This is a genomic window from uncultured Tenacibaculum sp., from assembly GCF_947494125.1.
Classification (GTDB): domain Bacteria; phylum Bacteroidota; class Bacteroidia; order Flavobacteriales; family Flavobacteriaceae; genus Polaribacter.
Window position 1 is genome coordinate 57,672 of record NZ_CANLTU010000005.1, and the last position, 57,671, is coordinate 115,342.

The 57,671-nt window shown below is 29.7% G+C and carries 59 protein-coding genes and 2 tRNA genes (1 of these 61 only partly in view); 26 read left to right on the forward strand and 35 right to left on the reverse strand.

The window, feature by feature from the left end:
- The 10 genes from Q0881_RS10010 to Q0881_RS10055 all read left to right on the forward strand — a co-directional run.
- Positions 1–807, forward strand: partial view of a DNA repair ATPase gene (locus Q0881_RS10010; RefSeq protein ID WP_299159650.1) — the end only. Its footprint begins 4,056 nt before the window's first position; only the last 807 of its 4,863 coding nucleotides appear in the window; the start codon falls outside the window, past its left edge; the stop codon is at positions 805–807.
- The gene (locus Q0881_RS10015; RefSeq protein ID WP_299159653.1) at positions 808–1,080 is read left to right on the forward strand and encodes a hypothetical protein; all 273 of its coding nucleotides are present in this window, start codon (positions 808–810) and stop codon (positions 1,078–1,080) included.
- 12 nt (positions 1,081–1,092) lie between these two features.
- Positions 1,093–1,647: a DUF4178 domain-containing protein gene (locus Q0881_RS10020; protein WP_299159656.1), complete on the forward strand. Its 555-nt coding sequence runs from the start codon at positions 1,093–1,095 to the stop codon at positions 1,645–1,647.
- Positions 1,648–1,803: 156 nt separating this feature from the next.
- Positions 1,804–2,475 carry a hypothetical protein gene (locus tag Q0881_RS10025; protein WP_366139563.1) on the forward strand — a complete coding sequence of 224 codons (672 nt, stop codon included), beginning with the start codon at positions 1,804–1,806 and terminating at the stop codon, positions 2,473–2,475.
- Positions 2,476–2,503: 28 nt separating this feature from the next.
- A complete protein-coding gene (locus tag Q0881_RS10030) occupies positions 2,504–3,382 on the forward strand; it encodes a DUF350 domain-containing protein (protein ID WP_299159662.1) in 879 nt (292 codons plus the stop codon).
- The gene (locus tag Q0881_RS10035; RefSeq protein WP_299159664.1) at positions 3,370–4,932 is read left to right on the forward strand and encodes a polyamine aminopropyltransferase; all 1,563 of its coding nucleotides are present in this window, start codon (positions 3,370–3,372) and stop codon (positions 4,930–4,932) included. The genes Q0881_RS10030 and Q0881_RS10035 overlap by 13 nt, the downstream gene beginning before the upstream one ends.
- Before the next feature lie 6 nt (positions 4,933–4,938).
- Complete coding sequence (locus Q0881_RS10040; RefSeq protein WP_299159667.1) at positions 4,939–5,235, forward strand: S-adenosylmethionine decarboxylase; 297 nt, start codon at positions 4,939–4,941, stop codon at positions 5,233–5,235.
- Complete coding sequence (locus Q0881_RS10045) at positions 5,232–6,239, forward strand: ion channel (protein WP_299159670.1); 1,008 nt, start codon at positions 5,232–5,234, stop codon at positions 6,237–6,239. Before Q0881_RS10040 ends, Q0881_RS10045 begins: the two co-directional genes overlap by 4 nt.
- Before the next feature lie 3 nt (positions 6,240–6,242).
- The gene (locus tag Q0881_RS10050) at positions 6,243–6,644 is read left to right on the forward strand and encodes a hypothetical protein (RefSeq protein ID WP_299159673.1); all 402 of its coding nucleotides are present in this window, start codon (positions 6,243–6,245) and stop codon (positions 6,642–6,644) included.
- A gap of 13 nt (positions 6,645–6,657) precedes the next feature.
- A complete protein-coding gene (locus tag Q0881_RS10055; RefSeq protein ID WP_299159675.1) occupies positions 6,658–7,731 on the forward strand; it encodes a hypothetical protein in 1,074 nt (357 codons plus the stop codon).
- Between the two features lie 63 nt (positions 7,732–7,794).
- On the opposite strand, the gene Q0881_RS10060 is transcribed toward Q0881_RS10055, so the two are convergent.
- The 8 genes from Q0881_RS10060 to Q0881_RS10095 form a co-directional block, all read right to left on the reverse strand.
- On the reverse strand, positions 7,795–8,220 hold the full coding sequence (locus tag Q0881_RS10060) for a secondary thiamine-phosphate synthase enzyme YjbQ (protein ID WP_299159678.1): 426 nt from the start codon (positions 8,218–8,220) through the stop codon (positions 7,795–7,797).
- 152 nt (positions 8,221–8,372) lie between these two features.
- Entirely contained in the window at positions 8,373–9,590 is a 1,218-nt protein-coding gene (locus Q0881_RS10065; RefSeq protein WP_299159681.1) for a hypothetical protein, read from the reverse strand.
- A 22-nt stretch (positions 9,591–9,612) separates the two neighbouring features.
- Positions 9,613–10,965, reverse strand: coding sequence for a hypothetical protein (locus Q0881_RS10070; RefSeq protein WP_299159685.1), 1,353 nt, complete (start codon positions 10,963–10,965; stop codon positions 9,613–9,615).
- A 283-nt stretch (positions 10,966–11,248) separates the two neighbouring features.
- Positions 11,249–11,992 carry a LytTR family DNA-binding domain-containing protein gene (locus Q0881_RS10075; RefSeq protein WP_299159687.1) on the reverse strand — a complete coding sequence of 248 codons (744 nt, stop codon included), beginning with the start codon at positions 11,990–11,992 and terminating at the stop codon, positions 11,249–11,251.
- A gap of 1 nt (position 11,993) precedes the next feature.
- A complete protein-coding gene (locus Q0881_RS10080; RefSeq protein WP_299159690.1) occupies positions 11,994–13,229 on the reverse strand; it encodes a histidine kinase in 1,236 nt (411 codons plus the stop codon).
- A gap of 106 nt (positions 13,230–13,335) precedes the next feature.
- Positions 13,336–16,239: a histidine kinase gene (locus tag Q0881_RS10085; RefSeq protein WP_299159693.1), complete on the reverse strand. Its 2,904-nt coding sequence runs from the start codon at positions 16,237–16,239 to the stop codon at positions 13,336–13,338.
- Positions 16,240–16,500: 261 nt separating this feature from the next.
- Positions 16,501–18,402 carry a molecular chaperone DnaK gene (gene dnaK, locus Q0881_RS10090; protein ID WP_299159696.1) on the reverse strand — a complete coding sequence of 634 codons (1,902 nt, stop codon included), beginning with the start codon at positions 18,400–18,402 and terminating at the stop codon, positions 16,501–16,503.
- Positions 18,403–18,536: 134 nt separating this feature from the next.
- Positions 18,537–19,142: an NUDIX domain-containing protein gene (locus Q0881_RS10095; RefSeq protein WP_299159698.1), complete on the reverse strand. Its 606-nt coding sequence runs from the start codon at positions 19,140–19,142 to the stop codon at positions 18,537–18,539.
- Positions 19,143–19,149: 7 nt separating this feature from the next.
- Here Q0881_RS10095 and pyrE point away from each other — a divergent pair, with 7 nt between their 5' ends.
- Positions 19,150–19,794, forward strand: coding sequence for an orotate phosphoribosyltransferase (pyrE, locus tag Q0881_RS10100; RefSeq protein ID WP_299159701.1), 645 nt, complete (start codon positions 19,150–19,152; stop codon positions 19,792–19,794).
- A 14-nt stretch (positions 19,795–19,808) separates the two neighbouring features.
- The gene (locus Q0881_RS10105; protein WP_299159704.1) at positions 19,809–20,198 is read left to right on the forward strand and encodes an SRPBCC family protein; all 390 of its coding nucleotides are present in this window, start codon (positions 19,809–19,811) and stop codon (positions 20,196–20,198) included.
- Between the two features lies 1 nt (position 20,199).
- On the opposite strand, the gene Q0881_RS10110 is transcribed toward Q0881_RS10105, so the two are convergent.
- Positions 20,200–20,931 (reverse strand): biotin--[acetyl-CoA-carboxylase] ligase, encoded by a 732-nt coding sequence (locus Q0881_RS10110; protein WP_299159706.1) that lies wholly within the window; start codon positions 20,929–20,931, stop codon positions 20,200–20,202.
- An 86-nt stretch (positions 20,932–21,017) separates the two neighbouring features.
- Between Q0881_RS10110 and rsfS the strand changes: the two genes are divergently transcribed.
- The 6 genes from rsfS to Q0881_RS10140 are packed head-to-tail and all read left to right on the forward strand — an operon-like array spanning position 21,018 to position 25,673.
- Entirely contained in the window at positions 21,018–21,386 is a 369-nt protein-coding gene (rsfS, locus tag Q0881_RS10115) for a ribosome silencing factor (RefSeq protein WP_299159709.1), read from the forward strand.
- 28 nt (positions 21,387–21,414) lie between these two features.
- Entirely contained in the window at positions 21,415–23,349 is a 1,935-nt protein-coding gene (gene ftsH, locus Q0881_RS10120) for an ATP-dependent zinc metalloprotease FtsH (RefSeq protein WP_299159711.1), read from the forward strand.
- Positions 23,350–23,360: 11 nt separating this feature from the next.
- Positions 23,361–23,951 (forward strand): LUD domain-containing protein, encoded by a 591-nt coding sequence (locus Q0881_RS10125; protein WP_299159713.1) that lies wholly within the window; start codon positions 23,361–23,363, stop codon positions 23,949–23,951.
- 9 nt (positions 23,952–23,960) lie between these two features.
- Positions 23,961–24,755 carry a phosphatidate cytidylyltransferase gene (locus tag Q0881_RS10130; protein ID WP_299159715.1) on the forward strand — a complete coding sequence of 265 codons (795 nt, stop codon included), beginning with the start codon at positions 23,961–23,963 and terminating at the stop codon, positions 24,753–24,755.
- A gap of 21 nt (positions 24,756–24,776) precedes the next feature.
- The gene (locus Q0881_RS10135; RefSeq protein WP_299159717.1) at positions 24,777–25,034 is read left to right on the forward strand and encodes an acyl-CoA-binding protein; all 258 of its coding nucleotides are present in this window, start codon (positions 24,777–24,779) and stop codon (positions 25,032–25,034) included.
- Positions 25,035–25,043: 9 nt separating this feature from the next.
- The gene (locus Q0881_RS10140; protein ID WP_299159719.1) at positions 25,044–25,673 is read left to right on the forward strand and encodes a YceI family protein; all 630 of its coding nucleotides are present in this window, start codon (positions 25,044–25,046) and stop codon (positions 25,671–25,673) included.
- 71 nt (positions 25,674–25,744) lie between these two features.
- Here the strand turns inward: Q0881_RS10140 and Q0881_RS10145 are convergent, their stop codons facing one another.
- The 15 genes from Q0881_RS10145 to kynU form a co-directional block, all read right to left on the reverse strand.
- Positions 25,745–27,292, reverse strand: coding sequence for a peptide MFS transporter (locus tag Q0881_RS10145; protein WP_299159721.1), 1,548 nt, complete (start codon positions 27,290–27,292; stop codon positions 25,745–25,747).
- Positions 27,293–27,400: 108 nt separating this feature from the next.
- Complete coding sequence (locus tag Q0881_RS10150; protein WP_299159723.1) at positions 27,401–28,510, reverse strand: hypothetical protein; 1,110 nt, start codon at positions 28,508–28,510, stop codon at positions 27,401–27,403.
- The gene (locus tag Q0881_RS10155; protein ID WP_299159725.1) at positions 28,511–29,596 is read right to left on the reverse strand and encodes an amidohydrolase family protein; all 1,086 of its coding nucleotides are present in this window, start codon (positions 29,594–29,596) and stop codon (positions 28,511–28,513) included.
- A 7-nt stretch (positions 29,597–29,603) separates the two neighbouring features.
- Complete coding sequence (locus Q0881_RS10160) at positions 29,604–29,972, reverse strand: PaaI family thioesterase (protein WP_299159728.1); 369 nt, start codon at positions 29,970–29,972, stop codon at positions 29,604–29,606.
- A gap of 41 nt (positions 29,973–30,013) precedes the next feature.
- Positions 30,014–30,544: a 3-hydroxyanthranilate 3,4-dioxygenase gene (locus Q0881_RS10165; RefSeq protein WP_299159730.1), complete on the reverse strand. Its 531-nt coding sequence runs from the start codon at positions 30,542–30,544 to the stop codon at positions 30,014–30,016.
- A 27-nt stretch (positions 30,545–30,571) separates the two neighbouring features.
- A complete protein-coding gene (locus Q0881_RS10170; RefSeq protein WP_299159732.1) occupies positions 30,572–31,348 on the reverse strand; it encodes an SDR family oxidoreductase in 777 nt (258 codons plus the stop codon).
- Positions 31,349–31,350: 2 nt separating this feature from the next.
- Positions 31,351–31,569, reverse strand: a complete 219-nt coding sequence (locus tag Q0881_RS10175; protein ID WP_299159735.1) for a DUF6500 family protein — start codon at positions 31,567–31,569, stop codon at positions 31,351–31,353.
- Positions 31,562–33,007, reverse strand: coding sequence for an aldehyde dehydrogenase (locus tag Q0881_RS10180; RefSeq protein WP_299159737.1), 1,446 nt, complete (start codon positions 33,005–33,007; stop codon positions 31,562–31,564). Before Q0881_RS10180 ends, Q0881_RS10175 begins: the two co-directional genes overlap by 8 nt.
- Position 33,008: 1 nt before the next feature.
- Positions 33,009–33,704 (reverse strand): phytanoyl-CoA dioxygenase family protein, encoded by a 696-nt coding sequence (locus Q0881_RS10185; protein WP_299159739.1) that lies wholly within the window; start codon positions 33,702–33,704, stop codon positions 33,009–33,011.
- Between the two features lie 5 nt (positions 33,705–33,709).
- The gene (locus Q0881_RS10190) at positions 33,710–34,120 is read right to left on the reverse strand and encodes a RidA family protein (protein ID WP_299159742.1); all 411 of its coding nucleotides are present in this window, start codon (positions 34,118–34,120) and stop codon (positions 33,710–33,712) included.
- 5 nt (positions 34,121–34,125) lie between these two features.
- Positions 34,126–34,650: a DUF1697 domain-containing protein gene (locus Q0881_RS10195; protein ID WP_299159745.1), complete on the reverse strand. Its 525-nt coding sequence runs from the start codon at positions 34,648–34,650 to the stop codon at positions 34,126–34,128.
- The gene (locus Q0881_RS10200) at positions 34,650–34,892 is read right to left on the reverse strand and encodes a hypothetical protein (RefSeq protein WP_299159747.1); all 243 of its coding nucleotides are present in this window, start codon (positions 34,890–34,892) and stop codon (positions 34,650–34,652) included. Before Q0881_RS10200 ends, Q0881_RS10195 begins: the two co-directional genes overlap by 1 nt.
- 6 nt (positions 34,893–34,898) lie before the next feature.
- A complete protein-coding gene (locus tag Q0881_RS10205; RefSeq protein WP_299159749.1) occupies positions 34,899–36,296 on the reverse strand; it encodes an NAD(P)/FAD-dependent oxidoreductase in 1,398 nt (465 codons plus the stop codon).
- A gap of 9 nt (positions 36,297–36,305) precedes the next feature.
- Positions 36,306–36,740: an SRPBCC domain-containing protein gene (locus Q0881_RS10210; protein ID WP_299159751.1), complete on the reverse strand. Its 435-nt coding sequence runs from the start codon at positions 36,738–36,740 to the stop codon at positions 36,306–36,308.
- Positions 36,737–37,996, reverse strand: coding sequence for a kynureninase (gene kynU / locus Q0881_RS10215; protein WP_299159753.1), 1,260 nt, complete (start codon positions 37,994–37,996; stop codon positions 36,737–36,739). The genes Q0881_RS10210 and kynU overlap by 4 nt, the downstream gene beginning before the upstream one ends.
- 152 nt (positions 37,997–38,148) lie before the next feature.
- Between kynU and Q0881_RS10220 the strand changes: the two genes are divergently transcribed.
- Complete coding sequence (locus Q0881_RS10220; RefSeq protein WP_299159755.1) at positions 38,149–38,922, forward strand: IclR family transcriptional regulator; 774 nt, start codon at positions 38,149–38,151, stop codon at positions 38,920–38,922.
- Between the two features lie 52 nt (positions 38,923–38,974).
- On the opposite strand, the gene serA is transcribed toward Q0881_RS10220, so the two are convergent.
- Together serA and Q0881_RS10230 are read right to left on the reverse strand one after the other, a co-directional pair.
- Positions 38,975–40,867, reverse strand: a complete 1,893-nt coding sequence (gene serA / locus Q0881_RS10225) for a phosphoglycerate dehydrogenase (protein ID WP_299159757.1) — start codon at positions 40,865–40,867, stop codon at positions 38,975–38,977.
- A gap of 144 nt (positions 40,868–41,011) precedes the next feature.
- Positions 41,012–41,824 (reverse strand): hypothetical protein, encoded by an 813-nt coding sequence (locus tag Q0881_RS10230; protein WP_299159759.1) that lies wholly within the window; start codon positions 41,822–41,824, stop codon positions 41,012–41,014.
- Positions 41,825–41,954: 130 nt separating this feature from the next.
- Between Q0881_RS10230 and gcvP the strand changes: the two genes are divergently transcribed.
- The 3 genes from gcvP to Q0881_RS10245 all read left to right on the forward strand — a co-directional run bounded on the left by gcvP (position 41,955) and on the right by Q0881_RS10245 (position 45,652).
- Positions 41,955–44,810 (forward strand): aminomethyl-transferring glycine dehydrogenase, encoded by a 2,856-nt coding sequence (gene gcvP, locus Q0881_RS10235; protein WP_299159761.1) that lies wholly within the window; start codon positions 41,955–41,957, stop codon positions 44,808–44,810.
- A gap of 88 nt (positions 44,811–44,898) precedes the next feature.
- Positions 44,899–45,258 (forward strand): hypothetical protein, encoded by a 360-nt coding sequence (locus tag Q0881_RS10240; protein WP_299159764.1) that lies wholly within the window; start codon positions 44,899–44,901, stop codon positions 45,256–45,258.
- Between the two features lie 7 nt (positions 45,259–45,265).
- The gene (locus Q0881_RS10245) at positions 45,266–45,652 is read left to right on the forward strand and encodes a YchJ family metal-binding protein (protein WP_299159766.1); all 387 of its coding nucleotides are present in this window, start codon (positions 45,266–45,268) and stop codon (positions 45,650–45,652) included.
- Positions 45,653–45,655: 3 nt separating this feature from the next.
- Here Q0881_RS10245 and yaaA read toward each other — a convergent pair whose 3' ends face one another.
- Together yaaA and Q0881_RS10255 are read right to left on the reverse strand one after the other, a co-directional pair.
- Positions 45,656–46,414, reverse strand: a complete 759-nt coding sequence (gene yaaA / locus Q0881_RS10250) for a peroxide stress protein YaaA (protein WP_299159768.1) — start codon at positions 46,412–46,414, stop codon at positions 45,656–45,658.
- Between the two features lie 99 nt (positions 46,415–46,513).
- A complete protein-coding gene (locus tag Q0881_RS10255) occupies positions 46,514–47,290 on the reverse strand; it encodes an MBL fold metallo-hydrolase (protein WP_299159770.1) in 777 nt (258 codons plus the stop codon).
- An 81-nt stretch (positions 47,291–47,371) separates the two neighbouring features.
- On the opposite strand from Q0881_RS10255, the gene Q0881_RS10260 reads away from it, so the two are divergent.
- From Q0881_RS10260 to Q0881_RS10275, 4 genes are read left to right on the forward strand one after another with little or no spacing between them, the layout of a single operon-like run.
- Positions 47,372–48,817 (forward strand): TonB-dependent receptor, encoded by a 1,446-nt coding sequence (locus Q0881_RS10260; RefSeq protein WP_299159772.1) that lies wholly within the window; start codon positions 47,372–47,374, stop codon positions 48,815–48,817.
- Positions 48,818–48,876: 59 nt separating this feature from the next.
- Positions 48,877–49,422, forward strand: a complete 546-nt coding sequence (locus Q0881_RS10265; protein WP_299159775.1) for an RNA polymerase sigma factor — start codon at positions 48,877–48,879, stop codon at positions 49,420–49,422.
- 33 nt (positions 49,423–49,455) lie between these two features.
- Positions 49,456–49,998 (forward strand): hypothetical protein, encoded by a 543-nt coding sequence (locus Q0881_RS10270; protein WP_299159777.1) that lies wholly within the window; start codon positions 49,456–49,458, stop codon positions 49,996–49,998.
- A gap of 1 nt (position 49,999) precedes the next feature.
- The gene (locus tag Q0881_RS10275; RefSeq protein ID WP_299159780.1) at positions 50,000–50,452 is read left to right on the forward strand and encodes a sensor of ECF-type sigma factor; all 453 of its coding nucleotides are present in this window, start codon (positions 50,000–50,002) and stop codon (positions 50,450–50,452) included.
- Between the two features lie 52 nt (positions 50,453–50,504).
- On the opposite strand, the gene Q0881_RS10280 is transcribed toward Q0881_RS10275, so the two are convergent.
- From Q0881_RS10280 to Q0881_RS10310, 7 genes are all read right to left on the reverse strand, one after another.
- Positions 50,505–51,956, reverse strand: coding sequence for a DUF389 domain-containing protein (locus Q0881_RS10280; protein ID WP_299159782.1), 1,452 nt, complete (start codon positions 51,954–51,956; stop codon positions 50,505–50,507).
- 117 nt (positions 51,957–52,073) lie between these two features.
- Positions 52,074–53,186: a C1 family peptidase gene (locus Q0881_RS10285; protein ID WP_299159785.1), complete on the reverse strand. Its 1,113-nt coding sequence runs from the start codon at positions 53,184–53,186 to the stop codon at positions 52,074–52,076.
- Positions 53,187–53,248: 62 nt separating this feature from the next.
- On the reverse strand, positions 53,249–55,648 hold the full coding sequence (locus tag Q0881_RS10290) for a TonB-dependent receptor (RefSeq protein ID WP_299159788.1): 2,400 nt from the start codon (positions 55,646–55,648) through the stop codon (positions 53,249–53,251).
- 112 nt (positions 55,649–55,760) lie between these two features.
- Positions 55,761–55,843, reverse strand: a tRNA-Tyr gene (locus tag Q0881_RS10295).
- 47 nt (positions 55,844–55,890) lie between these two features.
- A tRNA-Lys gene (locus Q0881_RS10300) sits at positions 55,891–55,963 on the reverse strand.
- A gap of 124 nt (positions 55,964–56,087) precedes the next feature.
- Positions 56,088–56,852 (reverse strand): ATP-binding cassette domain-containing protein, encoded by a 765-nt coding sequence (locus tag Q0881_RS10305; protein WP_299159790.1) that lies wholly within the window; start codon positions 56,850–56,852, stop codon positions 56,088–56,090.
- Positions 56,852–57,592 (reverse strand): ABC transporter permease, encoded by a 741-nt coding sequence (locus tag Q0881_RS10310; RefSeq protein ID WP_299159793.1) that lies wholly within the window; start codon positions 57,590–57,592, stop codon positions 56,852–56,854. Before Q0881_RS10310 ends, Q0881_RS10305 begins: the two co-directional genes overlap by 1 nt.
- Between the last annotated feature and the right edge of the window lie 79 nt (positions 57,593–57,671).

Sequence of the window (57,671 nt, forward strand, 5' to 3'; positions counted from 1 at the left end):
AAAATTGAAGGAGTTTATAAAGGGAAACCAAAAACTTATGATTTACGTGGGAAAAAATTCTGTGTAATTATGGCTGGTAATCCATATACTGAAAGTGGTGATCGTTTTCAAATTCCAGACATGCTTGCAAATAGAGCAGACATATACAATTTAGGAGATATTATTGGTGACACTGAACATTTATTTAAGTTAAGTTTAATAGAAAACTCACTAACCTCTAATACAGTTTTACATCAACTAAGCAGTAAATATTTTGAAGACATTTATACTTTGATTGATCGTGTTGAAAATAATACGCAAGAAACTACCTTAAAAGGAAATCATACAAAACAAGAAGTTCAAGATTATATTTCTGTTTTAGAAAAAGTAATTACTGTTAGAGATACCATATTAAAAGTAAATAAAAACTATATAAAATCGGCCGCAATGGACGATTCATATAGAACAGAACCTTCTTTTAAGTTACAAGGTTCTTATAGAGATATGAATAAATTAGTTGCTAAAATTGTTCCGATTATGAATGATGAAGAACTAAATAGCATTTTACTTTCTCATTACGAAAGCGAGTCGCAAACACTAACCTCATCAGCAGAAGCTAATTTATTAAAATATAAAGAACTAATTTCAGCATTAACTACTGATGAACAAGAGCGTTGGAAAAACATAAAAACTATCTTCCTAAAAAACAACAAGTTAAAAGGCTTAGGTAGTAAAAATGAAATGGCTCAAGTACTAAACCAAATGATGGCTTTTACAGAAAATTTAGAAGGTATTAAAGAAGTGCTACAAAAAGGATTGGATAAATAAATGAAAAAAGGATTTCTACATACAATTACTTTCTACGGAATAGGATTCTCCTTATCAGGAGTTGCTTATAAGGTTTTTGGCCATCCTTACATTCATGCTCCGGGAATTCATCATATAATTATGTTTTTAACATTTTTATCTGGAATTGTCTTGTTATCTATAGATTTATATCACTATTTAAAAAATAAACCTTCTTTTTTAAAAGGAACCATTATTTCCAATATCTTAATAATATTATGCTTCACCACATACTTATATACAATTCTTAAATAACAAACAAATACTATGGGATTTTTTGACCTTTTTAAAAGCAATAAAGACAAAGAAGAAAAACATTACGACCCTATTAATATTAAAGTAACTGATCTTGAAAAAGGTTATTTATTAGATTACGACTTAGAAACTTGGACAGTTACTAAAATGTCTGAATACGACTGGGGTAACAACTTTTTCACAAGAGAATTTACAATAACTTCTAAAGGTAAAAATCGATTCCTTCATATTGAAGAAGACGATGAGCTTATTATAACACTTTCTGAAGAATTAAAATATAGAAAACTAGGTACCACAGTTACTGAATACATAGAAAACAACGGTAAACCACCTAAACAAATTACCTACGATAATACTACTTATTATCTAGATGAAGAATCTCCAGGGTACTACAGAAATGTTGAATCTGAAAATTGGGAAGAATTGGTATCTTTCGATTATTTAGATGAAGACGAAGAAAAATGTTTAACCTTAGAACAATGGGGAGAAAACGACTTTGAAGCAAGTATTGGAAAAATACTTAAATCATTTGAAATTAGTAATATTTTACCATCATACAACGAATAAATCATGCGACTAATCAACTATTTTTTTCTACTAACTATTTGCTTTTTAATAAGCTCATGCGGCACAGAAAGAAAACCCAAATTTGTAAAATCTCCTATAGATAATATAATCACTAAATACATTGACAAAAGTGATTACAGTGTCATATTAGCAGATATGGATTACAAAGAGGATACCGACAAATACTTTCATAAATACCGTATTCTAATTGAAGAAAAGCAACCTTTACTATCATTAGAAGCTTTAAAAGACACCTTAAGTACTCCAACTGATATAAAAATTATTAATACTGATTGGAAAGAAGTTTCTCCTATAACTTTTGAAGAACACCAAAGCGATTTAGGAATGACCATTTTAAGTAAGAAAAATGGAATGCTAGATAAAAACTCTGCTCCTGCTGGTGTAAATAATTATGTAGGAAATCTTAAATATGGTGAATGGAGAACACATAGTAATGGAAATTCTTTTTGGGCATTTTATGGTCGTTATCGTTTGTTTTCAGATTTGTTTTTCGGATCGAGATATGGCTATGGATATGGTTACCCAAGGAATGATTACCGTGATTATAATAGAAATTACCGTAATAAAAAATCGTACTATGGCAGTTCTAGCAAGTATGGTACAAATTCTACAGGAAACAAGAATAGTTCATGGTCTAAAAAGCCACAAACCTTTAAAAGTAAAGTAAACTCAAAAGTTAGTAGAAGTGCTTCTAATATGCGATCTAGAGGTTACACTTCTAGTAAAAGCTATAGTAAAAGAAGTAGAAGCAGTTCAAGATATAGTAGTTCATCTTCTCGTTCAAGAAGTGGAGGATTTGGTAAATAACAACTAACTTAAAAAGATTAAAAAACAAATGGAAAATCTAACCGAATATATAGATATCAATAGCCTAGCACATTCTTTAGGTTATGTACTCTCTGCTTTTATTATTTTTTACTTAGGTAAAGTAATTTATAGCTTGGTAAATAAGAAAATTAACATAACTCATGAGCTTGTAGAAAAAGACAACTTTGCTTTTATCCTTTCTTATACAGGATATTTTGTAGGATTAGTTATTATCCTCGGAGGGGCTATTATTGGAGAAAGTATCGATTTTTATACTGACCTATTTCATATAGGGACTTACAGTATAATTGGTATTGTTTTATTACATGTTTCAATTCTAATTAGTAACAAATTAATCTTACCAAAATTTGATATTAAAAAAGAAATCATAGAAGATAAAAATGAAGGAACCGGAGTTATAGAAGCATGTATTTATATTGCAAACGCCTTAATATTACACGGAGCTCTTATTGGAGAATCTGACAGTTTTCAAGAAGGAATTCTAACTTTTATTAGCTACTGGTTTATAGGAAACATTATGCTAATCATTACTTCAAAAATCTTCACTTTATGGATTCGTTTTGACGTACACGACTATATTGAAAAAGACAATGTAGCTGTAGGTATTAGTTTTGGTGGAGCTATTTTAGCTATAGGTATAGTTATTATGAATGCATTAATAGATCCATTTATAGATTGGACAACAACATTAATTGATGTTAGTTTACAAACTGTTTTAGGAATTATTTTACTGCCAATAATGCGTTTCTTAACCGATAAAGTTTTATTGCCTAGTAGAAAATTAACAGATGAAATAATCAATCAAGAAAAACCAAATATTGGAGCTGGCTTATTAGAAGCATTTGCTTACGTAGGTTCGGCTATATTAATTACATGGAGTATTTAAAAAGTAATTCATTTATACTAAAATCGGCAATTTTTGCTACTGGATTTGCAGGAATTGTTGCTGAGTATGTTTTATCTACACTAGCAACCTACTTCATTGGAAACTCTGTTTTTCAATGGACGATGATTGTTTCCTTAATGCTGTTTTGCATGGGGCTAGGAAGTAGACTTAGTCAGTATTTTACCAAAAATTTAATTAGAAATTTTTTAATACTAGAGCTAGCATTATCACTAATAGTTGCATTCTCTTCAGTATTAGTTTACACCTTAGCAGCCGTTTCATCTTATTACGATTTGGTTATCTATCTTTTAAGTATGCTTGTTGGTTTACTTATTGGTTTAGAAATCCCCCTAGTAGTTCGAATCAATAAAGAATACGAAGATTTAAAAACCAATATTTCGTCAATTCTTGAAAAAGACTATTATGGAAGTTTACTTGGAGGTGTATTTTTTGCTTTTATTGGCTTACCAATATTAGGGCTTACCTATACTCCATTTATTTTAGGTTTTATTAATTTTTTTGTAGCATGTATAGTCTTTTATCGCTTTAAAGGCAAACTGTTAAAAGAACAGTTTAAACCTATGCTAGGAATGATAAGCATTGTTTTAATAACACTTATTATGGGAATGAGTTTTACCGATGCTATTGTTACTTGGGGTGAACAAAAAAAATACAAAGACAAGGTTGTTTATGCTAATCAAAGTAAATATCAAAAAATTGTTCTAACTGAATGGAAAGATGAGCATTGGTTATACTTAAACGGAAACTTACAATTTTGTTCTATTGATGAAGAAATGTATCATGAGCCTTTGGTGCATCCTATTATGCAAACGCATCCTAATCCTCAAAAAGTATTAATACTTGGAGGTGGTGATGGTTGTGCTGTAAGAGAACTATTAAAATATCCTTCTGTTGATAAAATTGACATGGTAGATTTAGATCCAAACATGACAGATTTGGGTAAAAACAACCCAATACTTATTGATATTAATGAGGGTTCTATGAATAGTGACAAACTAACAATTTATAATAAAGATGCTTATGTTCATTTAGAACAAGATACCAAGTCTTTTTATGATGTTATTATTATTGACTTGCCAGATCCTAGAAGTGTTGAATTAGGTAGATTGTATTCTCATGAATTTTACACTTTATGTAAACGAAAATTAAGACCTAATGGATTACTTATAACGCAATCTGGAAGCCCTTACTTTGCTACAAAAGCATTTCAATGTATTGACTTAACAATGCAATCAGCAGGATTTACTACAGTTCCAATGCATAATCAAATAATATCTATGGGAGAATGGGGCTGGATTATAGGTACAAAGAATAAAGATATTTCAAAAGAAAAATTAAAAAAGCAATTACAAAGCCTTCAATTCACATCTATTTCAACTAAATGGATTAATAATGACGCTATGTCACTACTTACTTCTTTTGGAAAAAAAGATTTCTTTAACATTGACACAAAAAAAATAGAAGTTAATAAAATTCAAAACCCAGTATTGTATCAATATTATTTAAAAGGGAATTGGGATTTATACTAAGAGAAAATGAAAACTAATTACAAACATATACAAGCTAACATATATAACCTTCAGGAATGGGTTTTAGAAATTAACCCTGAACTTTTGAAGGCTAAATTTGAAAAATTACTACAAAAAAGTGAGTTTACCATTTTAGCATTTAACGAACATTATTTTGAGCAACAAGGCTATACTTGTTTTTGGTTACTAGGAGAAAGTCATTTAGCAATACATACTTTTCCTGAAAGTAAAAAAACCTATATCGAATTAAGCAGCTGTAATCAAGAAAAATTAAATACGTTTAAAATCTTGATGAACGCATGAATACCAAGCAGAAACTAATACTTTTCACTGTAATTGCTGCCATCTATAATTTATTAGTATATGGTTTGTATTACTTTGAATCGAACTTCGAAAACACAAACATTCATAACCTTGCAGATGCTTATTGGTACTCCTTAGTAACCTTAACAACTGTTGGTTATGGAGACTTCTACCCTATTACATTTTGGGGAAGACTTATCGGAATCTTATTTGTACTAGGAAGCCTAGGTATGTTAGGATTCATTGTAACAGAATTAAGCTTAAAAATATCAGAATACTTAAAAAAAAGAGAAATGGGATACTTTGGAACAGACATGAATAACCACTGTATAATTATTGGATGGAATGCTTTTTCTAGACAAGTAGCCGAACAAATTATTAAAGCTAATGAAAACTTAGCCATTGTAGTAAATCAAGAATCAGATTTAAAGACTATTAAACAAATATATTCTGACAAAAACTGTTTTGTATTATTAGCAGATCTTAATGACTACAAATCTTTAGAAAAGGTAAATATTAAAGACTCAAGAAGAGTATATGTTAGCTTTGAAAATGATACTGATACTTTAGTTTATACTATAAGTTTAAAAAAGCGCTATGAAAGTGTTAAATGTGTAGTTGCTATAGAAAACATAGAATTAAAATCATCTTTTAACTATTTAGGAGTACAGTTTATTATTCCTAAAAAAGAAATTGTTTCTAAGTTTATTGCTAGTTATATTTTTGAACCTAACGTCGCTTTGCTTACTGAGGATTTAATATCGACTTCTAATGACAGGAGTAATTTAGATATTTGCGAAACAAAATTAACGAGTAAACATGTGTATATAAACACCAATTATTTTGACACTTTTGTAAAACTAAAAGAGCAATACGGAATTACTTTAGTTGCTCTTAGTAGAAATGGTGAACTTATTAAAAACCCTGAAAATAGTTTTAAACTTCTAGAAGATGACATCTTAGTATATATCGCAAATGGAGAAAACAAACAGTTTTTAAATTAGTTTATGGAACATCAATTAAACGATATACTATCTAATATTCCGTTATTAAAGAAAAAAGTAAACGAGATTAGTCTTAAAAATCAAATTGATAATGATGACTTATTATTAGAACTAGTAAAGTTTCTTAACCTTATTCATATTACAAATGAAAAATTAAGTCCCTCTTTATTAGTCGATTTGGCTTGGCATGAATTTATCTTATTTACTCGATATTATCATGAGTTTTGTTTAACTCACTACTCTAGATTTATTCATCACACCCCTAGTGAAAATGAAGATCACACCATTTACCAAAAAACAATAGAATTATATATAAAACATTATAACAAACCTCCAGAGACTATCTGGGGTTCTTATGCTATAGAAGAATGGGAAGCTAGCAATTGCGGTGCTTGTCATAATTAAAAAAAATTAACTTATGTATTTAGAAGGTATTATTACCATTGACCCGTCTCAATTAACTGAGATAAAAAAAGTAAAACCAACCAAAGCCTTTAAAAAGTTTTTTCATCACCTAACCTTAGGTGCTATTTCTGATAAAGAAGAACGTGAAACTTTTACTGCAGTTGCTATACTGCAACAATTAAATGCAACTTTTAGAAGTTTAAAAATTAACAATATTATTAAAATTTCACATGATGATATTGATTTTTATCACGATAAAGACGGTAAAGAAGACGATTTAAAATACGCTCTAGACAAATATGAAATTGAAGTAAATGAAGCCATGTCTGTTCATTTTAAACAATTAAAACTTGTTTTAGAACATGAAGACAACGATTTTAAATATTTAATTGAAGTTGAAATAAACAGAGACCATCAAGTAGGTGTTTATCCTGTCGTTATAAAAATATCAGGTTTATTTAAGGGATTTAATTCTGGGGATATTAATGGAAAAATAAACAAGACTATAAACACTCAAGAAAGTTTTGATAAATTTAAAAAGGATAAAAACACTTGGTTCGATTATTTTTTAAACAAAATAAAACTATCGTTAAAAAAGCAAATAGCTACAGACGATATCCAAACGTATATTAAAAACAAACACATACTTCCAAAACAAAAAGTAACCACCAAAAAAGATATTAGATACACCACTAATAGAGGTGGCATTTATGGAGGCTATCATGGATTTGACGATTATTTATTTTACAGTCTCATTTGGTCAGATGCAATGCACAATCATGATACAATAATTATTAAAGATTCTTATTATGAAAATGAAGCAGGTGAAGATTTAGGCTATTCAAAAGAAGTAGAAACTTCAAATGATATTTTTGATGGTGAAAGCAATACTGACGCAATCGACTCAACTGTTTTTGATGAAGACCCACTAAATATTAACGAACCAGAAGCTGAAGAATCTACTAGTTGGTTTGATTCGGATTCTTGGGGAAGCGATTCGGATTCAAGCTGGTTTGATTTTGACTCAGACTCAGACTCTAGCTCCTGTTCAAGTTGCTCTAGCTGTTCTTCATGTGGTGGAGATTAACCTTAAAACAAAACCTGTTTATAACTATATAAACAGGTTTTGTTTTTTTATAATATTACTAAACTACTCTGCTCCAAAAACAGTAATAACAATTTTCCTGTTACCTCCATAATTACGGTGTTCTCCTAAATAAATTCCCTGCCAAGTACCTAAATTTAATTTTCCTTTTGTAATAGGTATTTGAACCTGGCATCCTAACATAGAACTTTTAATATGCGCTGGCATATCATCAGCTCCTTCATAATCATGTTTATAATAGGGCATATTTTCAGGAATCATTTTATTAATATGCGATTCAAAATCTTCTCTTACCGTAGGGTCTGCATTTTCGTTTATCGTTAAACTTGCAGAAGTATGTTTTATAAATGCTTGAAATTGACCTATGGCTATAGTTTGTAATTCAGGTACAGCTTCTACTAAAATATTTGTAATAATATGATAGCCTCTTTTAAACTCAGGTAATTGAATTTCTTTTTGATATATTTTCATAATTCAAAAATAACAAAAGCCATTGATGTACTATCAATGACTTTTAAAAACAAACAAACTTAATCAAGTTTATAAAATATTTTTTTAATTAAGAATTAAGAAAACCGAATTGTAAAAAACAATTCGGTTTAGAATAATCAAAAAATAGGATTTTATTCATCTAAATAATCCTCTAAAACTGTAATCCACCCCTTAACTGGATCCAATAATAGTTTTTCAGTATTTGCTGTATATTCTAATTGTATAGTTCCTGTTGCTACTGGATCTATGTTTTGACCATCTTTAAAAGCCCAAACGGTAACTTTTAAATCATAAGTTTGTCCTTCTTTTAAATCGTCTTGCGTTTGTCTTAATAACTCTAAGAAAGCATAATCAGCAATATTATTTGAACGGTTTATAGTTACTTTTGGATAAAAGAAATAGAAATCGTTTTTGTACTTATCTAACTGTGGAATGTTTTTAGAAAACTTTGTACTTGTTTTTCTCAACTCCTCTCTACCAGTTTTCTTACCTGCCATTTCATACGTAATATTAAACCATGAACCTGGATGAGAAACCGATAATGGCTGATCGAAATAAGGCTTAAATGCAACTGTTGAACCTAACTCTTGTTTTGTAATAAAATTAGCTACTTTCTCTACTGGTTGATTTGATTTTGAACTTCTTAAATAGTTAGTTCCTTTTGCAAAAGCTACTTTTCCATGATAATTTTTATACGAATCGAAACGCATTAATTTCTTTTTCGTCTTTGCCATTTTAAGCGAGTTTAAATCACTTATTATCATATCTACTTTAGCTTGTGCTGTTTCAATATCCCAAGTATCTAAATCAGCTTTATTTTTTGCCATTACTTCTATTACTGTTCTTTTTGAATCTAATGGCACTGATTCTTCATAACTATTTATACTTCTATCCGTTTGTTGCGTTTGTGCTAAAACTCCTGGTGCTACTTCAAAAACTTCTATATATGATTTTGCTGAAGATGACATCCATACAAAAAACATTTTTACTTGTTTTTTTCTAAAATAACTTTCTTTAAAGTTCATTTTTAACTGAGGGTCTTCTTGCTTTTTCTCCCAATATTGTAGTTGGTTTACAACTTTCCCTTGATCCTCTTTTACAAATTTAAAACCAAAAGCTTTCTTATCTTTTAAACCATGGTACTCTCCACTCATACCAAGTTCATCGTTTACACTATTTAAATATCCAAAAGTTCCAGATGATGACCCTGAAGATTTTGATCCTCTTTTTGAACTTTTTTTAGATGTTACTTTTTTTATTAAGCTTTTAAATTGTGCATTTGTTTCAGTAGCTCCCCCTAAAAACATTATCGCACTTAATGCACATGTTAGTATTACTTGTTTTCTCATTTTAATTTGATTTTTAGTTTAGTTAAAAATTTAATTTTATTGATTTTACTTGTTTTGTTATTCTTCCATTATCTCCTCTTACTCCATTTCTACCTCTACTTGCACTTGAATATTTAGGCGCTCCTCCATTTCCACCATCTCCTCCTTGGTTGTTAAGCTCTATGTTTAATTTTGTTACTGATGGATCTTTTATTAATAAAATATTTCCTCCAGCTCCTCCATCTCCTCCGTTTCCTCCATTTGGAGAACTTTTACGTCCTTCATCTCCATTCATACCTCTTCCTCCTTTATTGTTTACAATTAACTTCGTATTTGTTGTTAATTTATATCTTGCTACATGCTTCTTTTTCGAGGTATTATAAATGTCTATTTTATTTAATTTAACTCCAGTTTGCTTATGATTTACCGTTTTTACTTTTATAGTTAAATTATCTCCTCTTCCAGCATGTTGCCCATTCTTTCCTTGAAAAACTGTTACATACTTATGACGTTCATGCCCCCAAAAACCTTGTTGATTTACCTGTATAGAAAGATTATTTGTTGTATTTATATGTTTTGTTGCTTTTAATTGAGGATGGTATTTAGATACTATTTGTAATGTAACTCTGTCGTTTTTTAACGATTTTGCATCTTCATCTACTCTAACCTCATCTATAGTATTACTACATCCTTTATGAGTCAATTTAAAATCACTCCATGGAATTTTACCTCCTAAATTTTTTGTTGAAAGTTTACTTCCATTTTTAAGAGTTGCTACCACTCCATACTTTATTGCTTCTGAAAAATGTGCTACTTTTTTTGGTGTATTGACTAACTTAATTTCTACACTACTTACTTGTTTATCTTGTAATGAATTTTTCTTCCTTTCGCCTTCTGCCAATACTGCTTTTTGCTCTTGCACATTTGCTCTTGCATTGGTTTGATTTTTAAATACTGCTTTTGAATAATTTTCTACAATCTTATTCAGTTCTTCATATTTTTTAGACAAACTGCCATTCTTAGAGAATACATATTTTGTAGTTGCTTCCTCTTTTCCATTCCAACTATAGTAAACTCCTATTCCATTGATAAACGTTAAACGATATGTTGAAAAATTAAAATATGCAGGATGTCCTGGTACATCTGGCTTAAAATTCTCATCTAAGATCCCAGCTCTTTTTACAAGAACATTTGAAACATCTTCCCCTGATTTTGTAAATGTTATTGGCCATTGTTTTTTAACCTTGACCATTTTATATTTTTTATACGATACTTTTTCAACCTTAAAAACGGTGTACTTACCCGATTGAAAAGCTGCTAATATTTTATTTTGATTCTCTTGTGCTTGACATATAACTGCCAGAAACATTAATAGTATTGAAGTATATTTTTTCATTTTTAGCCCCTGTTTTTTTTAAAAAATTATCTTGAGGCAAATAAAGTTTAGTTTTAAAGATATAGTCTAAAATTACTTCCGAATGAACTATTTTCTTTTCCGAAAAGAAATTTTCACAAAACAAAAAAGCCTTCACATAACTAATTATGAATACCTTACAACATACCTTTTCTTTTTATCAGACTCTATTTGTAACTGTTTTTCTTCTTATAAACACTCTATACCATTATTTTATCAAAAAGAAAAACCATCTATAATTTATAGATGGTTTTTGTTATTTTTTCTAAGAACAAAAAAGTTCTTCAAAATGCTCTTTGTAACTTTTACTAATTGGTATTTTAAAATCTGTTTTTAATTTTACTTCTTTTTCTTTTTTTGAATACATATCTACTTGATCTAAGTTTACGATCCACGAACGATGAACTCTAGTAAATTCATTATCTACACATAATAATTTCTGATAATAACTTAGTTTTTTGGCTACCACATATTTTTTTTGATTACTAGTATATATAATTGAATACATTCTATCAGCTTCAATACATAAAATATCATCTATATTTATTATAGCATAATCTGTTTTGTATGGAATTGCTATTCTCTGTAATTTCTTTTTATTACTTTTTAATACTTCTAAATTTGTATTTGAAAAACCTAAATTCCCAATTGTACTTTTTGCTTTTTTTACAGATTCCTTTAACCTTTCTATATCTATTGGTTTTAGTAAATAATCTATTGCTGCTACTTCAAATGCTTTTATTGCATACACATCATAAGCTGTTATAAAAATAATTTGGAAGTTTATATTTTCAAATTCTTCTAATAATTGAAATCCATTTTTTCTTGGCATTTCTATATCTAAAAACACCAGTTGTGGTTTATTTTTTTTTATCTCTATTACTGCTTCATCTACATTTGAAGCTTCAGAAACCACTTCTACTTCTTTACAAAAAGCATTTAACAAATATTTTAAATTCTCTCTTGCATTTAATTCATCATCTACTATTACTGCTTGTATCTTTGTCATCTTAATTTACATAAGGTATTTTAACCACCACTTTTGTTCCTTCTTTTACTTTTTCATAAACCACACCTATGTCTGTTTTATAAAACTCTTTTAATAGCTGCAACCTATTCTCTATAGCTTTTATTGAAGAGTCTTCTGAACTTAATTTTCTATTTAATGTATTTATTTGTTTTGAAGCTTCAATCCCTATTCCATTATCAATTATTGAACAGACAAATACCTCTTCTTGATAAAACTCTATGACTATTCTTTTTTCTCCTTTAGTTTTATGTAACAACCCATAACGAATTGCGTTTTCTACGAATGGTTGTATTACTGCTGATGGTATTTTTATTCTTTCAATGTTTTTCTCTCCTTTTATTTCATATTCAAAATCTTTTTTAAAGCGTAATTTCTCAAGTTCTAAATATTTTTCCAACATTGACAACTCAATACTAAAATCAACAAAACTCATTTCACTTGTTTTTATGCTTTCTCTCATTAATAAAGAAAACTTTGTTAAATATTTATAAGCTTCTTCTTTTTCTCCTGTTAGAATTAAACTTTGTATTGAATTTATTGTATTGAATAAAAAATGTGGATTCATTTGTGCTTTTAGCGCTTTTAATTGCAAGCTCGCTAATTCACTTTTCTTTCGTTCTTCTAATTCTAAATAAGCTTGCTCTAACTTCTCTTTACTTAACAACAATTCTTTTTCATGCTTCTTATTCAAATTATCTGAATAATTTAAAATTACATATGCTGCTACAAATACTGAGAATACCAATACTGGTAAAATTGTATTATTAGGGTAATGTCCATAATATATATTGGGTACAAAATATAAAAGGAAGCATACAATAAGAATACTAATATTAATCCATTTTTTATCTATTAATATTAATCCTATTAATGGATATATAAAATAAAAATTTTCAATTAAACTTAAAGGTGTAGTATAATTTGCAAAAACATAAGTTACCCCAATTATAGAGCTTATAAATAAAACTCTAGCCAGTATGTACAACCGTTTGTATTGAAAAATAAAAATAGTAGTAATTAATGCATAAGAAATTCCATGCATTATTAAACTCCCCTCTAATTCTCTGTTAAAAATAATATCGAAAACTGTTATTACAATTATCAAGATTGACCATGTGAAACAAAAAATATTTAAAAGTTTTATCTTTTTATTTTCTTTTACTTCATTAGTTGGTAATAAACCTATATCAAATATTTTATTTATTACAGATCTCATTTATCAATAACTCCTAGTTTTTTTATAGGTTTTGTTAAATTTATTTTTTTAGTTTTCTTTATCTAGAAACTTCTTCCTAACATATAAAACTTACTTCCCAATAACTTTATAAAGCTATGGTATAAGGAAGTTTAATAACAACTCTTGTACCTTCTTCTACCTTTTCAAAACACACTCCTATATCTACCTTATAATATTCTTTTAAGAAAATAAGCTTATCTTCTATCGCCTTCGTTGAAAAAGATTCTCTAGTTACTTTATTTTGAATTTTTATTTTTTTAGAAGCTTCTATTCCTATACCATTATCCGTAATTATACATTTTAAAACATCTTCTTGTTTAAACTCTATAACCACCTTTTTATCATTTCCTTCCTTATGCAACAGTCCATGTTTTAATGCATTCTCTATATAAGGCTGAATAATCATAGTAGGTATTTTTATATCTCCAACATCTTCACTACCTATAATTTCATAAGAAAATTCTTCTCTAAAACGTAATTTTTCTAGCTCTAAATATTTCTTTAACAATTGTAATTCTTCATCAAATTGAACAAAGCTTTTCTTACTCATATTTAAATTTTCTCTTATTAAAAGAGAGAACTTTGTTAAATAATCATACGCTTCATACTTATCTCCTTTTAATACTAAATTTTGAATTGAATTTAAGGCATTAAATGTAAAATGTGGATTCATTTGAGATTGCAAACTCTCTAATTTTGATGAGACTAATTGCTTTTGCATTCTCTCTTTATCTAAGGTTTCTTCTTGATTTCTTTTTAATGTTTTTAACCTCGCATTGAATCTAAACCAAATTACAACGAATAAGGAGGTGATTACACTTAATACAAACCACCACTCTTTATAAAAAGGTGGTTTTATATTTAATTCTATAGTTTTTATAGCCGTCTCTTCCTTTCCGTTTATTTGTACAGCTTTAATTTGAAAAGCATAAGTTCCTGCTGCTAAATTATTAAAAGTCACCTGATTTATTCCTTTAGATACAGAGTTCCATTCTTTTGAGGCTCCTAATAATCGATATTTATATTCAATATTATCTTCAGCTAAAAATCCGTTGGTATGGAAATTAAATTCAATTTTTTTTGTATTAGATTCTAGTTTGTAACTTTTTTCTATGGAAACTGATTTATCTTCAACTAAAATTTTTGTAAAATAAAAATCTAAAAGTATGCTATTTGTAAATACCTTTTCTTTATCTACCTGAAAAACGCCTTTATTAGAGCTTAAAAATACTGTTTCATCAAAAATTGATATATCGGAAATATTAAAAGAATTTAAACCATGTCTTTTGGTTAAATTTCTAAACTTACCTGTTATTGTATTTAACACCTGTACCCCTTTATTTGTAGATACCCATAAAAAGTCTCCATCACTTTTTATAACACTTGTTAAATTAGAGAGCAAACCGTTCTTTTTTCTATAATTAATCATGGTTCCGTCTTCTTTCAAACCAATTATACCATCTTTAAACGTAGAAAACCAAACTACACCATTATTTGTTTCATCAATATCGACTGCAAAAATTGGTCTATTTTTATAAGTTATTGGTTTACTTTTAAATTTACTATCATATTCATTTACCCCATACACATATCCAACATAAATTTTTTTACTTTTTTTGCTATAATATGTCGAATACGATCTTTTAAATCCTATTCTTTTAATTTCTTCTTGAGTATTTACCGATACAATAGCTGCCGAAGAATATGCTGCCATTACTACCTTATCTTTATCTATTAATGAAAAGTCTTTTACATTACCATTTATAAAGATTTTTCTACATACTTCAGTTTTTATATTAAAAATATAACAATATGTCCCAAAACTTATTAAAGCTAATTCATCAGATAATCCTATAATCGCAAATACTTTTTCTTTATCTTCTAAATCAAAATTCTTAAACTTCCTTTGTTTAATATCTATAACACCAATATTCCCATTAGTAGCTCCAAACAATATAGTGTTCTCACCTACCTTATCCATAGCGCTTATATTCTGTCGATATTCCTCTAATTCATATTTATTCAGATAAGAATTTGGCACTATAAAAACACCATTCCTGAGAGTGGTATACCAGTAATTATTATATCTATCTTTTAAAAAACTAGTAATATACTTCCCTTTAAAATTTGTTTTTTTATAAAGAAATTCACCTTTTTTATATTCACAAATTATTACTCCTTTATTCGTTCCAAACCAAAACTCATTGCCAGCATCATAAAAACTTTTTATTATTGTATTACCTCTTAAAATGTTTGGTAACACTATTTTCTTAAAAGCATTACCATGTTTCATCAAAATTGACGGTCTTTCTACATTTACACCATCAGCTTGATAATTAAAAGAATACACAAACTCTTTATTTTTATGAGTAAAATAATTTGTTTCTCCCTCAATAGAGATATTATTCCCAAGAGGAAGCTTATTTATAAATTTATTTCCTGTAATACTATGTTTAAAATAATCTTTACTTAAAAAAAACAAAGAATCATTACTTTTAAAAACAGAAGTAACTACATCTATACTATCTCTAAATATTTTCTTTTCTTTTGTTTCTACATCAATCTTAGCTATATAACCTAAATTGGAAGCTATTAAACTATTCTTATAAAAAAGGAAACTTGCTAATTGTCCTCTTGCATATTCTTCTATATCTGTAAATAAATTTAACTGGTCATTTTCTATAAAAAAATATTGTCCTGATATATTATTACACCAAATTCTTCCTTTAGAGTCCAATTTTAATCCAAATACTGACAAACCTCTTTTCTCTGGGTGCGTATAGTTTTTAAAATCCTTTCCGTCATAACGAAAAAGTCCTTTATCAGCCGCTAACCAAATAAATCCTTCATTATCTTCTAAAGCTCCATAAAATTCAATATCAGGAAGCCCATCTTTTTCTGTCAAATGCTCAAAAACTGGATGCTGAGAAAGCATAACAGTACTAGAAAACAATAAGATAAAATATAAGTATAGCGTAATTTTATTCATAATAATCCAAAGCTACATTTTTAAGTTATACTATAAACGAAAAAAATAAAATGTTTTAATTTCCAACTAGCAATATCATTTAAAGGAATTATAATTGCGTATACAACAAACAGCGAATGAATATTTTTTTTAACCGTTATTATCTATATTCTTTCCGAATGCTATTATATTCTTTCCGAAAACACCTTTTCTATCTTTCAAAAAAAAGAGATTGTCCTAATAGAACAATCTCTTTTATATAATGTGTATGTAATTTAAACTTTACTTCACTTCTTCGAAGTCAACATCTTCAACATTGTCTCCTTGAGCATCTGCTTCTGGCTGACCTTGTTGTTGAGCTCCTGCATCACCACCTGCTTGTTGCTGTGCTGCATACATTTCCTCAGACGCTACTTTCCAAGCTTCATTAATCTTTTCCATAGCTGCGTCAATTTGTGCTAAGTCTTTAGATTCATGAGCAGCTTTTAATTCTACTAAAGCAGCTTCGATTGGACCTTTCTTATCATCTGATAATTTATCTCCAAATTCTTTTAATTGTTTTTCTGTTTGGAAAATCATAGAATCAGCTCCATTAATTTTCTCAGCAGTCTCTTTAGCCTTTGCATCTGCATCTGCATTTGCTTCTGCCTCAGCTTTCATTTTCTCTATTTCTTCATCAGATAAACCAGAAGAAGCTTCGATACGAATATCTTGAGATTTTCCTGTTGCTTTATCAGCTGCAGAAACTTTAATAATTCCGTTTGCATCAATATCAAAAGTTACTTCAATTTGAGGAACTCCTCTTTGTGCTGGTGGAATATCTGTTAATTGGAAACGACCAATTGTATTATTATCTGCTGCCATTGCTCTTTCACCTTGTAAAACGTGAATATCTACTGATGGCTGATTGTCTACTGCTGTAGAAAATACTTGAGATTTCTTTGTAGGAATTGTTGTATTTGCATCGATTAACTTTGTAAATACGTTCCCCATAGTTTCAATTCCTAATGATAAAGGCGTAACATCTAATAATAATACGTCTTTTACATCTCCAGTTAAAACTCCTCCTTGAATTGCAGCTCCTAAAGAAACTACTTCATCAGGATTTACTCCTTTACTTGGTGATTTTCCAAAGAATTTTTCAACTGCTTCTTGAATTGCAGGAATACGAGTAGAACCACCTACTAATACGATTTCATCGATTTCATCGATTGATAAATCTGCATTTTTTAAAGCTGTAGCACAAGGCTCAATAGTTCTTTTTACTAAATCATCAATTAATGCTTCAAATTTAGCTCTAGTCATTGTTCTAACTAAGTGCTTTGGTCCTGAAGCTGTAGCTGTAATATATGGTAAGTTTATTTCTGTTGAAGTTGTACTAGACAATTCAATCTTTGCTTTCTCAGCTGCTTCTTTTAAACGTTGTAAAGCCATTGGATCTTTACGTAAGTCCATATTTTCTTCAGCTTGAAACTCTTCAGCTAACCAGTTGATTAATTTTTCATCAACATCATCTCCTCCTAAGTGTGTATCACCATCAGTAGCTAATACTTCAAATACTCCGTCTCCTAATTCTAAGATAGAAACATCATGCGTACCTCCACCAAAATCGAAAACTACAATTTTCTTATCGTCATGAGATTTATCTAATCCGTATGCTAATGCTGCTGCAGTTGGCTCGTTTATAATACGACGTACTTTTAATCCTGCAATCTCACCTGCTTCTTTCGTAGCTTGTCTTTGTGCATCATTAAAATATGCTGGAACTGTAATTACAGCTTCTGCTACATCTTGACCTAAATAGTCTTCAGCAGTTTTCTTCATTTTCTGTAATACCATTGCAGAAATTTCTTGAGGTGTATATAAACGACCATCAATATCTACACGAGGTGTATCATTATCTCCTTTTACAACTTTATAAGGAACTCTTCCTGCTTCTTTAGATGATTCAGAAAATTTATTCCCCATAAAACGTTTAATAGAATAAACTGTTTTTGTTGGGTTAGTAACAGCCTGTCTTTTAGCTGGGTCTCCAACTTTACGCTCTCCACCTTCAACAAAAGCTACAATAGATGGTGTAGTTCTCTTTCCTTCAGCATTAGGAATTACTACTGGCTCATTTCCTTCCATTACAGAAACACATGAGTTGGTAGTTCCTAAATCAATACCTATAATTTTACTCATAATTGTTATTTATCTTTATAAATTTTTAATTCAATTTTACGAGTACATATAGTCAAAGTGTATGCCAATAAGTTTTTGTTTTTGTTTTGGCAGAAAAAGTATTAAAAAAGTCTACCGACAATGACATAGTGTCATTAATTAATCATTTTTTTATAGTGGTTAAAAACCAATTTAATATTGTAATAAGTATTTTCTAGAGCTTTAATTGTATCTTGAGTATTTTTAAATACTACCTTAATTATACCTTCTTCTAATTGAGGTGTCAACTTCCCTTTGTAAGTCGAATTCATTAAATACCAATGTGTTTCTTTCAATCTATGTTCTCCTTTTTGAACAAATAAATGATATGTATTTGTTAGCTTTTTTATAATTTTTAAGTTAGAAATACCACATTCTTCCTTTACTTCCCTAATTGCTGTTTCTTCTATTTTTTCTCCTTTTTCTATTCGCCCTTTAGGTAAGTCCCATTTATTACCTCTATAAATAAATAGTACTTCTTTTTTATCATTTAGAACTAAACCTCCTGCAGCAATCATCACTTTAAACTTTATTCTAAACGCCTCCCAATCTTCTATTAAATTAGGTGTATATAAGTAAACCCCTTTTAATTTACCAAGCTTTAATTTGTAAATAAGTTCATCTAAAATTGTGTTCTTGTAAATATAAACAGTATAATTTTCTTCATTTTTTGTTGAAGTTGTAAAAATTATTGGCTTGTCATTAACAAAAACTTTATACATTTGCGATATGGATTTTAACAAAGATACGGCAAAAAAAACAGCTGAACTTCTTTTACAAATAAAGGCAATAAAATTGAGCCCGCACGAACCGTTTACGTGGGCTTCTGGCTGGAAATCACCAATTTACTGTGACAATCGAGTTACATTATCTTATCCTCCAGTTAGAAACTTTTTAAAAGAAGAAATTGCAAAATTAGTAGAAGAGAAACATGGTAAACCTGATGTAATTGCTGGGGTAGCAACTGGAGCTATAGCTATTGGTATACTCGTTGCCCAAGAATTAGGTGTTCCTTTTATATATGTTCGACCTGAGCCTAAAAAACATGGACGAAAAAATCAAATAGAAGGGCATTTAGAAAGTGGTCAGAATGTTGTAGTAATTGAAGATTTAATCAGTACAGGTAAAAGTAGTTTAAATGCTGTTACAGCTTTAAAGGAGGCTCATGCTAACGTTAAAGGAATGATTGCTATTTTTTCTTATGGATTTACTATTGCTACTGATAACTTTAAGGAAGCAAATGTTGAACTAACTACATTAAGTAATTATGAATATTTACTTGAGCAAGCATTAGACAGCAAGTATATTACTAGTGAAGAATTAAGAATGTTAGAAGACTGGAGAGTTGGACCTAGCGAATGGAAACAAGAATAATAAAATAATAAAACATGAATATTGAAGGAAATAAAGTAACAGTAAAAAAATCGGCTAAAGATGTTTTTGATTTTTTTTCGAAACTTGAAAACTTTGAACAATTAATGCCAGAAAATACTCAAAAATTTGAAGTTGATGGTGATAGTTTTATTTTTGGTTTAAAAGGAATGCCAGAAATAAGATTAGTTATGAAAGAAAAAACAGAATATACTAATATTACTTTAGGAGCTGCAAGTAGTAAATTACCTTTTACTTTATCTTCTGATATTAACGAAATTTCTGAAAACGAAACAGATGTTATATTAAAATTTAATGGCGACTTTAATCCTATGATGGCAATGATGGTTAAAAAACCATTAACTAAATTTATAGAAACGCTAACTGAAAATATTTCTAAAATATAAATTAAGCAAACGAAACTTCTTTAAGATCAAACTCTTTTACAGTTTCATTTTCTAATTCTATTTGGAGCTTTCCATTATTTGATACTCCAATTATTTTACCCATAAATAAAATGTTCTGTTTGTTTTTAAACATAGACGGAACATTTTTTTTATACAACACTTCTAAATACTTTTTTTCTAAAAAAGAATAATCCTTTCTTCTCAAAATCTCTATTTTCTCTTTCAGATTTACAATTACTTTATCTAACAAGAAATCTAAATCAATTTCTTTATTTAAAATTACTTTTAGTGATGAAGCGTTGGGCAAATCAACAGGGAAAATATCTTGATTTACATTTATCCCAATTCCTATAATAGAAGAATTAATTTTGTTTGTTTTTAAAGCATTTTCAATAAGTATGCCTGCTATTTTTTTATTTCCTGACAGAATGTCGTTAGGCCATTTTATAGATAAACCTGTTAAACCCAAGCTATTTAATGCGTCAAAAACACTTAATGCTACACTAAAATTTAAGCTTTTTTGATCGGTAACCAACAACTCTTCCCATTCACAAAAAACACTAAAAGTCAAGCTCTTACCCGACTCAACCTTCCACTTCGAATTCATTTGCCCTCTACCCGAAGTTTGATTTTCAGCAACCACAATCGTAAAATCTTCAATACTAGAATTTACTGCCATATCTTTCAAAAAAGAATTGGTAGAATCGATGGCATCAAGTTTGATTATTTTCATATAAGTTTTGCAAGTAAAACAAGTATCAATATTACATAAATTACTCGCAAAAAAATAATAACTTTGCTAAAACTTAATTTTTTTTGATGACAAAAAAACAAGCAAGCACAGACGATTTAATCTCTGTGATTATAAAGGGGATTGATGATGTAAAAGGAGAAGACATCCAACTACTAGATTTAAGAGAAATAGAAAACACTGTTTGCGATTATTTTGTTGTATGTTCAGGAAATTCTAACACACAAATTAACGCCATTTCTGGTTCTATACAAAAATTAGTAAGTAAAGAACTTAAAGATAAACCTTGGCATATTGAAGGACAAGGTAACGCTGAATGGGTTCTAATGGATTATGTAAATGTTGTTGTTCATATTTTTCAAAAACAAGTGCGTGATTACTATGATATTGAAAGTCTTTGGGGAGATGCAAAGATTACTGAAATTAACCCAGCATAATTGCTAACAAATTTAGACACCTTATTTTATGAGTGAAAAGAAAAAAAACACACCAAAATTTACTTTTAATTCATTTTGGTTATACATACCGATATTAGTTATTCTATTAGGAATAAGTTTTTTTAGTTCTGGCGATTTAGGATCTAAAAAGATCTCTAAAAATGAGTTTACAAAAATTTTAAAAGCAAACGACATTCTAGAGATTATTGTTGAAAATAATAACATAGCTCAAATATTCTTAAAACCTGAAGCTGAAAAAAAAGAAGAACATAAAAAACTAACGGAATCTCCTTTTTATAGAAAAGGGTCTCCTTTGTATTCATACAATTTTGGTGATTTACAAAATTTTGAGAATGAGATTGATAAAGCTAAAAAAGAATATTCGCTTGATTTTGATAAAGATAATGAGGAAAAAACTAGTCTGATTGATGGAATCATCGGTTTCCTTCCTTTTATCCTATTAATTGCTATTTGGTTATTCTTTATGAAAAGAATGTCTGGTGGTGGTGCTGGTGGCTCTGGTGGCGGACAAATATTCAACATTGGAAAATCTAAAGCAAAACTTTTTGATCAGGATACTAAAGTTAAAACCACTTTTAAAAATGTTGCAGGTTTAGAAGGAGCTAAAGAAGAAGTTCAAGAAATTGTTGATTTCTTAAAAACTCCAGAAAAGTATACTAAATTAGGTGGTAAAATACCTAAAGGAGCCTTATTAGTAGGACCTCCTGGTACTGGTAAAACTTTATTAGCTAAAGCTGTAGCTGGTGAAGCTGGTGTTCCTTTTTTCTCTTTATCAGGTTCTGATTTTGTTGAAATGTTTGTTGGTGTTGGAGCTTCTCGTGTTAGAGATTTATTTAAACAAGCACAACAAAAATCTCCTTCGATTATATTTATTGATGAGATTGACGCTATTGGTCGTGCCAGAGGAAAAAATAGTATGACAGGTGGTAATGATGAACGTGAAAACACGTTAAATCAATTATTAACTGAAATGGATGGTTTTGGTACTGATACAAATGTTATTGTATTAGCAGCGACTAACCGTGCAGATGTATTAGATAAAGCATTAATGCGTGCTGGTCGTTTTGATCGTCAAATTTATGTGGACCTTCCAGATTTACATGAGCGTAGAGAAATTTTCGAAGTACATATTAAACCTTTAAAATTAGCTGAAAATTCTAATTTAGAATTCTTAGCTCAACAAACTCCTGGATTTTCTGGAGCTGATATTGCTAACTTATGTAATGAAGCTGCTTTAATTGCCGCAAGAAACAATAAAGAAGCTATAGAACATCAAGATTTCTTAGATGCTGTTGATAGAATTGTTGGTGGTTTAGAAAAGAAAAATAAAGTTATTACACCTAAAGAAAAGAAAGTAATTGCTTTTCACGAAGCAGGTCATGCAACTGTTAGTTGGATGCTAGAGCATGCGGCTCCATTAGTAAAAGTTACTATTGTTCCAAGAGGACAATCATTAGGTGCTGCTTGGTATTTACCTGAAGAAAGGAAAATTGTTCAAACTGAACAAATGCTTGATGAAATGTGTGCTACTATGGGGGGTAGAGCTGCTGAAAAGTTAATGTTTAATAAGATATCTACTGGAGCTTTAAGTGACTTAGAAAAAGTAACAAAACAAGCTCGTGCAATGGTTACCGTTTATGGTTTAAACGACAAAGTTGGGAATATTACTTATTATGATTCATCTGGAAATGATTCATTTGTTAAGCCATATAGTGATGATACTGCCAAAACTATTGATGAAGAGATTTCAAAAATAATTGAAGGACAATATCAAAGAGCTATTGATATTTTAGAACAACATAAAGACAAACTTACTTTACTTGCTGAATTATTACTTGAAAAAGAAGTGATTTTTAAAGCTGATTTAGTAAAAGCATTCGGTGAAAGACCATTTGAAAAAAATGACGCTAAAGATAAAGCTGACACAATAACTGAAGAATAGTTTTTATTTTAATGAGTTTTTTTAAGAAATTATTTAAATCATATACAGAATCATCTAGAGAAAAAAAGATTAACGAGCAAGAAGTTAATCTTTCTCTAGATGATTCATTCGTACACAATTTTATTAATAAAGGAGGAAAGTTTTTATACTGTACATCAATTAATGAAGTGTCAAATAATTTAAAACATATTTTACAAGAAAATAATTGGAATAAAATTACTTGTACTGATTTTGATTTAGTGAAAATTGTTGAGAATATTGATATTAATATACAAAAGCATTCTTCTGAAACGACTCCTTTTTTCACTTCTTGTGAACATTTAATAGCCAACAAAGGCGATATTTTATTTTCTTCCAACCAATTAGGAAGTGCTAAATTATCTTCCCATTCAAAGCATTTTATTGTTTATGCAACAACTAGTCAATTGGTAAAAAATATGGGCGAAGGTTTAACTGGAATAAAAACTCACTTCAGTGGTAACATCCCTACCAACATTAGTTCAACTACAAATTACAAAATAGATATTGAAGACGATAGTTTTTTAAGTTACGGAAATAGTAACTCAAAAAACTTATATTTGCTGCTCTTTGAAGACCTTTAAGATATAGATATGTCCAACCTTATAACAAGAAGTATTTCTGCACTTGTTTATGCTATAATTTTTATTTCTGCTATTTTATTTTCAGCAGAAACATACATAGGATTACTTGCCATTTTTGCGAGTGTTTGCATTTATGAATTTTCAAAAATCATAAAACTAAAAAACTTAATTCCTTATGTATTCTTAATTGCAATTATATTCTTGTCAATAACAAAAATAACTTTTTTTTATACAAGTCCTTTAATTGCTTTTTCTTTAATTGGGTTGTTCTGGTTACTTTATTTACTTATTAGTACTAAACCTATAAAATATAATAGTTTTGGTGAAAAATTATTAATGCACATTATTTATCTAGTATTACCTTTTTTCTTTTTAATAAAACTACCTTTTATAAACAACAGCTATGTTCCAAACATAATTATCTATATAATTTTAATTATTTGGACTAATGATAGCTTTGCTTATTTAGTTGGTAAAAATTTTGGAAAACATAAGTTATTCAAATCTGTATCTCCAAAAAAAACTATAGAAGGTTTTATTGGTGGCTTAATATTTTCTGTTTTTGCTGGCTTTTTAATTGCTAAATTCTCAAATGTTTTTTCAATTTTGGATTGGATTATTATAGCAATTATTGTTTCTATTTTTGGTTCTCTAGGTGATTTAGTTGAATCTAAATTTAAAAGACAGGCAAAAGTAAAAGATAGTGGTACAATTATGCCTGGGCATGGTGGGTTATTAGATAGACTTGATAGCTTGTTTTTTCTTGCTCCCTTCGTATATTTGTATATACATTATATAATGTAATTATATACCTTATTATCCTTCATGATAAATGATTTAGATATAAAATTTAATAAAGCTTACGAGAAAGCGTCAAGTATGCAAGAAAAACTTCCTCCTGATGTTATGCTTAAATTGTATGCATATTACAAACAAGCTGTAAAAGGAGATCAATTTTCTTTTAATGCTAATGCTGATTTAAAAAATGCTTTTAAATTTAATGCCTGGATGCAATTAAAAGGAATGAGTGAAGATGAGGCTAAACAAGAATACATCAACCTAGTCAATTCAATTATTAAATAAACAATCCACATGAAAAAAATTATTTCATCATTATTAATATGTGCTGCAGTAGGTAGTATCTTATCGTGTAAATCAGAAGCTAAAAAAGAAATACCAACAAAACAAGAAGTAAAAGTAGAAAAAAAAGCTGCTTTTATTTTACAAGATGCTGATAGTAAAATAAATTGGACTGCATACAAAACTACAAGTAAAAAACCTGTTAATGGCCAGTTTCAAAAAGTAAACATTACAGCAAACGGAGAAGGAAACACTATTAAAGAAGCTATTAACAATGCTGAATTTTCTATCCCAGTAAGTAGTATTTTTACTAAAGATACTAGTAGGGATTTTAAAATTAAAAAATTCTTTTTTGCTGTAATGGATAAAACTGAATTACTTTCTGGAAAGTTAGTATTAGAAAATGATTCTATTGGATATTCTAATTTAACTATGAATGGAGTTACCAAAAAACTTCCTTTTAAATATAGTATAAATGGAAAAAATTTCAGCTTAACTGGAACCATGAAGATTACAGATTGGAATGCTGAAAAAGCATTAGCTTCCTTAAACGAAGCTTGTAAAGATTTACACAAAGGCGAAGATGGTGTTTCTAAAACATGGGATGATGTTGCTATAAATATTTCTTCTACTTTTAAATAAAAAGTTATTACCATATAAAAAGAAAAACCTAAGATTTAATCTTAGGTTTTTCTTTTTATAAATTACTCTTCTTAATGTATTTCTTTCATCATTCTTTTTATAGGTAATGAAAAAGCTATTACCAATAGCCCTATTGCGGAAGCTATAATTCCAAAATTTGCATACACCGAAACATAACTATACAATTGCTGAAATGCCTCGCTTTTATCTATAATTGTATTACTTGGCAAACCTGTAATAAATTCTGTTGCATTTCCAAAGAAACCTTTTGAAAACACCCCCAACTCTCCATTAGAAACCGATGTTAATTTTGCTATTTTCCCCGCAAAGAAATGCCCATAAAAATTTGCCGAAAACCAAACTCCCATAATAAATGCAATATACTTTACAGGTGATAATTCTGTCATTTTAGACAATCCTATTGGAGATAGAAATAATTCACCAACCGTATACACTAAAGTTCCTGCAATTAAATAAAACATTGGTGTTTTTGCAAACTCATCTACTTGTTGAGCTGACAAACCAAACACAACAAAACCTAAACCTAAAAAAAACAAACCTAAACCAAACTTAACAACTGAATTTGGATTTCTATTTATTCTATTCAAAAATGTCCATAATATTGAAAATGGTATCGCTAACAATATTATAAATCCAGAATTTATACTATTTGTTTGCGCAGCATTCATTATTACTAAATTTACATTTCTATCAGCAAAAAGAGTAAGTGAACTACCAGCCTGCTCAAAAATAGCGGAGAATAATGTATACAAAACTGTAAAATATACAGCTACTAGTAATTTTTTACGCTCAGATAAAGTTACTTGTTTTAAAATATAGCTTAAATATAAAATCAAAAATAATGATACTACCCAAACTAAATAATGTTCAAATTGATGATAACGAACTATTATAGCAAAAATAGGTACCGATAAAAAAGCTCCTATGGTAACTAATCCTCCAGATCTTATTCCCCATTTTTTTTTATTATATAACTCTTCATTTGGCACCAAACCATGATCTTCAAAAATCTCATTCTTAAGCCCATTGTTAAAAACAAACAATCCTATTAACATTCCTATACCTGCCAATACAAATCCATAATGCCACCCATAGGATTCAGCTAACCATGCGCATAATAATGGAGCTACAGCACCACCAATATTTACCCCCATATAAAATATAGTAAAACCTGCATCTCTTCTTGTATCCTCTTTTTTATAAAGCTTCCCAACAAAAGATGATATGTTTGGTTTAAAAAAACCATTTCCAACTATTATTAATGATAACGAACTATAAAAAAATACTGGATGCTCAAAAGTTAAAAAGAAATGCCCTAGAACCATTAAAACCCCTCCTAAAATAATTGCTTTTCTAAATCCTAAAATTTTATCAGCAAGTACCCCCCCTATCAAAGGCGTAACATATACCAATGACATATATGCTGCATAAATACCAAAAGACATTTCATCTGAAAACAGCAAATGCTTTGTCATATAGAGCACTAATAGTGCTCGCATTCCATAAAAAGAAAAGCGCTCCCATAGCTCTGCAAAAAATAAATACAATAATCCTTTTGGATGCCCAAAAACATCGTTTGTTGAAGTATACGTTTTCATAAATAATATAAATTTCAGCTAATATATTTTTAGACTAAAACTTTATGAAACATTGTACTAAATTGTGATAAAAAATAAAGACTTGTGAGTTTTTGTAACTTTAAAAAGTTATTCTATTAATTCTTTACACTCTTCTATTAGTGCCTCATCAAACACTATATACTCTGGTAAAATTCGTAAACGATATTTACTTTCCCCTATAAAGGTAATCAAGTCTTTCCTTTCTAATTTTTCATCATTATCTAAATTAAGAATAGTATTTAAATTATCAATAATTCTAGTTAAATACGTTTGACTTTTAATTTCTCCTCCTGAGTTTACAATTATAGATTGCTTATCTGCATCCATATATTTTCTTCGATAAGCAAAGTTTAATAAATTTTTATATTGTGTGGTTTTAGAACCAAAATCTATTTTTTCATTTATAATTCCTTTTGATGGTATTGTTAACTGAATTAAAGACCAATCTAAAAACTGAATCCTCATTTCATTAGGCTTCGGTGTATTTGCTAATTGAATTACCCAACTTGTTGCCAAAACTAAAAAAACAGATACTAAAGAGGTTTTTGCTATTATTCTAATTAATTGATTTGTAAAATTATCATCTAATTTCACAAACACATCAGACAATTGTGAAACAAACAGTAATGTTATAGCAATAATAGATATAAAAGCTACCAACTTTAAATCGCGATGCATAAAAGTTCTGTAAAAAGAAATTCCCATTAAAAAACATAAAAATGTTGTGAGCAATACATCTGGTACTGAAGCTAATTTTATTCCATAAAATATCTCATTACCTACTACAGATGCAAGTATTAATGTTAAAGTAAAAACTGCAATAATTATTATAGCTATAATCTTTACATTTTTTTCATTTCTATAAATAAACTTTGGTGCATCATACACGTAATATAATGCCAGTAACCAAAATAAATTATTTATTGTTGATAATACATTTACTCCTATTTGATAACTTGTTGTTGTATCAAATAAGAAGTAATTAGCAATAAAAGCCCAAGTACCAGAAAGTACCCAAACTAACATTCCAAAACTAAGATATAGTAAACCTCTATCAACTCTTTTTATTGAGCTTCCTTCTTCCAATACTGCTCTAAAACGTTTTCTTATGTTATAATAAATAGCTAATAATAACACTGCTCCTATAAACGAAATACAGATGTGTGATAAGTTATGAAACTGTGTTACTTCATTCATTTATTGCAATATTTTAGATACTAAATCTTGTTTTGCTTTTTCATCATCTCCAAACAACCAACGTAACGTATTGTCTTCCCAAATCTCATCGTACTGTTTTTGATTAATAAGATCTCTATCAATTGCTAAATCTAATAATTTCCCTGGATAACTTGATTGCGCATCACTCTCCATTTCACCTAATGGATATGGATCATCTAAGCCCATAATTATTTGATTTGACCCTTGACGATCTATCATTAATTTTAATGAATCTGTATCATGAACTAGTGTATCGAAAAATATATTTGGATGCCCTACTGCTTTTCGCGGATGTGTTTTTCCTTCGAATAAATCGGGTCTCCCATCAAATCCTTGAATACGTCTCCCTAAATTCATTTGTGCTAACTGCCCTCCATGTGCAAAGCAAGTTCTAATATTTGGAAAACGCTCTTGCATTCCATTCAATGTATAAAAATGATAAGCGTCTCCACATTGTGCCAACATCCAAATTAAATGAAAACGCCAGTTTGTATTCTCTAACTTTATCATTTTATCTCCATCATATGGATGGATTTCTATAGCTAATTTATATTTATCTGCTAACTCAAAAATACGGTCGTTTTCTTTATCAAATACACAACGCCATTGCCCTATTGAGTCCATAAAGTGAGTTGGCAAACACAATACTTTTAACCCCAATTCTTCGACACAACGCTCCATTTCATATAAAGCTCCATAAATAAACCCTGGATGTACTACGAAACCACAAGTAAATTTATCTGGATGATCGTGCTGCACCTTAGCATTAAAATCATTTTGAAAACGCAATGCTTTTTTCATTTCTTCTAAACGCAATCCATTTCCGTATAATTGAGAAAGATTTAAAACCACTGCATGGTCCAATTTATTTTTCTCCATCCACATTAATTTTTCATCTAAGAAAAAACTAGAATCAGTTACAGGTCGTTTCCATCCTTTTTGTAACATATGCTTACGTTCATCATCAACCCAAAAAATCTCCTTCTCTTTCATAAAAGCAGGTATTTGTTCTGGATATGGTAATAAATGTGAATGTCCGTTAATACGTAGTTTTCGTTTTTCCATTTTGTTTTTAATTAGCTTTATTTTTTTGCATACTAATCATTGTAGCTTGCATAGTTGTGTATAATTTACCCTGTTCATCTTCAACCTTAGCTTCACAAAAAACTAATGTCTTCCCGGCTTTTATAACTTTTCCTGTTGCTATTATTATTTCTGATGTAGCTGGGCGTAATAAATTTGTTTTAAACTCTACTGATAATACATCTGAGTTTTTTGGCATTACTGTTAATGCAGCATAACCACAAGCAACATCCATAAGACTAGTTAATACTCCTGCATGAAAAAAACCATTTTGCTGAGTTAATCCATCATTCTTATTGCATTGAATTTTTACTTCTCCTTTTTCAATATGAATAATTTTCGCTCCTAAGGTTTTCATAAAACCTTGTTTTAAAAAGCTTTTTTTTGCCTCTTCTAACATTATTTCACTTTGTTAGGAGCTTCCATTACTGTTCCACAATTAGAGCAAGTACACTTTTTGGTATCTGAATAATACTTATCGAAAATAATAGGCATATCCGTTTCAATATTATCCAATGCAAACTCTTCTCTATACAATGGTGTACTACATTTTTCACAATACCACTCTAATGCATCCATCATTCCTTCTGCTCTTGGGTATTCTATTACCAACCCAACTGTATTTTCCTTTCGTTGTGGTGAATGTGGTACTTTTGCTGGTAATAAATAAATATCCCCCTCATTTATTTCTACATCTATCATTTCTCCTTTATCATCAATAATTTTTAAAACCATATCCCCTTCTACTTGGTAGAAAAATTCTGGTGTTTCATTATAATGATAATCTTTTCTATTATTTGGACCTCCAACAACCATAACAATGTACTCACCATTATCCCACACTTGTTTATTTCCTACTGGCGGTTTTAATAAATGACGGTTTTCATCAATCCACTTTTTAAAATTTAAAGGCTGTACTAAATTACTCATGATTGTTTATTTTTTGATTCTATAAATCTATAATGATTTTGTTCTTCCTCCATCAACAGGAACGTTAATTCCATTGATAAAACTTGCTCTTTCACTTGCTAAAAAGACAACAGCGTTTGCAATTTCTTCTGGTTTTGCAAATCTTTTTGCTGGGGAAGCGTTTTTCATTGTCTCTGCAACTTCTTCCACAGATTTTCCTGTTTTAGTCGCTTTATTATTTATAATTTCATTTAAACGTTCAGTTCCTGTTGCTCCTGGTAATACATTATTTACTGTAATACCAAATTGCCCTAATTCATTTGCTAATGTTTTTGACCAATTTGCTACTGCTCCTCTAATTGTATTCGACACCCCTAAACCATCTAAAGGTTGTTTAACAGAAGTTGATATTACATTAATAACTCTACCATAACCAGTTTCTTTCATAAAAGGCACCAATGCTTGTACCAACACATGATTACATTTTAAATGCTGTGTAAATGCTCTTTCAAACTCATCTAACTGTGCATTAAATACTGGTCCTCCTGCTGGCCCTCCTGTGTTATTTACTAAAATATGAAAATCTAAATTTGATGCTTCTATTTTCTCTTTCAATTCTGTTGGATTCGAAAAATCTGCAACTATATAAGTATGGTTTTGATTCTTATTTGGTAATTCTGCTAAAACTTTTTTTAGCTTTTCCTCGTTACGTGCAATCAACGTTACATTTACTCCTTCTTCTGCTAACTGTATTGCTGATGCTTTTCCTATTCCTTGTGTACTTCCGCAAACCAAGGCATTTTTAGTATCTATATTTAAATTCATTTCTAATCGTTATTACGAATCATTGTTTTTATTTTAACTGCTTTTTCAAAGTGATCTAATTGGTGCTTTTGAATCCACCAAGTTGCTACTTCCATTAACAATTTTGGATTATCATTTTTATTTTTAAAAAAAGCATAAAAAGACAATCCTACATTTTCTCCTTTCTTTGCTATTTTTTCATCACAAACAGTTACAATTTTTTGCCTTATTTCTTTATTCATATTTTATACAAACATTTTTAGGTTCTGTAAAAAACCGTAGTGCTTCAAAACCTCCTTCTCTTCCTACTCCACTATCTTTTTGTCCTCCAAAAGGCGTTCTTAAATCCCGTAACAACCATGTATTTACCCAAACTATTCCTGAATGTAATTCTTTTGACAGTTTCATGGTTCTATTTAAGCTGTTTGTCCACATAGTTGCAGACAATCCGTAGACTACATCGTTTGCTAATTCTAACGCTTCTTCTTCCGTTTTAAATGACATAATGGTAACTACTGGCCCGAAAATTTCTTCCTGATTTAACTTACATTGATTATCCTTTACTTCTATTATTGTCGGTTGTAAATAATATCCTTCTTCGCTTCCTTTTACCTCAACTTTATTTCCTCCAAATAAAATTGTTCCTCCTTCTTGTTCTGCTATGTCTATATAAGACTTTACTTTTTCTAAATGCTGTTTAGAAACCAATGCTCCTATATTAGTATTTTCTTCAAACGGATTTCCAACTTTTAATTCTGATACTTTTTGTACAAAATCTTTTTTGAATTGCTCATAGATAGTTTCTTCTACTAAAATTCTACTTCCACATAAACATATTTGACCTTGGTTTGCAAATGATGATCGTACTGTTGTTGCTAACATCTTATCGTAATCGCAATCCGCAAATATCAAATTCGGATTCTTACCTCCTAATTCTAATGACAATTTTTTAAACATTGGTGCTGCTACTCTAGCAATATGAGCTCCTGTTGTAGTTCCTCCTGTAAAAGATATCGCTTTAATATTTGGGTGTTCAACAATTGCCTGCCCTGCGCTTCCTCCTAATCCATGTACTATATTTAACACTCCTTTTGGTAAACCTGCCTCGTTACAAATTTCCCCCAATAAATAAGCTGTCATTGGTGTTACCTCACTTGGCTTAGCGACTACACAATTACCCGCAGCTATAGCCGGTGCTATTTTCCATGTAAACAAATACAAAGGCAAATTCCATGGCGATATACATCCCACAACTCCTATTGGTTGACGCAAGGTAAAATTCATCGCTCCCAACCCTACACTCTCATGAGCTTCTGAAGAAAATTGTGTTATCGCATTGGCAAAAAACTGAAAATTTGATGATGCCCTAGGGATATCAATAGCTGTTGCTAAACTCAATGGTTTTCCATTATCTTTTGCTTCTGCTGCGGCTAATTCAGGTAATTTTTCTTTTATCAATGCTGCTATTCTAGATAAAATTTCGCTTCTTTTATCTAAAGTAGTATTTGACCAAGCTTGAAATGCAGATGAAGCTGCCTGATATGCTAACTCAACATCTTCTTTTGTTGAATTTGGTATTTGTCCGTACACTTCTCCTATAGACGGATTATAGTTATCTATATATTCTCCATTAATTGGAGATTGAAATTCTCCGTTTATGTAGTTTTTTATATTTTGCATTTTAACTTATTGTCTTTTTTTCCAACCACACCATTGGAATTTCTTGGTTACAAAACTCTAAATGAATTACTCTTCTATCTTTTTCTGAGATAGATTTTGATGATGCGTGCATTAATAGAGGTTTCATTAACATAACTCCTCCTGCATTCACTTTACACAATTTTTCTTTTCCTAAAAAGTCTTTATCAAATTTTTCATGTACTCTAATAATTCCTTTTTTATGAGATTTTGGAATCACTCTTAACGCTCCATTAGTTTCATTGGTTTCGTCCAAATGTATTCTAAAAGTAACTGTGTTTTCTAAAATTTCTTTTGGTGGAATAACTCCCAACTGTCCTTTCTTATTTGTCCAATTCGTATATGTTTCTACCTCTATTTTATTTTTAACACTTATACTCAAATCTTGATGATGACTTACAAACCAATTTGACTTTGCTGGCTTGTTAAAAAATATTGCTTTCGACAAAAAATAATCTTCGCTACAAACTAATTTATATAACTTTCTAAAATTTTCATTCTGAAAAACCAACTCTTGTACTTCGGGTATTTTATTTACCAGTTGTCTAATTGCATAACTTTTTTCTGAATTTTCAATCAAACTAATTAACCTCAACAACTCTTCATTACTAAACACTGGTTTAGTAATTGAATAACCTCTACTGATTAATTCTTCTATATTTTGATTGAATTCCTCCATATTTATTATTGCTTTTTATAAGCTACTACCTTTATCTCTATCAATAAATGTGGATGTGGCAATTGATGCACCGCAACTGTTGTACGTGTAGGTCCATTATAATCGAAATATTCTGCATACACTTCGTTGTAACCTCCAAAATCATTCATATTTACTAAAAAAGAACCTACATCAACGATATTTTCTAAATCAGCTCCTACCTCTTGTAATATCCCTCTAATGTTTTCAATTACAGCTTTTGTTTGCTTCCTTATATCTAGGTTTGTTGTTCCAAATTCATCTACCTCAACTCCTTCAAAAGAATTATCTGGTCTCCTAGAACTTGTACCCGATACGTATATAAAATCTCCTACTACTTTTACATGTGGAAACTTCCCTCTTGGTATTGCTTTTCCTTTGATTACTTTGCTATCCATCTTCCTTATTCGTTTGTTGCCATTTCTAGCAACTTTATTGTTGTTTTATAATTTCTTGTTGTAGCTATTACATCTAATTTATTTTCAAAAACATTGTTAGTCAATTTTGTTTTTCCAAAACCTGAAGGACAATGTAAATACACTACATCTCTATCTATTTTATATTGATCTTCTTTTATTCCCTTTACCTCAATTTTTACTTCTTTTGAAACTTTATCTAAAAATGTAAACGCTACTATTTTATCATTTTCTATTGAAAAAGGATATGCTTTAATTGCCTCTTTCCATTCTTTTGGACTTCTTGCTAATACTGGTACATCATATCCATATTTTTCATGTATACCTATTCTTATCTTTTTACAAATTTTTTCTTTCGTTTCTGTTGATTCTAAAACTATATTTCCACTTTGTATATACGTTTGTACGTTTCGAAAACCTAATTCTTTTAGTATTTCACGTAATTCTGCCATTGGAAGCTTATTTTTCCCTGATACATTTATTCCACGCAATAAAACAATATATGTTTTCATTATTTTTCTCTCAATTTTATTTCTTCTTTTATTTTCTTTATGCTAGCATACTGGAGAAAAATAATTGTTAACAAACCAAATGCTATAGGCATTAAGGTTATAAAAACAACTTTATTTTCTTTTGTTAATAAACCATATACTGTAACTCCTAATAAAAGTATTAACGTTATAAGCATGGCTTTGCTTACTAACTTGAGTACTTTTATTTGCCTATTAAGTTCTTCTATTGATTTATTTTTCATTTTCAATTAATTTAACCCAGCGATCTTATCTTCCTCTAAAATCTCATTTGTTTCTTCTTGCACTTTTTTAAGTACTTGATTTAAATCTGTAATTTCATTTAAATCATTATGCGCTACCATATTTAACAACGCTTTATCTTGCGCTCTCCCTTTTTTCATTGCTTCTGCGTATGGTATATTTTCATTAAAAGTTACCATCGAGTACTTAGAAAAATATTCATTTGGAAATGTCTTTTCTAAATCCATTTCTAACATACGTTTTTTCTTAAATAATGGATTAGCAACATGATCTCTCATTTCGTAATAATTATCTATTGCTAAATCTGCTATTGCATCAGTATCTGTTTTTCTAACTTTCTGATATTCTTTAAACACTTCTTCCCAGTTTCCTGTACAAGTATCTAAAATAGTATCAAAAACAGTTACATCTTCAAAAGAAGCATTCATTCCTTGTCCATAAAACGGAACAATTGCATGTGCCGCATCCCCCATTAAAATGGTTTTATTTTGATAATGCCATGGTGAGCATTTTACCGTTCCTAAAGCTCCTGTTGGATTGTTAAAAAACTCATCTTTTATACTTGGTATTAACTTTAAGGCATCTGGAAATTCCTTTTCAAAAAACTCTGTAATTTTTTCTTCTGTTGTTAAATTGTTAAAATTATATTCACCTTCATCATAACTTAAAAATAAGGTTACTGTAAAACTTCCATCTAAATTTGGGAGTGCTATTAGCATATATTTTCCTCGTGGCCAAATATGTAAATGATCTTTACTTATTTGATGATTCCCTAAAGCATCTGCTGGAATCTCTAATTCCTTATACCCATGTGTTAAATAGTTTTGCGAATAACTAAATAAAAACTTTCTTTCTAAGTAATAACTTTTTCGCAATATAGAACCTGCTCCATCTGTTCCAAAAACAACATCTGCATCTATTGAAAACTCTTCTTTTGTTTTATAATCTTTAAAATGAACTACTGTATTTTCTATATCTACTGAGGTACATTTTTTATTAAAATGTATCGTTACATTTTCATGCTTTTCTGCTTCGGTCAATAAGATACCGTTTAAGTCTCCTCTTGAAATTGAGTTTATATATTCTCCCTCTCTTCCTGAATAATTTGAAGCAAATGTATTTCCTTCCGTATCATGTATTAAACGGCCATACATTGGAATACAAATTTCACGTGCTTTCTCTTCCACTCCGGCTAAACGTAACGCCTTAAATCCTCTATCTGACAATGCTAAATTAATTGATCGTCCTGCCGATATGTCTGTTGTACGTAAATCTGATCGACTTTCATACATTGCTACTTTATATCCTCTTTGCGCCAAACGCAATGCTAATAATGAACCACATAATCCTGCCCCAACAATTACTATCTTATCTTTTTTATTCATAAAACTGAATTAATTCATTTTTCCATTTCTCAAATTCACACCTGTATACAAATATGCTTTTAATGAGCATAAAAAATCTGTCCAACCTTGTGTTTGTTGCATTACTTTTTTTATTCCTTCTTCATTATTTTCGTAGCTTTTTTCTATAATATTAACTTCTGTTATATTCTCCTCTTTACTACTAAATTCCATCTCCACTTCTGTTGCTACTTGATTTCCTTTCCAACCAAAAACAATTCTTTTATTTTTCTCTACAGATACTACAGTTACTATACATTCTGCACAAAAGTCTTTCCATTCCCATTTTACTTTTGTTTCCTCTATTAAATTAGCACTTGCCTCAGAAACAAAATATTTTGAGATTTTATCTTTATCAATTATTGCATTAAAAACCTCTTCTACATTTCTTCTTACAATGTCTTTTACGTGAACTTCTAAACTCATAATAAATTCTTTAAAATTTCTACCATTCTAAATACATCTTCAAAGCTATTATACATTGGTACTGGTGCACATCGAATAACATCTGGCTCTCTCCAATCGGTAATTATATTATTCTCTGTTAATTTTTTATGCAAACTTTTGTCTGCATTTTTAACCTGAATTGACAACTGACATCCTCTTTCTTTTGGATTGGATGGTGTAATAATTTTAATCCTATCTGTATCTAATTGATTAATTAAGAACTCAAAATAACCTGTTAATTTTTCCGATTTTTCTCTTAATGCTTCCATTCCAACCTTATTAAACATATCTAAAGATGCTCTAATTGCTGCCATAGATAATATTGGAGGGTTAGATAGCTGCCACCCTTCTGCTCCTTCCATTACATCAAATGGTTGACGCATATTAAATCGAGTTTCTTTATTATGATTCCACCAACCTGCAAAACGAGGTAATTCTTTATTATTTGCATGTTTTTCATGCACAAACAAGCCTCCTAAACTTCCTGGACCTGAATTTAAATATTTATAAGTACACCATGCAGCAAAATCTACTCCCGAATTATGTAGTTCTGGTGAAATATTACCAGCTCCATGTGCCAAATCTATTCCTACAAAACAGTTCTTTGCATGACCTATTTCTGCTATGCGTTTTAAATCTAAATATTGACCTGTATAGTAATTTACTCCTCCTATTAATAGCAATGCTATTTCATCTCCTTGTTCAGAAACAATTTGTTCTAAATCTTCAATATTTAATAATTCTTCTCCTTCTCTTGGTTTCCATTCTATTAATCCCTCTTCAACATCATAACCATGAAATTTTAATTGTGATTGTACTGCATATCTATCTGATGGAAATGCATCACTTTCTATAACTATTTTATATTTCTTTTTTGTTGGTTGATAAAAAGATACCATTAACAAATGAAGGTTTGTAGTTAACGTATTCATAACTACAACTTCTAATAGCTTTGCCCCAACAATTTTAGACATACTCTCTGTTAAAAACTCATGATATGGCAACCAAGGATTCTGAGCTTCAAAATGTCCTTCTACTCCATATTTTGCCCAATCATCTAACTCTTGTTGAATATATTTTTGAGTAGATTTTGGTTGTAATCCCAAAGAGTTACCTGTAAAATATAACCAGTCATTTCCACTTTTATCTTTTGGTATATGGAATTGATCTCTTAGGTAAGCTAATTTATCTTTTTTATCTTGCTCTTGTGCGTAATCAAGTGATGCTTTATACATGTATCTTTTTATTTCAAAAAAACCTTTCTTAGAAACACTAAAGATAATCGATTTACAAGTAAATTAAAAACTAAAGCGTTTCATTTAATGAAACGGTGTTTTATAAATTTACACTTTTTTATTACATTAGCAAAAATGATTTTCTAAAAAACATGGTTGATAACAAAAATTTAAACCAATCTATTATAAAAGCTTTTATTCTTTTAGACGCTTTTACTAATGATAAAAAAGAATGGGGTGTTCGTGAGTTAGCGAATAAAACTGGCTATAATAAAAGCACAGTATATAGGCTTCTAAGTACTTTGGTTTCTTTAAATGTCATTCATCAAAATGAAAACGAAAAATACCGCTTAGGAAGTAAACTTTTTGAACTTGGTAATCGTGTTTCTTTATACCAATCATTAATTACAGTTACTAATCAACCTATAAAAAATGTTGCTTTAGAAATTCAAGAAACTGTCTTACTGGGTGCTTTAAAAGAGCAGCAAGTTTTTTACCTCAATAAAGCCGACAGCTTACAAGGCTTAAAAATTAGCACCTCTATTGGTTCTTACCAACCAATTCATGCTACTGCTTCTGGGAAATTACTTTTAGCTTTTTCTTCAGTTAACACGCAAGAAAATTATTTAAAAAACAACTCCCTAACTGCTTTCACCCAAAATACAATTACAAAAAAAAACGAATTAAAAAGTAAATTACAGATTATTAAAAATCAAAAATATGCTTTAGATTTAGAAGAATTCGAATTAGGCTTAATTTGCATAGCCATCCCAATCTTTAATAAAAAAGGAAACGCTATAGCTAGCATTAGTGCTTCAGGTCCTTCTAGTAGATTTAGACTTGAAAATGTACAGAATTACATTTCTATTTTACAAAAAGGAGCTCATTCAATTGAAAACTCTTTGCAAGATTTTGATTCTTTATAAAAAAAGCCTTGCGAAACTTCACAAGGCTTTTCATTTAAAATAATTTTGTTTTTTAATATAGCACTCTAAATTTAATAGTACCGTCTACTTTACGAAGTTTTGCTATCACTTCTTCATTATATTCTTTGTCTACATCAGTAATAACATATCCTACTTTAGAATCTGTAGATAAATATTGCCCTGTAATATTTAACTCATATTTTGCTAATACTTTATTAATTTTTGCCATTATCCCAGGAACATTCTTGTGAATATGCAAAAATCGGTGTGCATTTGTTTGCCGTGGCAATCTAATATTCGGAAAGTTAACTGCATCTACAGTATTTCCTGAATTAATATATGCCATAATTTTACTAGGTACAAAATCAGCAATATCTCTTTGTGCCTCTTCTGTACTCCCTCCAACATGAGGTGTTAAAATTACATTATCTAAACCTTTTAATTCTGTAAAGAAATCACCATTTTTTCTTGGCTCTTCTGGATACACATCTACAGCTGCTCCTGATAATTTACCCGATTTTAATGCCTCCACTAAAGCCTCAATATCAACAACAAAACCTCTAGAAAGATTCACTAAATGAGCTCCATCTTTCATTTGAGCTATCTCTTCTTTTCCAATATAATTTTTATTCGCTGCATTATCATCTATATGCAATGTAATTACATCGGAAATATTTAATAATTCTTTTAACGTATTAATTCTTGTTGCATTTCCTAAAGCTAGTTTATCTTCAACATCGTAATAATACACATCCATACCTAAAGCTTCTGCTAAAACAGATAATTGCTTCCCGATATTTCCATACCCAACAATCCCAAGTTTTTTTCCACGAACCTCTCTTGAACCCTGAGCTGTTTTATTCCATTCCCCATTATGCAATTCTGTACTACGCTGAAAAACACTACGCATTAACATTATAATTTCTCCTATAGCTAATTCAACTACCGAACGTGTATTACTATACGGTGCGTTAAAAACTACGATTCCATTTTCTTTACAAGCTTCTAAATCAATTTGCTTAGTTCCAATGCAAAACGCAGAAACAACCATTAATTTTTCAGCAGCTTCAATCACCCGTTTTGTAACCTGAGTTTTTGAACGAATACCTAGTACATGAACATCCTGTAACTTCTCAATTAATTCATCTTCTGATAAACTTCTTGACACTGTTTCAACTGTAAAACCATCTCCTGATAATTTTGTGAAAGCATCTGGATGTACATTCTCTAGTAATAGAATTTTAATTCTATTTTTTGGATATGATATGTTTCTTGGCAATTTATTTACGTATAAAAACTCATCTAAATTTGGCGTTACATGATCAGCATTCGCTACTGTCTTATCTCTAGACACATTTTCAGTATAAGCAAAAAACTTATCTGCAACTCCTGCTTCTTTCGTTACCGCATCACTATAGCCATCTCCAATTACCTGAATTTCTCCTTCTAAATTCAGTTTTTGTAAACACTCTATTTTACCATTGTGTTTTGACAAAGAATTCTCTTTATCAAACCCAACAATATTCTCATTTTCATCAAACTGAAAAGTATTTGCAAAAACTCTTTCCGACGGAATGTTATATGCCGCTACTATTGGATCTATAAACTCTTTAAACCCTGCTGATATTACATAAATATCATCAGAAAAACTTTCAAAAAATTCTTTATTTCTTTCTATTGAAGAAGAAACATGCTTTTTTAACTCTTTTATTAATACCGATAAATCAGATTTATTAGCGTTCAATAATTGAATACGTTTTTCTAAAGATTGAGGAAAAGAAATTTCACCATCAATTCCCTGATTGGTAATCTCCATTATTTCCTGAATGATTTCATTCTTCTTCGGGTTCCCCACTAATGTGATTTCAGCTAAAACATCTAATGCTTCTACTCTTGTTAGAGTGCTATCGAAATCGAAAACAAAACTTCGTTTTACTAAGTTCATGTTACTAATTTTTACTCTTTTGTTATTGTTGTGTTGTTAAGTCAACGAATGTACAAATGATTGGTAAAAAAAGTATCACAAAATAATAACATTCTCTTATTCAACTATTATTCCTTTTAAAAATGAAGCCAATTCTTTAAAAAACTAAAAAACAGAAAGAAAAACTAACCAAATAACAGGAATAGCTTCCACTATAAAAGAACTATAGTATTTAGACTGGTTTTCCTTTGCCCATACTAACAATACAAAAAGCATAAAAATTATTAGGAAAAAGCTTTTTCTAAAAATAGAATTTCCTGTTATTAAAAACTCCAATAACAAGCATATAACTAACAATACTATTCCTAGTTTTTTTGTGTTTTTTACACCTATTTTTCTTGGGATAGTTTGTAATGAAATTGCATCATATTTTACATCTCTAATATCAAAAGGTAAAATTAAAACGACTACCAATAAAAATCGTTGTACTGAGATTAAACCTACAATATTTGAAAATTCAATCTGAGCATCAAAAACTGGAAGAAACACTGTTGCTCCCATCCAAACTAGAGCCACAACTATAATTTTTAAATACCCTACACTTCTCAAGTTTTTCTGAAAACCACTTAAAAAAGGAATTGCATATAATAATGTTAAAAGTCCAAAAGGTGAAATCAACAAAAGGGTCCTTATAGAAAGTTGCCATGCATAATAACACAACAATATAAAACACAGTAAAGAAAAAACCTGAATCACCTTTAAATACGTCGTTAAACTTCTGTGATGCAATTTTGCAACGCCTGCATATTTCACAAAATTATACCCCGTAATTGTCCCATAAAACATAAAATAATCGAGAGGTTCGTTATAAGATAAATTAAAATATAATTCGGTAATTCTAACAAAAGCATATACCGCTAATGCTACATGAATACTAGAATTAATATAAAAATCGAGTATAATTTTAAAATACTTCATTACACAAAAATAACTTTTCTGTTTACAACCCTAACATTTGGTTAATAAAATATCGTTTTTAACAAAAAATATACATCCAAAAATCATACAATTTCACTATTTTTGAGCCACTTAAAAAACAACAACACAAATGAACACTAATTCATTTCAATTAAGACATATTGGTCCTCGTAAAAAAGACCATCAACAAATGCTTTCATCTATTGGTGTAGAAAGTTTAGATCAACTAATTTATGAAACTATTCCTGACGATATTCGTTTAAAAAACGAATTAGATTTAGATCCTGCAATGAGTGAATATGAATATTTAAATCATGTTAACGAATTAGGTGCTAAAAACAAAGTTTTTAAAAGTTATATTGGTTTAGGATATCATGAAGCAATTGTTCCTAGTGTTATTCAACGAAATATTTTAGAAAACCCAGGATGGTATACTGCCTATACTCCTTACCAAGCTGAAATTGCACAAGGTCGTTTAGAAGCGCTATTAAATTATCAAACTATGGTTTGTGATTTAACAGGTATGGAATTAGCGAACGCTTCTTTATTAGATGAAGGAACTGCTGCTGCTGAAGCTATGGCTTTATTATTTGATGTTCGTGAACGTTCTCAGAAAAAAGCAGGTGTAAATAAATTCTTTATTTCTGAAGAAATTTTACCTCAAACATTATCAGTATTACAAACTCGTGCTATTCCTATTGGAATTGAATTAGTTATTGGAAACCATGAGGATTTTGATTTTTCTGAAGAGTTCTTTGGAGCTATAGTTCAGTACCCTGGAAAACACGGACAAGTTTATGATTACACAACATTTGTTGCTAATTGTAACGCAAACAATATAAAAGTAGCGGTAGCTGCTGATATTTTATCTTTAATAAAACTAAAAGCTCCTGCTGAATTTGGTGCTGATGTTGTTGTAGGTACAACACAACGTTTTGGAATTCCATTAGGCTATGGTGGACCACACGCTGGTTATTTTGCTACTAAAGAAGCATATAAAAGAAGTATACCAGGTCGTATTATTGGAGTAACTAAAGACATTGATGGTGGACGTGCTTTACGTATGGCATTACAAACTCGTGAACAACATATTAAACGTGAAAAAGCAACTTCAAATATTTGTACAGCTCAGGTTTTATTAGCTGTTATGGCTGGTATGTATGCTGTTTACCACGGAAAAGATGGTTTACAATATATTGCTAACAAAGTACATGCTGCTGCTAATACAGTAGCTACAGCATTAGAAAGCTTAGGTTTCAAACAAAAAAACAGTTCATATTTCGATACTCTTTTAATTGAGGTTGAAGCTAATAAATTACGTTCTGTTGCTGAAAAAAATGGAGTTAACTTCAATTATATTGATAATAACCATGTTTCTATTTCAATAAATGAAACTGTTAGTTTAAAAGAAATAAATGCAATTGTTGACTGTTTTGAGCAAGCTTTTAATGTTCAAGATATTACTGTTTCGGAATTTACTTCTTTAGATGTTATTCCTGCAGGTATTCAAAGAAATACATCTTTCTTAGACAACGATGTATTTAACACGTATCAATCAGAAACTGAAATGATGCGCTATATTAAAAAATTAGAACGTAAAGATTTAGCATTAAATCACTCTATGATTTCTTTAGGATCATGTACAATGAAACTGAATGCTGCTTCTGAGATGTTACCGTTAAGTAATCCTCAATGGGGTAATATTCATCCATTTGTTCCAATAGATCAAGCACAAGGATACCAAGAGGTTTTAACTAATTTAGAAAATCAATTAAATGTAATTACTGGTTTCGCTGGTACTTCTTTACAACCTAATTCTGGCGCTCAAGGTGAGTTTGCTGGTTTAATGGTTATTCGTGCTTACCACGAATCTAATGAAGACACCCACAGAAACATTTGTTTAATTCCTGCATCAGCTCACGGAACAAATCCTGCATCAGCAGTTATGGCTGGTATGAAAGTGGTTGTTACCAAAACTGATGAAAGAGGAAATATCGATGTAGAAGATTTACGCGCAAAAGCGGAGAAACATAAAGACAATCTTGCTGCTTTAATGGTTACATATCCTTCTACTCATGGAGTGTATGAAAAAGCTATTAAAGAGATCACTCAAATTATTCACGATAATGGAGGGCAGGTTTATATGGATGGCGCTAATATGAACGCCCAAGTAGGGTTAACAAATCCAGCTACCATTGGTGCAGATGTTTGTCACTTAAACTTACATAAAACTTTTGCCATTCCTCATGGTGGGGGTGGACCTGGTGTTGGACCAATTTGTGTTGCTCCTCAACTAGTACCATTTTTACCAACAAACCCAATTATTGCTACTGGAGGCGACAATGCTATTACTGCTATTTCAGCTGCTCCTTGGGGATCTGCCTTAGCTTGTTTAATATCTTATGGATATATTACAATGTTGGGTGCTGACGGTTTAACAAATTCAACTAAAAATGCCATTTTAAATGCCAACTATATGAAAGAGCGTTTAAGTGGACATTTTAGCACTTTATATACAGGAGAAATGAATCGTGCTGCGCATGAAATGATTTTAGACTGTCGTGAGTTTAAACAAAATGGTGTTGAAGTTGTTGATATTGCAAAACGTTTAATGGACTATGGTTTCCATGCTCCTACTGTATCTTTTCCAGTTGCAGGAACTATTATGGTAGAGCCTACCGAAAGTGAAAATGTATCTGAATTAGATCGTTTTTGTGATGCACTAATAGCTATTCGTAAAGAAATTAGCGAAGCTGTAAAAGATGACAATAATAATGTCTTAAAAAATGCACCACATACTCAGGAAATGTTAACTGCTGATGAATGGGATTTACCATACTCTCGTAAACAAGCAGCTTTCCCTTTAGAGTATATTGCTGATAATAAATTTTGGCCTTCAGTTCGTCGTGTAGACGATGCTTTTGGTGATAGAAACTTAATTTGCTCATGTAATCCTATTGAAGATTATATGGAAGCTGATGTTTAAAACATAAAATTGACAAATAAAAAACCTTGCCTTTGGTGAGGTTTTTTTATTTTAATAAAATAGCTGTAATTTATATTTATTTAGAAAAATGATTATTAAAGATTTAATTGGAAACTATAATATTATAGGAAATAACCAAGACGCTGAAAGCAATACCTACAAAGGAATTCTTTCTTTAACCCTTGACATTAATAATAGAATTATAGCTAAGTGGACAATTAATAAAGATCAAGAACAAAACGGTACTGGATTTTATAAAGACAATATTTTAGTAATTAATTTTAATTACATAGGCACGGATAAAAATAAATACAAAGGAGTTGTTGTATACAAATGTATTTCTAAAGATATTTTAGATGGTTTCTGGTCAGAGAAGCATGGAAACCCTTTATATCTTGGAGAAGAACGTTGTTTTAGAATTAAAGAATCCGGTGAACTATTAAACTAAACATATTATGAAATGCCCTTGCAACCCTTACATAGATTATAAATTATGTTGCGAAAGAATACATAAAGATATTCATTTAGCAAATACTTCTGAACAATTAATGCGATCGAGATATAGTGCTTTTGTATTAGCTAATATTAATTATTTACAAAAGAGTCACCATAGTAAAACACGTCCATCTAATCGAGAGAAAAAAGAAATCTTAGCATGGTCTAGATCAGTTACATGGGTAAAAATAGATGTTTTAAACAGCTCTCTAGGAAATTCTACAGATTCAACAGGTACAGTAGAATTTAAAGCTTTTTTTATTGAAAATGGCAAGATGGAAGTCATTCATGAAAACTCTAAATTTCTTAGAGAAAATAATCATTGGGTTTATTTTAAAGCTAATTAAAATTTACCTTGTAAAAACTAATTCAGTTTCTGTTGACATTTCATCAGAAAACCCATAACCACTTACATCAAAACCTTTAAGTTCTTCTATACTTTTTATATCATTTTCAATAATATAACGCACCATTAAACCTCTAGCCTTTTTAGCAAAAGTCATAATAGTTTTATACTGTCCATTCTTAAAATCCTTAAAAACAGGAGTTATCATAGGTACTTTTAATGTTTTTTTAGGCAACGCTTTAAAATACTCTGAACTAGCTAAGTTAATGAGCAACTCTCCTTCTTCTAATTCATCGTTCAAAGAATTCGCCAATGTATCTCCCCAAAACTTATATAAATTCTCTGTTCTCCCTACCTTCAGTCTAGTTCCCATTTCTAAACGATAAGGCTGAATTAAATCTAATGGTTTCAACAAACCATAAAGACCTGATAATATTCTTAAGTTATTTTGTAAGCTTGGTATTTTATCTTCTTCTAAAGTTTGCACATCTATTCCTCTAAAAACCTCTCCTGTAAATGCATAGATTGCTTGCTTAGCATTATCTAGAGTAAACGGTGGTAACCATTCTTGATTTCTATCATAATTTAAACTAGCTAAATCATTAGAGATCTTCATTAAATCTGCTATTTTTTTTCTTGATAATGTTTTTAGCTTTTTATTTAATTTTACAGATTGCTCTATAAATCTAGGTTCTGTAAACAAATTTGTATTCGCTTTATTTTCGAAATCTAGCGACTTTGCTGGAGATATAATAATTTTCATGTAACAGATTGTTTTTTGTAAAAATAAAAAGCAATTTCAAAAACCTCAATTACTTTCTGTAATTTATTTTAATAATACTATTGAAAAATATGATACTTGCTAAATAACAAGTCCATCATAAGACAAAAACACATTTTCAGGCAACTCTTTTTCTACTTCAGCATGCAACCCTAACAACTCGCTAATATGAGTTAAATATGCTTTTTTAGGTTTTATATCATCTATAAAAAGCAATGCTTCTTCAAGATTAAAATGTGTTGCATGCACCTCTCTTCTTAACCCCGTAACGATTAACACATCTAAATCTTTTAATTTTTCTTTTTCTTCTTCTGTAATTGTTTTAATATCCGTTACATAAGCAATATCATTAAAACGATATCCTAAAATAGGCAAACGACCGTGCATTACTTCTACAGGTGTAACTTTTACTTCATTCAAAAAAAAGCTTTCATTATGAGAAATAGTTGTTGTTGAAACCTTCGGAGCACTTGGATAACGATTTTCAGTTGCGAATATATAATCATATCTTTTTTTCAAGACTCCAAAAACTCTTTCTGATGCATATAAAGGCACCTCTCCCATTTGAAAACAATAGGGCCTAATTTCGTCTAAACCAGCAATATGATCGGCATGTTCGTGCGTAAATAAAATTCCATTTATAGACATAACTTCTTCTCTCATCATTTGTTGACGAAAATCAGGTCCACAATCAATTACATAATTAATATCATCCCAAGAAATTAGTATTGAAGATCTTAACCTTCTATCTCTAGGATCTTTTGAAAAGGCTACTGGATGCTTACTTGTTAGCATAGGAACTCCAGTAGATGTTCCTGTACCTAAAAAAGTTATTTTTAATTGCTTTTTTTTCTCCATTATTATCACAAAAATACGACAAAAATTGTCTGATAAATCCTATTTTCAGTACATTTGTTATACGTAACAAAAAATAATAGAATGGCAATTACGCTAAAAGGAGATCAGAAAATAAGTACAGTACCAACGACTACAACAAAAGCTTTAAAAATTAACTTAAATGCTCATATTTATGGAACATTTGCGGAAATTGGAGCTGGTCAAGAAACTGTTCGTAATTTTTTTAGAGCCGGTGGTGCTTCGGGAACTATTGCAAAAGCAATGAGTGCATATGATAAAGATTTTTCTGATGCTATTTATGGTATAGAAGAAGATAGTAGATATGTTACTGAACCTCGATTAAAGAAAATGCTAAAGCATGAAATGGATTTAATTGAAGATCGTCTTGATCGTCAAAAGCATCCTGATAAATTATTTTTTAGTTATGCAAACACCGTTGCAACTATAAATTTCTCGAAAAAATTTAAAGGCCATGGTTGGATCGGTATCCGTTTTCAGTTAGATCCATTAGAAGATTATAACGAAATTATTTTACACCTACGTTTTAAAGAAACAGATGCTCGTCAACAACAAGAAACACTGGGTATTTTAGGTGTTAATTTAGTGTATGGTGCCTATTATTTAAATGACAATCCTAAAGATTTACTAAAATCTTTTTATGATAATATAGACAGTGATCGTTTAGAAATTGACATGATTAATTTCTCTGGACCTCGTTTTATGTATGTTGACAACCGTTTAATGAGCTTACAATTAGTTAAAAACGGAATGACAAATGCAGTAATGTTCGGTCCTGATGGAAACAACTTACTACCTGCTCAAGTACTTTACAAAAAGAATATTTTAGCGCTTCGTGGTAGTTACCGTCCTGTTACCAAGGTAAACATGGATATGTTTGAAAGATCTAAACAATTATTTTTAGCAGAGAAAAAAGTAAATCCTGAGAAAACACAAATTATTTTCGAAATAACATTAAGTAATCTTCGTGCTGAAGGTGAAATTAATGAACGTGATTTCTTAGACAGAGCAGAATTACTGTGTGCTTTAGGGCAAAATGTAATGATTACTAACTACCAAGAATACTTTAAATTGGTTGAATACTTTAGTGAGTTTACTAAGGAAAGAATGGGATTAGCCATGGGTGTTTACAATCTTATTCAAATATTCGACGAAAAATATTATCGTGACTTAAGTGGTGGTATTTTAGAAGCTTTTGGTAAACTATTTTATCGAGATTTAAAAGTTTATATGTTCCCTTACAAAGATGAAGAAACTGGTGAATATATTACTAGCGATAACTTAAAAGTGCATCCTCGAATGAAAGAATTGTATAAATTCTTTAAAAACAATGGGAAGCTAAAAGATATTGAGAACTTCGATCCTGAAATTTTGCATATTTTTTCTAGAAAAGTATTGCAGATGATTAAAGATGACGAAGAAGGATGGGAAGAAATGCTACCTGAAGGAGTTTCTGAAACTATTAAAGAAAAACGTTTATTTGGTTGCTCTAGAAAACGCAAAAAATAATTTTATTATCTTTTTAAACCTTTTATTATCTTTAAAGTCTAACAGCTAAACAAATTTAGTTGACCGACGAAATTACACTTATAGAACAGTTACAAGATCTTAAAACAAGAGAAGTAGCTTTTAAACATTTAATATCGCAATACAAAGAGCGATTATATTGGCATATAAGAAAAATTGTAATTAGTCATGACGATGCAGACGATGTATTACAGAATACATTCATTAAAATTTTTAAAAACATTAATAATTTTAAAAGAGATAGTAAGCTGTACTCTTGGATGTATAGAATAGCCACGAATGAGTCTATCACCTTTATTAATAAAAAAGCTAAAGAGAAAAATATAGACATTACCGATTATCAACATCAATTAGTTTCTAATTTAGATAGCGATAATTGGTTTTCTGGAGATGAAATTCAACTTATTTTGCAAAAAGCTATTGCAACGCTTCCTCAAAAACAACAACTTGTTTTTAATATGAAGTATTTTGATGAGATGAAATACAATCAAATTTCTGAAGTTCTAGAAACATCTGTTGGTGCCTTAAAAGCATCTTATCACATTGCGGTAAAAAAAATAGAACAGTTTATTAAAAACTATAATTAAACCTTTTGTAAAAAATAAGGTCTTAGAAGTGAGATGGATAAAGAATTAAAAAATAACATAGATTTTATAAACCAAAAAGTTGGTAAGAAAACTGGATTCTCTATTCCTAATAATTATTTTGAAGATATAGAAGAAGGTCTTTTAAGTTCTATTAAAACAGAAAGCTTTACCAAAAAGAATAGCTTCAAAGTTCCTGGTAATTATTTTAATGAAATAGAAGATGATATTTTTGCTAAAATAAGTAACCCCCAACCTAAAGAAGTTAAAATTATTTCTCTGCGTAAAAGATTTCTACAAATGGTTCCTGTTGCTGCAGCTGCTTCAATATTGCTATTCATAGGTTTAAATTATTTTAATACTGATAACGGTAGTACTTATACTATAGATGATATCACTGAAGCCGATATTACAGCTTGGTACGAAAATGGATATGGTGATACTGATGATGATGAATTTGCTATAGCTTTAAATACAATCGATTTAGATAGCGATGCTTTTAGCGATATTAGCAATGATAATTTAGAAGAATATTTGGACGGCATAGACAGCTCTACATACTTAAACGAAATACAGTAACATGAAAAAATTAATAGTAACATTTATTGTTTTTAGCATTTTTGCAACAACAGCAAATGCTCAATACAAAAAAGGAAGAGAAAAGATTAGAGCTTATAAAGTTTCTTTTCTTACCGAAAAATTAGACTTAACATCTGATGAAGCGGAAAAGTTTTGGCCTATTTATAATAAATATGACAAAAACATGATGAGTCTTCATCGTGAGGAAAGAGTTAGTATTAAGAAAAAAATTAAGGAGAATGGCGGAATTGAAAAACTTTCTGAAAAAGAGTCTAAAGAAATTCTAAAAAACATTCAGACTATCAATAAACAACGTTATGAAATTAAAGCTAAGTTTCACAAGCAAGTTTCTAAAATCCTTCCTTATAAAAAGATTTTAGCACTAGAAATTGCTGAACACGATTTTCATCGTAGTTTATTTAAAAAATATAAACGAAAAAAACCAAGAAAATAAAAAAAACCGAGCAAATGCTCGGTTTTTTTATTAGTAATTTTAAAAAATAAAATTACTTTTTCTTAATTAATAAAGTATCTAACTTCAACTCTTTTTGAAGCCAAATTCTCAATTCCTTTTCTTTTATTGTTATAATAGAATCTTTTATTTTTTTATCCCAAACTATCGATAATTCAGGGATCGTATCAATCTTAATAAAATCTTTAGAGGATAGTATTTTTGCAAAACTAATACGCTTTATATCATTGTATCTAATTTTAGCATCTTTAGCTATTTTACTAAACGGTACAGTATTTTTATCTCTATTTAATGCGTCCCGTTCAAGCCTATTATTTAAACTAGTTATAGTAGTTTTTAATCCATCTATTTCTTTATGCAAGCCTTTAATAACATTATCCTTTTCATCTAATTCAACAATAGCTCTATCATAAGCATCTACTACTCTATCTACACTTCTAGCTTTATTTTCATTAATAAGCAACTCATATGAATCAATTCTTGAATAACTCTTTAATTCATTCCTCAAAAAAGTTTTAGTTGCGTCATTTACATCTCCATTAAAAAACAAACTGATCTTTTTCTCTTCTCTATTTATCTTTTCACGCTGCAACCATAAGTCTTTATTTGATTCTATTTCTTCTTTCAAAAACTTCTTATAATTAGCATTTACGATACTCTCCTTATAAACATTAATAAATGTAAATACTGCAGGAACCATTACCAAAAACGCAACAAAAGAAGCTAAACGAGCTATTCTCTTCCTTTTTTCTGAATTTACATAACGAATCATAGTAAACCCTAATAGTTTCAATACTAAAAAAGTAGCTAGTGCTATAAATATTGTATTGATTGTAAATAAATACATAGCTCCTAAAAAGTAATCGAAATTACCTATAGCCAAACCATAACCTGCAGTACATAAAGGAGGCATTAATGCCGTTGCAATTGCTACACCAAATATTACTGAAGCTATTGTTCCTTTTTTAGTACGTGCTATAATCAAAGCCAACCCTCCAAAAAAGGCTATTAATACATCTCGTATATCAGGCTTAACTCTTCCTAATAATTCTGAAGTCTCTTCTTTTAGAGGAAATATTGCAAAAAACAGAAAAGCTGTTAATAAACTTAACACAATCATTGTTGCTAAATTTATCATTGATTTTTTTAGTGTATCAATATCATTAATAGCTATAGACATTCCTATACCTAAAATTGGCCCCATTAATGGAGATATTAACATGGCTCCAATTACTACTGCTGTTGAATTAGCATTTAAACCTATTGATGCTACAAATATTGAACATATTAAAATCCATGCGGTAGCTCCTTTAAATGGTATATCGTTTTTAATTGCTTCAATTGTAGCTTCTTGATCTGTATCATGACGAAAATCTAATAACTCAATAATAAATTTTTTAGAGCTTTCCCACAACCCTAAAGCATCTTCTTGAACAGCTTGTTTAGACTGCTCTACATTTTCATCCTGATTATTTTTTTCCTCCATATAGTTTTATTTTTTCTAACTCCGGAAAGATACAAAATTCCCGCATTACACCAATAAAAACAAAACCTCGAAGCATTTTGCTCGAGGTTTTATTTTTTATAAATAATTCTTAGTTTACTAGATTTTCAATTTGTTTTTTAAGTCTTTAGAAATTCCATCTTTATGCAACAACACTGATATTGTTTTTAATTTAAAATAAGGAATAGACATATAAACATATCCTTTATTTCCTTGATTAGTACCCCAAGAGTTTTTTACTTTAAAATACTTATTTCCATTTTGATCTTTTACCAACCCAACTATGTGCATTAAGTGATCATCAGTCGTATTAAAATTTTCAAACTCAGATTGTCGTAAACTAGGCGTAATTTTCTTTTCTTTTACAATCTCTTTTAATCCTTTTTTAGCATCTGTACTACTAGCAGGTATTATTGCAACACCATTTTTAGATGAAAATGTTTTTTCAGAAACGTCACAATCCAACTCAATAGTATATCCTTTTTCAACAGCCTCTTCTGTAACTTTTACCAATTCATCTAAAGACACATTATAAAACATTCCATTGGAAAAATTATCAGGAATATTCAACACGAACTTATCGTATTTTTTTGCCTGTTCAAAAGATGTTAATGTTACATAATTTGCTGGTTCAATTTTTACATATTCTGCAAAACTTTTAGGAGTATATGTTTTTCCTTCAAAAGTAAACTCATCTTTATTTTCTCCCAAATACACATCTAAAACACCCTGAGTAGCTTTACGCCATCTAGGACTTAGCTCTCTTGCAGGATTCTTAATATAAGCATCTAACATTGCTTTTAAGACCGCTACTAATTCTGCATGATTATGTTTATCATTTCCTACATTCAACCCAGTAAATACTACTTCAGGAACTAATCCATATTTTGCTACTGAATTAATAACATCATGTCCTAAACCGCCTTCACTAAATTGCGCTTTTCCTTGACGGTATAAATAATTATTTGCTTTATCTGAATACGTATTACGTACTGTATACATTTCAGATAAATCAATATCCTTCCCTGTTAAACGTATAATTTCAGACTCTAAAAATGAAGTTGTAGAAAAACTCCAGCAAGTACCAGTTCTTCCTTGACTTTTAACCTGAGTATTTTCTATATCCTTTATTTCTTTAAATTGATATTTCTGAGCTCTTAACGAGCCTATACTTAGAGATACAAAAGCAACTGCTACTAATATTTTTTTCATGAGATAAATTTTAATTTCCGAGCAATTTACAGTTTTTAAATAGCATTAAAAACTTCATTCTCTTAAAAATCTACTATTACCCCAATTCTTGGCAAAGCTCTACCAGAACTACTTTCTATTTCTTCTAAAAGATACCTAGAGCTATCATTAGGATCCGTAACTCTACCGTTTTGATCTTCTATAGGCAGTAAAAATGGGCGCTGCTTTGAACTACTTGCATAAATATTTTGAATATCTAAATATAAATTAATAGCTGCTTTTTTTAAATACCATGTTTTATCTACTCTAATATCCAACTGTGTATAAGTGTCTAAACGTTCGTTATTTAATCTAGCATAATCTAAAACGCCACCATTTTTAACATCATAATTAGATTTTAATGAAGAAGTATTTATATCATAAGGGGTAAAAGGTTTTCCTCCAACTAATCTAAACTTTGCTCCTACTTCCCAATTCTTTTTCAACTTCTTACCAGCAGTTATGGTTATAAGATGTTTATTATCCCAAGTAGAAGGAATAAATTCTCCTAAAGCATTTTTAAACTCACTTCTTACAAAAGTATAAGATGCAATTCCATATAAACCGTTATACGATTTTTTTTGAGCTAAAAACTCAAATCCATATGCCCTTCCTTTTGAATTAGAAACCACTTCTTCATTTCCTACTACGCCAAAATCATCTCCTAAATTTGCTAAACTTATTTGGTCTCTTACAGAAAATGGATAATTACTATATGATTTATGAAACCCTTCAAACGTAATTTTAGAACTTTTATTTGGCTTATATGATAAACCTCCCACCAAATGATCCGATTGGATATACTTTAAACCTTTTTTATTAACAAATTCTCCTGCATTATTTTTAAAACCTAAAACTGTATAAGATGGTAATTGATAATAACGACCAATAGATGTATTTATAGACCATTTATCATTTAGTAAATAATTTAAAGATACTCTTGGTGAAAATTGATTCAATAAATTTCTCATTTCACTATTATAATCTATTCCATCTAGTCTAAAACCAAAAGAAACTCCTAACGTACTATTTAGGTACTCTTTTGAAACCTGACCAAACACTCCATATTTAACAAAATCAATTTCTGAATTAAATGTATCTTCAAAAACTCCTTGAGTATTTGCCTCCTTTCTATACGTATTATTTTTATATGTTGCGGTTTCTAAATTAGTTCCTAAATTCACTTTATAACTACTTTCTGTATTCAAGTTTAACTCATACCTAAACTTTGTTTCTATTTCTTTAGAATTGTAATTTAACAGCAAATTCGGAGCTATTTCTTCATTCATAAAATACTTTACTGCTTTATTTTTAAGTTCGTTCCTACTTAACACTATTAAATGTGTAACATTTTCTGCAAAATATTTATAACTAGCACCAACTGTATAATTCCATTGACTATTTACTGGCACTGTATTTAATATAACTTTATTTCGTTTAATTGTTTCTAAATCTTCCTCTCCTTCATTTACTGTTTTATTTAATTCAAAATCATCTATCGCTCCTAAAGCTATAATTGATAACTCACTATTTTTTGATAATTCTGATTTTACATTTAATTGAAAATCGTTATACGTTGGCAAAAAAGGTAATTTTATTAACTTAAATAAAAATTTAAGATATGATTGACGTACTGAAAACATGAAAGTAGTTTTATCTCCAATCGGCCCATCCAATGTAATACCTGCATCTGAAGTTCCTAAAGTAGCTCTTGTATTAAGTGAGGTTTGATTTCCTACTTTCTGTGTAAACTCAATAACCGAGCTTAATGTATTGCCTCTATTGGCAGGAAAAGCACTCGAATAAAAATCTACTTTTCTTATTAAGTCTGCATTCATAATTCCAACTGGACCACCTGTAGCTCCTTGTGTTTGAAAATGATTTATTACAGGAACTTCTATACCATCTAAATAAAATTTATTTTCTGAAGTTGCACCTCCTCTAATAATTATATCATTTCTGAATCCTGGATTTGAAGCCACTCCCGGAAAAGATTGAATAACTTTTAAAATATCTCTATTTCCTCCTGGGTTTTTCTCTATTTCTGCAACTCCTAAGCTTTGCAACGACAGAGGACTTTCTAGCGACTTCTTAAATAAACTTGCTTTTACCTCTACCTCTTTCAACTTTGTTAAATTCTCATTTAATACAACAGTTATGTATGGCGAATTATCTTTAGTTACCAAATACTCATCTGTAATTAACAGCTCATAACCTATAAATGAAACTTGTAATTTATTATATCCTAAAGGAACATTCGTTATCTTAAAATTCCCTTCTTCATCAGATGCTACTCCTATTGAAGTACCATAAACCAACACGTTTACAAAAGGAATTACCCCTCTTGTTTTTGAGTCAATTATTTTTCCAGTAATTCTTCCTAGATTTTGACTTGTAATAATAAATGATTGTAGTAAGAACAGTAATAAAAGTATACGTTTCATATATAAATGATTAAACTTAAGCTAAAATACAATTTGTTTAACAAAAACAAAAAAAAGATAAACAAAATATTTTTAAACACAAAAAAACCTCAATTATTAAATTGAGGTTTTGTGGGGAGAGCAGGATTCGAACCTGCGAAGTCGTAAGACAACGGAGTTACAGTCCGTCCCATTTGGCCGCTCTGGAATCTCCCCAGAGTTTTCACAAATTTATCATATTCTGATAAACTTAAAAAAACTAGTGACCGGGCTGGGGCTCGAACCCAGGACCCTCTCCTTAAAAGGGAGATGCTCTACCAACTGAGCTACCAGGTCATTGTTTTTTTTGCGTTAGCGGGTGCAAATATAGAATGTATTTTCAAATCAGCAAACTTTTTTTTCACTTTATTTTCAAAAAAAATGCATCTTTTTTTTTACCTACTAATACACAGAAAGTTACCTAAAGGTCATTTAAATATGCTTTTCTAACTTTTTTAAATAAATTAGAAGAATACACAAAATTCACTATTGCTTCATTATCTGTTTTGAAAATTTCTTTATGAGATCCTTCCCAAGCTTTCATTCCATTTTTAAGAAATACAATCTTATCTCCTATTTCCATAACAGAATTCATATCATGCGTATTTATAACTGTTGTTATTTTATACTCATCTGTAATTTCTTGAATTAAATTATCGATAACTATTGATGTTTGCGGATCTAAACCTGAATTAGGTTCATCACAAAACAAATATTTAGGATTCATAACAATTGCCCTTGCTATTGCTACACGTTTTTGCATTCCTCCTGATAATTCTGCTGGAAATTTTTTATTAGAATTTTCTAAATTCACTCTTTTTAAAACGAAATTAACACGTTCTAACATTTCGTTCAAAGGTTGTTTTGTAAACATTTTTAAAGGAAACATTATATTTTCTTCAACTGTTTGTGAATCGAACAAAGCACTTCCTTGAAAAACCATTCCTAGTTCTTTTCTAAAATTTCTTTTATCCTCAATAGTCATTTCTGTATTTACACGTCCATCATAAATTATATTCCCTTTTTCTGGTGTGTGTAAACCTATTAACGACTTTAAAAAAACTGTTTTACCTGAACCACTTTGCCCAATGATTAAACTTGTTTCTCCTGGTTTAAATGACGTTGTAATTCCTTTTAAAATTTCAACTCCATTAAATCCTTTATGTAATTTATTTACTTCTATCATTAGGTCAATAACATTTGCGTTAAGAAATAATTAGCTATAACAATCAGTACTGTTGTCCAAACTACCGATTGCGTACTTGCTTTACCAACTTCTAAAGATCCTCCTTTTACATAATAACCATGATATGACGGTACAGTCGCTATTAAAAAAGCAAAAACTAATGTTTTAATAATTGCATACGTAAGTAAAAAAGGATCAAAATCCATTTGAACACCTGTAATAAAATCTATTCCTGAAAATAATCCTGAAAGTACTCCTGCTACCCATCCTCCAAAAATTCCTAAGAACATTCCTAATACAATTAAAAATGGATAAAAGAAAACTGTTGCTATTATCTTAGGCAGTACCAAATAATTTAAAGAATTAATCCCCATTACTTCTAGTGCATCAATTTGTTCAGTAACTCGCATTGCACCAATACTTGAAGTAATATAAGAACCTACTTTACCTGCTAAAATAATTGAACAGAATGTTGGTGCAAACTCTAATATTACTGATCGTTTAGCTGCAAAACCAATTAATGATTTAGGTATAAATGGACTTTCTAAATTTAATGCTGTTTGTAAAGCGATAACCCCCCCTATAAAAAAAGAAATAAATGCTATAATACCTAACGACTTATGACCTAGTTCTTCAATTTCTCTAAATAAAGCTTCACGAAAAACCCTAGCCCTTTGTGGTTTTGTAAAAACTTGTTTCAGCATTAGAAAATACTTTCCAATATGCTCTATATAATTCATTAAAATAATCTATTTTTCTCTACTGCTAAAGTATTAAAAAACCATTAACTCTGCATCTTATTTATGAGTTTTAGCTCTC

Excerpts from the sequence above, each read along its gene's own strand:
- Q0881_RS10015 (WP_299159653.1), top strand. The coding sequence starts at position 808 with ATGAAAAAAGGATTTCTACATACAATTACTTTCTACGGAATAGGATTC.
- Q0881_RS10020 (WP_299159656.1), top strand. The coding sequence starts at position 1,093 with ATGGGATTTTTTGACCTTTTTAAAAGCAATAAAGACAAAGAAGAAAAA.
- Q0881_RS10025 (WP_366139563.1), top strand. The coding sequence starts at position 1,804 with ATGGATTACAAAGAGGATACCGACAAATACTTTCATAAATACCGTATT.
- Q0881_RS10030 (WP_299159662.1), top strand. The coding sequence starts at position 2,504 with ATGGAAAATCTAACCGAATATATAGATATCAATAGCCTAGCACATTCT.
- Q0881_RS10035 (WP_299159664.1), top strand. The coding sequence starts at position 3,370 with ATGGAGTATTTAAAAAGTAATTCATTTATACTAAAATCGGCAATTTTT.
- Q0881_RS10040 (WP_299159667.1), top strand. The coding sequence starts at position 4,939 with ATGAAAACTAATTACAAACATATACAAGCTAACATATATAACCTTCAG.
- Q0881_RS10045 (WP_299159670.1), top strand. The coding sequence starts at position 5,232 with ATGAATACCAAGCAGAAACTAATACTTTTCACTGTAATTGCTGCCATC.
- Q0881_RS10050 (WP_299159673.1), top strand. The coding sequence starts at position 6,243 with ATGGAACATCAATTAAACGATATACTATCTAATATTCCGTTATTAAAG.
- Q0881_RS10055 (WP_299159675.1), top strand. The coding sequence starts at position 6,658 with ATGTATTTAGAAGGTATTATTACCATTGACCCGTCTCAATTAACTGAG.
- Q0881_RS10060 (WP_299159678.1), bottom strand. The coding sequence starts at position 8,220 with ATGAAAATATATCAAAAAGAAATTCAATTACCTGAGTTTAAAAGAGGC.
- Q0881_RS10065 (WP_299159681.1), bottom strand. The coding sequence starts at position 9,590 with ATGAGAAAACAAGTAATACTAACATGTGCATTAAGTGCGATAATGTTT.
- Q0881_RS10070 (WP_299159685.1), bottom strand. The coding sequence starts at position 10,965 with ATGAAAAAATATACTTCAATACTATTAATGTTTCTGGCAGTTATATGT.
- Q0881_RS10075 (WP_299159687.1), bottom strand. The coding sequence starts at position 11,992 with ATGACAAAGATACAAGCAGTAATAGTAGATGATGAATTAAATGCAAGA.
- Q0881_RS10080 (WP_299159690.1), bottom strand. The coding sequence starts at position 13,229 with ATGAGATCTGTAATAAATAAAATATTTGATATAGGTTTATTACCAACT.
- Q0881_RS10085 (WP_299159693.1), bottom strand. The coding sequence starts at position 16,239 with ATGAATAAAATTACGCTATACTTATATTTTATCTTATTGTTTTCTAGT.
- dnaK (WP_299159696.1), bottom strand. The coding sequence starts at position 18,402 with ATGAGTAAAATTATAGGTATTGATTTAGGAACTACCAACTCATGTGTT.
- Q0881_RS10095 (WP_299159698.1), bottom strand. The coding sequence starts at position 19,142 with ATGTATAAAGTTTTTGTTAATGACAAGCCAATAATTTTTACAACTTCA.
- pyrE (WP_299159701.1), top strand. The coding sequence starts at position 19,150 with ATGGATTTTAACAAAGATACGGCAAAAAAAACAGCTGAACTTCTTTTA.
- Q0881_RS10105 (WP_299159704.1), top strand. The coding sequence starts at position 19,809 with ATGAATATTGAAGGAAATAAAGTAACAGTAAAAAAATCGGCTAAAGAT.
- Q0881_RS10110 (WP_299159706.1), bottom strand. The coding sequence starts at position 20,931 with ATGAAAATAATCAAACTTGATGCCATCGATTCTACCAATTCTTTTTTG.
- rsfS (WP_299159709.1), top strand. The coding sequence starts at position 21,018 with ATGACAAAAAAACAAGCAAGCACAGACGATTTAATCTCTGTGATTATA.
- ftsH (WP_299159711.1), top strand. The coding sequence starts at position 21,415 with ATGAGTGAAAAGAAAAAAAACACACCAAAATTTACTTTTAATTCATTT.
- Q0881_RS10125 (WP_299159713.1), top strand. The coding sequence starts at position 23,361 with ATGAGTTTTTTTAAGAAATTATTTAAATCATATACAGAATCATCTAGA.
- Q0881_RS10130 (WP_299159715.1), top strand. The coding sequence starts at position 23,961 with ATGTCCAACCTTATAACAAGAAGTATTTCTGCACTTGTTTATGCTATA.
- Q0881_RS10135 (WP_299159717.1), top strand. The coding sequence starts at position 24,777 with ATGATAAATGATTTAGATATAAAATTTAATAAAGCTTACGAGAAAGCG.
- Q0881_RS10140 (WP_299159719.1), top strand. The coding sequence starts at position 25,044 with ATGAAAAAAATTATTTCATCATTATTAATATGTGCTGCAGTAGGTAGT.
- Q0881_RS10145 (WP_299159721.1), bottom strand. The coding sequence starts at position 27,292 with ATGAAAACGTATACTTCAACAAACGATGTTTTTGGGCATCCAAAAGGA.
- Q0881_RS10150 (WP_299159723.1), bottom strand. The coding sequence starts at position 28,510 with ATGAATGAAGTAACACAGTTTCATAACTTATCACACATCTGTATTTCG.
- Q0881_RS10155 (WP_299159725.1), bottom strand. The coding sequence starts at position 29,596 with ATGGAAAAACGAAAACTACGTATTAACGGACATTCACATTTATTACCA.
- Q0881_RS10160 (WP_299159728.1), bottom strand. The coding sequence starts at position 29,972 with ATGAAAACCTTAGGAGCGAAAATTATTCATATTGAAAAAGGAGAAGTA.
- Q0881_RS10165 (WP_299159730.1), bottom strand. The coding sequence starts at position 30,544 with ATGAGTAATTTAGTACAGCCTTTAAATTTTAAAAAGTGGATTGATGAA.
- Q0881_RS10170 (WP_299159732.1), bottom strand. The coding sequence starts at position 31,348 with ATGAATTTAAATATAGATACTAAAAATGCCTTGGTTTGCGGAAGTACA.
- Q0881_RS10175 (WP_299159735.1), bottom strand. The coding sequence starts at position 31,569 with ATGAATAAAGAAATAAGGCAAAAAATTGTAACTGTTTGTGATGAAAAA.
- Q0881_RS10180 (WP_299159737.1), bottom strand. The coding sequence starts at position 33,007 with ATGCAAAATATAAAAAACTACATAAACGGAGAATTTCAATCTCCAATT.
- Q0881_RS10185 (WP_299159739.1), bottom strand. The coding sequence starts at position 33,704 with ATGGAGGAATTCAATCAAAATATAGAAGAATTAATCAGTAGAGGTTAT.
- Q0881_RS10190 (WP_299159742.1), bottom strand. The coding sequence starts at position 34,120 with ATGGATAGCAAAGTAATCAAAGGAAAAGCAATACCAAGAGGGAAGTTT.
- Q0881_RS10195 (WP_299159745.1), bottom strand. The coding sequence starts at position 34,650 with ATGAAAACATATATTGTTTTATTGCGTGGAATAAATGTATCAGGGAAA.
- Q0881_RS10200 (WP_299159747.1), bottom strand. The coding sequence starts at position 34,892 with ATGAAAAATAAATCAATAGAAGAACTTAATAGGCAAATAAAAGTACTC.
- Q0881_RS10205 (WP_299159749.1), bottom strand. The coding sequence starts at position 36,296 with ATGAATAAAAAAGATAAGATAGTAATTGTTGGGGCAGGATTATGTGGT.
- Q0881_RS10210 (WP_299159751.1), bottom strand. The coding sequence starts at position 36,740 with ATGAGTTTAGAAGTTCACGTAAAAGACATTGTAAGAAGAAATGTAGAA.
- kynU (WP_299159753.1), bottom strand. The coding sequence starts at position 37,996 with ATGTATAAAGCATCACTTGATTACGCACAAGAGCAAGATAAAAAAGAT.
- Q0881_RS10220 (WP_299159755.1), top strand. The coding sequence starts at position 38,149 with ATGGTTGATAACAAAAATTTAAACCAATCTATTATAAAAGCTTTTATT.
- serA (WP_299159757.1), bottom strand. The coding sequence starts at position 40,867 with ATGAACTTAGTAAAACGAAGTTTTGTTTTCGATTTCGATAGCACTCTA.
- Q0881_RS10230 (WP_299159759.1), bottom strand. The coding sequence starts at position 41,824 with ATGAAGTATTTTAAAATTATACTCGATTTTTATATTAATTCTAGTATT.
- gcvP (WP_299159761.1), top strand. The coding sequence starts at position 41,955 with ATGAACACTAATTCATTTCAATTAAGACATATTGGTCCTCGTAAAAAA.
- Q0881_RS10240 (WP_299159764.1), top strand. The coding sequence starts at position 44,899 with ATGATTATTAAAGATTTAATTGGAAACTATAATATTATAGGAAATAAC.
- Q0881_RS10245 (WP_299159766.1), top strand. The coding sequence starts at position 45,266 with ATGAAATGCCCTTGCAACCCTTACATAGATTATAAATTATGTTGCGAA.
- yaaA (WP_299159768.1), bottom strand. The coding sequence starts at position 46,414 with ATGAAAATTATTATATCTCCAGCAAAGTCGCTAGATTTCGAAAATAAA.
- Q0881_RS10255 (WP_299159770.1), bottom strand. The coding sequence starts at position 47,290 with ATGGAGAAAAAAAAGCAATTAAAAATAACTTTTTTAGGTACAGGAACA.
- Q0881_RS10260 (WP_299159772.1), top strand. The coding sequence starts at position 47,372 with ATGGCAATTACGCTAAAAGGAGATCAGAAAATAAGTACAGTACCAACG.
- Q0881_RS10270 (WP_299159777.1), top strand. The coding sequence starts at position 49,456 with ATGGATAAAGAATTAAAAAATAACATAGATTTTATAAACCAAAAAGTT.
- Q0881_RS10275 (WP_299159780.1), top strand. The coding sequence starts at position 50,000 with ATGAAAAAATTAATAGTAACATTTATTGTTTTTAGCATTTTTGCAACA.
- Q0881_RS10280 (WP_299159782.1), bottom strand. The coding sequence starts at position 51,956 with ATGGAGGAAAAAAATAATCAGGATGAAAATGTAGAGCAGTCTAAACAA.
- Q0881_RS10285 (WP_299159785.1), bottom strand. The coding sequence starts at position 53,186 with ATGAAAAAAATATTAGTAGCAGTTGCTTTTGTATCTCTAAGTATAGGC.
- Q0881_RS10290 (WP_299159788.1), bottom strand. The coding sequence starts at position 55,648 with ATGAAACGTATACTTTTATTACTGTTCTTACTACAATCATTTATTATT.
- Q0881_RS10305 (WP_299159790.1), bottom strand. The coding sequence starts at position 56,852 with ATGATAGAAGTAAATAAATTACATAAAGGATTTAATGGAGTTGAAATT.
- Q0881_RS10310 (WP_299159793.1), bottom strand. The coding sequence starts at position 57,592 with ATGAATTATATAGAGCATATTGGAAAGTATTTTCTAATGCTGAAACAA.